The organism is bacterium, from assembly GCA_021372615.1.
GTDB lineage: Bacteria > Armatimonadota > Zipacnadia > Zipacnadales > UBA11051 > JAJFUB01.
Window position 1 is genome coordinate 1 of the sequence record JAJFUB010000143.1, and the last position, 57,671, is coordinate 57,671.

Consider the following 57,671-nt stretch of genomic DNA (forward strand, 5'->3'; position numbering starts at 1 on the left):
ACGCGGCACCCACGGCCCGTGTCCGCGCCTCTGCAAACCTCAGCAGTACCGCCCCTCCGCCGCCACCAGCTCCACAATCGCCTTCAGGTTCTCCACCCGCGCATCCCGCGGCAGTTCGTCCGACGTGCTCATGATGTAGCCCCCGCCGGCTTGTGCTGCGTTCAGGCAGCGCCGTGCCTCTGCCCGCGCCTCCGCGACCGACCCGTGCGCCAGCACCACCGGGCTCAGGTTGCCGATGATGCAGGTGTCCGCCCCGAAGCTCCGCTTGATCTCCGCCAGGTCGCAGTCGCCCAACACGTCGAAGTGCTGGATGCCGTGCGGTCGGCAGGCTACGAGGTCGGGCACGACCGCACGGATGCGGCCGGTCTGGAAGAAGACGATGTACTTGCCCGGCGCAGTCAGCTCCACAGCGCGCCGGGCGCGCGGGATCACGAACCGCCGCACCAGCGCCGGCGACAGCAAGCTCAGCGACGCCCAGCACACGTCGTACACCAGGCACTCGATGCGCGAGGCGTTGAAGGAGCGGATCAGCGCCTCGGAGGTGGGGTCCACTGCCCGCATGATCTCTTCCATGAAGTCAGGCGCCTCGACGAGGTCCATGATGTAGTCGGTGTCGCGGCGCAGGTGGGCCAGGTGGTACACCGTATCCCCCATCCAGCCGCCGACGAGGCCGTCGTCGCCGATGACGTCATAGGCCGCCAGGCTCTCGCCGATGCTCGGCTCCGCCGTCCGCCCCATCTCGGCGATGTAGTCGGCGTATATCTCCCAGTCGCTGCGCTGCTTGATGAGGTACTCCTGGTGCTTGGAGACGAGGGGATCATGGGGCATGTAGCCGACGAGGTCGGCGGCGTGGAGGCTGCCCTGCGGCGTGGTGATCCGGCGGTGGCTCAGGAACGCGCCGCCGGGCGCGGGCTCTTGCCAGGTCTCCTGCCCGTAACCGGCCCGGGGGCTGCTGCTCAGGCCCGGCCCGATGCCCTGGACGTTGAAGATCGAGGAACCGAGCATCCGGTGAGCGTCGCAGATGGCGCGCCAGCCGGTCTGGTCACTGACAGTCTGGGCGAAGCGCCCCTCCATCTCCCAGGTGACCGGAACCTGGTCCGGCACACGGCGCTCCAGGGCGGCGACGAGTCGTTCCTTGTGGGTCATACCGTTTGCCTTCCTCCCCTCTCCGCGCGCTCGCGGTGCGAGAGCAGGGGAGAGGGGCCGGGGGTGAGGAGCCGTTCAGCCTGCGACAAACTCATCCTCGGCGTCGAACGCCGGGCAGGTGACCACGATCGTCTCGAAGTCCCCCCAGCCCCGGTGCTTCACCCCCGGCGGGATGTGCACCGCCGTGCCCGGGGTCAGCTCGTGCTGCTCCCCGTCCAGCTCGATGACGCCATGGCCGCTGAGGATGTAGTAGATCTCCGCCGTGCGCCGGTGGAAGTGCAGGTCGCCGCTGACAATGTGGGTGACGTGCAGGCCCACGTGGGGCGACTGGTCGCGGGTGATGATGCGGTGGCTCTCGCCACAGGGGCACTGGACCGGCGCGACCTGGCTGATGTGACGCACGAGGGGCTTGGACATGCGGAAGGAGTTCCACTCGCGCCCGGCGCCTCCTTCCAGGCCGGCCGGCTTCGCCGCCCCTTGGGAGGGAACGGCCGGCCAGCCGGGGAACATGACTTCACTACTCTTTGACGAGGCTGAACCATGTCTGCACGACGCACTCGACCCGACGAACAGGAATTCGAACTCGTACCCCATACCCGCACGCGCCAGGCCATCGGCGACCGCACCCGGCAGAGCGCCAACGAGCAGCCGCAGTTCCGCGTGCACAAGCTCGTGGACGCCGCGGCGCTGATGGCAGCCCGCAGCGCCCTGAAGGCCCAGGGGGCCCAGCCGCTGCCCACCTTCAACGACTTCCTGATCAAGCTGGTGGCGGACATTCTGCCGAACCACCGGCGCTTCAACGCCTGGTGGTCGCCCGAGGGCCTCAAGCTGCTCAAGGATGTCAACGTCGCCTTCGCCACGGCGACCGATCAGGGGGTGTTGCTCCCGACGGTGCTGAAGGCCAGCGAGAAGAGCCTGGGAGAGATCGCGGCGGAGACGGCGGAGATGGTGGCGATGGCGCGGGCGGGGAAGCTGCGGGCCAGCTTGCAGATGGGTGCGGGCTTCACCATCTCCAACATCGGCCCGGTCGGCATAGATGCCTTCGACGCGATCATCAGCCCGCCACAGACGGCCATCCTCGCCATCGGCTCGATCATGCCGCGGCCGGTGGTCGAGGGCGACCAGGTGGTCGTACGGCCGACCATGTGGCTGAGTCTGACGATGGACCACCGCTCGCTGGACGGGGCCGACGGCGGCCCGTTCCTCAACGACCTGGCGGCCGCGATCGGCAACTGCAGCGCCTAGACGGGCCGTCGCCTACTGTTGTCGGCTCATGAAGAGCGGCGTGCCGTCCACGACGCCAGTGACCAGCAGTGTCAGCCGCCCGCCCTCCGGCGGGCGGCTCAGCGTTACCGGTAGGCGCACCGCCTCACCGGGGCCCAGGTTCACGGCGAACTTCCCGGGCGCGGCGCTCCAGCCCGGTGGCAGCTTCAGCTTCACGCTGCCCTCCTTCAGAGGCTGCGCCCCACGGTTGGCCACCACCAGTTGCGCCTTCGCCGGGCCGGAGCGGGGCGCCCCCGCAGGCACCTCAACGGCCGCTGCGACTCCGCTGGTGGCGCGGCAGAAGTCGGCGAGCGCCGTCAGCGCGCGTTCCTGCAGCGTGCGATCATGGCCGAGCATGCGGCGCACGCGCAGCACCATGGCGAGCTGACTGATGACCCCGAAGTCCCGACAACCGGACGCCGCGAGACTACGGAAGCGATCGGCCGCTCGCGTCAAGGCCGCATCCTGCCCCGCGACCTCGATCTCCGTCAGCCACAGACGTTGCCTCAGCTCCGGGTAGACAAGACGCAGCCGCTGGTACTCGCCCTCGTCCTTGATGGCAATGGGAGCGGGCAGCTCGCCCGCGCGGCCGACCGCCGGCAGCGTGGCCAGCTTATGCCATGTCCCCTCGCGGTCCACACCCTCCACGACGGCCTCGGGGGCGGCGCAGCCCTCGCCGGCGCCGGTGTGCATCCGCAGCCATTGCAGACGGTGGGGGGCGTTGAGGTCCAGACTGAGCGTGAGCGGTTCGCCGGGAGCGAAGAGCAGCCCCTGGTCGGTCGTCCAGCCGTCGCACAGGATGGTTGCGGCCCGGACGCCCGCCGGGCTGCCGCCAGCCAGCACTTCCCCCGGGCGGCTGGGCTGCACCGACACCTCCTCTGACGTGAGCGGCGTCGCCTGCTGCAGGGCCTCGGCAGCATCGAGCAGGGCCCGCTGGCAATAGCGCTCCGTCGGCAGGACCAGGAGCGCCGTCGCCTCGCCCGGCGCCAGCCGCACCGGGACCGCCAGGCACTTGCCGGAGACGGTCGCCGCCACCGGCGCGTCGGCGACCAGGTCCATGGCCTGGACGAAAGAGGGCGCTGCCGGCAGCCCGAGCGCCGGGTCCAGCGCGACCGTCGTCGCTAGCGGCTCCTGGCCGACATTGCGGACGGCCAGGCAGAGGTTGCTGTCCGCCAGGCGGCCGTAACGCTCCACGAGCAGTTCGGGGGCTGGCGCGCGCGCCAGCGTCAGCGGCTCCCAGCCTGCTGCGGACAGCCGCTCGATCACGGGGACGAACTGCAGGTACAGGTTGCGCTGCTGCGGGGCGTCCGGCTGCAGGTGGGGATAGATGGCGTAGGGGAGGCCGCGATAGAGCATCTCGCGCAGCGGGGCCTCGCCGCGGGTGTCCTGCCCCGGCGCGCTCCAGAAGCGCAGCAGGCGGCGCCCGGCCGCCGCCCGGAACAGGGCCTCGCCACCGGACGGCGTGGCCAGGCTCACCAGCCCGAGGTCAAAGCTCGGCCACTGGGCGCAGAAGCCCGGCCCGTCGGCCGCGAAGCGCCGGGCGACCAGCAAGTGGCGCTGCTCGGCCAGGGGAGCGATCAGCTTCGTCTGTCTCCGCCAGGGGCCGTCCACGCTGCACACCTGTCGCGTGGTGTGCAGGTATGACAACGGCGCCTCGCTGGCCGCGATGGCCTCGGGCGCTGCGGACAGCGCCTCCGAGCCGGGGTCATCGGCTACGGTCAGGCACCAGCGATACGGCTCGCGGCGCGGCTCCCTGGCCTCGAAGTCGTCCAGCGCCTGCGCCAGGCCCTGCGCGTCGGCGTCGCGCGAGACCTCCATGGCATGCCCGAAGGAGCCCCCGAAGTCGCCGAGCGCCGGCACGTCGTACAGAGCCACCGGGGTGCGGCGACCGTCGCAGGCTTCGCCTGGAAGGCAGCCGACGTAGCCCTCATGGGGAGCGCGGCGGGCGAAGTCCTCGGGGAACAGCCGGGCATACCTGTCCGCCGCGCTGCGCATCCCCCACAGCCCATCATGCGCGTAGAGCAGGAACGAGAACCAGGCCTGGCCGGGAAGCTTCTTCACGCGCGGCGACAGGCCCAGGTGGAAGCGGATCGCGAGGCGCCGCCGGGCGTGATCGTACTCGACCGCGAACACGCGCGGGCCCTGCGACAGCGGCACCCCCAGCGAAAGCCCGGCTGCGCCCTTGCTGAGCGCGCAGAAGGGCCAGGGCTGCACATACCCCGGCCCGGCGTCGCACGGGCGGACGCTGCGGTAGCAGATGGCCTCGGTGATGCGGCGGCCGCCCAGGAGATCGTCGCCCCACGTCCAGCCGCCGGCCTCGAGCGGAATCTCGAAGCCAGCCTCGACGGGTCGGTCGCGGCCGGTGTGGTCGGTGAGCTTGGCCGAGAACGAGAGGTACTCGCCGGCCCCGGCGTAGGAGGTCTCGAAGGTCAGCCCGAGGTCGTCGAAGCGCTGCTTCTGGATGAACATGCCGCTGTCGGGGAGTATCGGGCAGCGCAGCGGGTGTCGGCCCTCATCCGGCCCCGCAGCCCCCACCTCCGCCACATAGAAGCCCCCGCCGGAAGTGACCGGCACGGGGCGGCCCAGCAGGCTTAGCCCCGCGACCTGCCCGTCATCGGCCAGTTCGAGGGCGAGACCGTCCGAGGTGCGCAGCGTGGCGGCACACAGGGCGCCGGGCAGGCACAGAATGAGGGGGAGGACGATGAGATGGCGCATCAGGCAGGACCACACCACTTAGACAACCCGGCGGCGTGAACGGCTCCCCCGGACTGACCGGCCGGGCCGCGTGTCCGTCCGTCGGCGCAGCGCATGAACCCGGGAAAAGGAAAGGCCCGCCACCGATGGTGGCGGGCCTGGATGCTGCTCAGGGAGCTGGCGGAGCCCCTGCCGGACCGCCAGGAGGTCCGCCGGGGGGTGCGCCGCCGGGCGGCCCACCTTCGGGTCCGCCGGGCATCGGGCCCGGCCCGCCGGGTGCGCCACCAGGAGCGCCGCCGGCCGGCGCCGCCCCACCGCCACCACCGCGCTCCCGCTCGACTGTCTGGCGGATGAACTTCTTGAGGTCTATCCCGGCCTGGATACTGTCGAGGTCTTCCCACTTCTCAATGATCTGCCCCTGGGCAATGGCCAGGCCCAGCAGCAGCGGGGAGATGAAGCGGGCTTCGGCAGTGTGGATCCGGCGGATCTCACCCCGGTCCAGGTTGAACGAGAACTCGTACACCCAACCCTTGGTGCCGGAGACCTTCCAGGGCCGACCGTTGAGGCCGACGCCCTCAGGCCAGATGCGTAGCTTGTAGCGCGGGCTGAAGAAGATGGTGTCGGGGTAGATCATCTTGGCCAGGATGTCGCCGTTCAGGTTTGCTGGCCGCACGTCGCCGGTGATGATCTTGCCGGCCCTGTCCTTGAGCACGCAGGCCACCATGCTGGTGCTCCACAGCATGCTCCAGATCTCCGCGGCGCCCTCGGGGAGATTGACGGTCCGCGGGTGGTAGAAGCCGCCCTTGCGGGTGAAGATGCGGAATGGTGCGCTGGAGTTGGTGATGCTGTTGCCCGTGGCGCGCGCTTCGCCGAGGCAGTCGAACTTCTTGAGCCGCCGCCAGACCTTCTCGCCGTAGTACGACTGCGCAGACGGCTTCACGCGCATGACGACCGGCACGGTCACCGGGACCGCGTTGGCGTCGCCCGTCGCCGACAGGTTCATGTTCAGCTTGGGGTACCCGATCTCGAAGCGGAAGCTGTCCTGCCCATCGAGGTAGGCCTGCACGAAGGCCACCGCGGAGTGGTACATGTAGGCATCCACGCGACCCATGTACCGGTCCATGCCCGCGCCGATGCGGCCGGGCCCGAGCTTCTCGGCGGTGACATCTTCCGCCTTGACGTACAGGCGGTGCAGTTGGTACCACTCGTTCTTGGTCAGCTTCTCCGGCGTGCCGTCCTGCTTGACCAGGAACGGCTGGGGGATGTCGGCCCGCGGCTGCCCGGTCTGCGCCAGGAAGTCCGCGTAGGTCATCGTGAGCTCTTCAGGGGCGGGGTAGGTCTTCCACTCGAAGGTGCCGCCACCGCCACCACCGGCGCCCGGGGCCCCGGGCATGCCCGGACCGCCCTCCGGACCGCCAGGAGGGCCGCCAGGAGGCGCACCGGGCCCACCCGGCCCTCCGGGTGGCCCGCCGGGCCCGCCGGGGGGAGCCCCTTCCTGCGCGAACGGCACCGCCTGCAGCACCACCAGCGAGACGATCGCCATGGCTGCAACGAGGAGTACGATGAACTGCACGCGTCGGTTGCGCATCGGCAAACCACCTGCGCCCCTCACAGTATTTCCGCACCAAGCGCCCGCTTGAGTATAGTCGCCGGTCTTGGCGCAAGTCAAGAATGAGGTACGGCGCCGGAGGCCTGCAGGTAGGCCACCCGCGCCAGACGAACCTGCCTGCCACCATGTGGACCAGACACCGCATCGCGACTTTGATCCTTATCATGGCCGTCGCCCTGTGGGGGTGCAGCGCCATGGCAGCCGGACAGGCCGTCGGTCTGAAGCATCCTGTGCTCGACCACAAGCTGAGCGCCTCGCAGGTCGGGGCCCTGACGGGCGCCGTGGCTCCGCTCATGGCCATGACCGAGGAGCAAGCCGTGGCCTTCGTGCCGCCCCACGGCTACGCCCAGTACGTGGAATGCCCCAAGTGCTACGGGGGCGTTGAGGGCAACGGTGTGCTCACCTGGAGCTTCGACCGGCCCAACGAACTGCAGTGCCGGTTCTGCAAGACCGTCGTGTACCCCAACCCGGACTACCCCGAAACCCGCACCCTCACCGGCCAGAACATGCTGGGCGAGACCGTCAGCTACCCTTACTACTTTGATGAGGCACACCAGGCGCCGCACTTCTTCAGCACCCACCTGTGGCTGTACAAGCGCGCCTGGCTCATCGCGCGGACGACCGAGGCGGCCAAGCTCGTCGCGCTCACCGGCAAGCCCGAGTACGCGCGGCGGGTCGCGGTGGTCCTGGATGCCTTCGCCCAGGCCTATGCCCACTACCCGGTCCTCCAGAACGGCCCGCGGCGGCTGGCCTTCCGCGAGCAGAAGCTGCACTGGCCGTGGGACTCGGGGCGCTGGAACTTCTTTCACAATGAGATCCCAGTCGAGGTCCTGCCCGCCTACGACCTCGTCTATGACAGCCCGGTCCTGGATGAGCTGTCCCGGCAGCGGGGCTACGACGTGCGCGAGAAGATCGAGCGCGACTTCATCAAGGCCGCCGCCGAGTGCGCCATCGCCCGGAAGGACGCCGTGAGCAACGTGTCGGGCTACGACATCCGCTCCGCGGCGCTGGCCGGGCGCATCATCAACGACCCGCCGCTGGTGCACTGGGCATATGCCCAGATGATCCAGCACGTGACCGAGGGCTTCTTCCGCGACGGGGTGTGGAAGGAGGGCACCCCGTCGTACCACGCCATGACCATCGGCGGGCTGAAGTACTCCTTCGACGCCGTGCGCGGCTACTCGGACCCGCCGGGCTACAAGGACCCGGCCGACGGCACGCGGCTGGACAACGTGCAGCCGGAGGGCGATCTGGCCCTGTGGAGCCGCTGCCAGACCGCCCCTGAGCTGGTGTGCCTGCCCACCGGCTGCTCCAGCACGATCCATGACACTCACCCGCACGAGCGGCGCAGCGCTCCGCGCGACAGCAGCGTCTCGACCCTCCTGCCGGGGTTGGGGCAAGCCTCGCTCGGACGCGGGCGGCAGGGCAACCAGATGCTCGCCCAACTGCACTTCTCCGGCGGCTACGGCCACCAGCATGGCGACAACCTGAACCTGATGCTGTGGGCCAAGGAACGCGAGATGCTCCCCGACATCGGCTACACGTGGACCCAGATGCGCTACTGGGCCACCAGCAGCCTGGGGCACAACCTCGTGGTCGTGAACCGCCAGGACCAGAGCACGGGGCCGCAGGGCAACCTGCAGCTCTACCTGCCCGGCGACGTGCATGACCCGGTGTCGCCACAGATCGCCGCCGTCGAGGCCTCCGCCGAACCGGCCTATGCCGGCATCAAGGGCCTCGACCTGTACCGGCGGCTGCTGGTGATGGTGCCGGTCTCGGCGGATGACGCCTATGTCGTGGACATCTTCCGCGTGCGTGGCGGCGCCATGCACGACTGGACCCTCGAGGGCGACGCCGACCGCGACACAGTGGCCGACTGCACCGTGCCGCTGGCGGGCAACCGCAGGTGGCTGCTGGAGGAGGGGGAGGCGTGGCAGGAGCCGACACTGGAGGGCTCCCGGCACAATGCCTACGGCATGGTGCGCGACGTGCAGGAGGGCGCGAGCGAGGGGAGCTTCGAGGTCCGCTTCACCGAGGCCGAGGGCGGGCCACGGGGCCTGCGGAGCTGGATCAGGGCCGGCGGGGCCTGCCAGGTGCTGCTGGGCCGCAGCCCCTCGGTGCGCCGCATGGGCCAGGGTACGTCCGGGGACATGCGCAAGGCCTATGACTTCTGGATGCCCAAGCTGATCGTGCGCCGCAGCGGCCCGGACCCGCTGCTGAGCGCCTTCGCCGCGGTCCACGAGCCGTATGCCGGCGCCGGCTTCATCAAGCGCGTCAAGCGCCTGGCCGTGACACCCGATGACGGGCTGGCCGTGGCGCTGCAGATCGAGCACGCCTCCGGCACCGACACGATTATCAGCGCGCCGCCAGGGGCGACCCGCGAATACGCCACCGAGACAGGCGTACGCCTGACGGGGCGGCTGGGGGTCGTCCGGCAGGCGCAGGGCAGGATTGCCGGCGCGTGGCTCATTGACGGGGCCAACCTGGCCGGACCGAACTGGGAGATCACCGCCCGCGATGCCGCCTACGACGGCGAGATCAGCGCGACCGTGCCGGCCGGTGAGGGCGGCCAAGACATGGCCTTCGCCACCAGCGCCGTGCTGCCCGAGGGCAGCGTCCTGGCCGGGCGGTGGCTCATCGCCACCTATGCGGGTAATACTACTGAGGGCTATGAGGTCAAGTCGGTCAGGCGCGAGGCGGGCCGCACTCTCATTCTCCTGGCCGACGACCCGGCGGTGCGCATCGCCGACGGGAAGGCCGAGGAGACGTGCTTCCCACACCGCAAGTTCGCCGGGCCAGTGCGCTTCCACATCGCCGGTGTCGCTGCCCTGGCCGCGCAGAGCAACGGCCCGCTGCAGGCGCAGGTGACCTCACCCACGGAGTTCAAGCTCCCACAGTAGCAGCGCAATTCATTGCGCTCACTGGGCGCGATGAATCGCGCCGCTACAGTGCGTATTGTGTATATGGACACATCAGACTGCGACATGAATGGGTCAGTGACTGAAGAGGCTGGAACGGGCCGGAGCGAGCGGGCACCGCGTGTGCTGCTGGCGCTGGTGCTGGCGGCGTACCTGGCGCTGGCCGTGCGCCTGCTGGTGCTGCTGCCCCTGTGGGGCGCGGTGCAGGATGAGCCCATCCACTTCGGCTACGCCAAGGTCCTGGCGGTCAGCGGCAAGCTGCCGGTGATCTCGATGGAGCAGCCCCGCGATGTCTGGGAAGCCTACAGCCTCCCCAGCGCCGGCGACACGGCGCACCATCCGCCGGGCTACTACTTCGTCGTCTCCCTGGTGCTGCGGCTCTTCGCGCATGCCTCGCTGACGGCGCAGAACTACGCCGCGCGCGGCACCTCGACCCTCCTGGGCCTGGTGGCGCTGCTGTTCATCCACGGGGCGCTGCGACGGCTCCTGCCGGGCCGGCCGGGCCTGACGGTCGCCGCCCTCGCGGTCATCGCGCTGTTCCCGCATTGGCTGATGGTCTGTGCCATCATCCACCCGGAGGCGTTCGGGGCAGCAGTCGGCTCGGCGATGCTCTGGGCCCTGGCGCTGGTCCGCGAGCAGCCATCGCGGTGGCAGCGCGTGGCCCTCGTCGGCCTCCTCGCCGGGCTGCTGGCTCTGGGCAAGATGACGATGCTGCCGTTCTGCCTGGCGGCGGCAGTGACCGTGCTCGTGCTGCAGAGTCGTCACGGGCTGCCATGGCGCACGCGTGTGGCGCACCTGGCGCTACTGGGCGGGGTGGCGGCGCTCGTGTGCGGCTGGTGGTTCGTGCGCAACGTGCTCCTGTACGGGCAGCTCATGCCCAGCTCTGACCTGATCCTGGGCACGACGATGCACACGCGGCTCTTCCTGCGTGACGGCTCGCAGGACATGGTCGCCTTCCTGCTCATCCCGCAGGGGCAGGCCCGTTACCAGTTGGCGATTGCCGGCGCCTTCCGGTACTTCTGGTGCCCCGGCGACTGGCTGCCCCCGGCGGTGCGTCCGGTGATGTACAGCCTGGGCGGGCTGATCTGGCTGACCGTGCCGGTCGGCCTGTGGGTGGGGCTGCGCCGCCGACAGGCGGACCTGACCGCGCTGTGGCGGCCGTTCGTGCTGCCCTTCCTGGGGGCGCTGGCGTTGCTGTACTTCATGTACTTGCGCTGGACGGTGCTCGTGGCCATCCAGGCCCATGCGGAACTGGGCCGGTGGCTGATGCCGCAGATGGGCAGCCTGGCGCTGATGTGGACACTGGCGGCGCAGGGGCTCGCGGGGCGACGGGTGACCGCGGTGCTCGCAGTGCTCGCCGGCTTCCTGCTCGTGTGGGATGTGCTCGCCATGTTCCACATCGCCACGGTGCTGATCCCGCTGCACAGCGCCCCGGCGGCGCCCTGAGGCCGGGCAGGAATCGCCGTAACGAGGAGCGAATTCCTCGCACTATGGGCCGCGCGCCGGCCCGTCAACCGCCGCGACCAGGAGGGGCAGTCATGGACTTGCTGGCCAGGGACATCATGAACGAGACCGTGATCGCCTGTGTGCCGGAGACGAAGCTGGAGGACGCCGTCCGCACCCTCGCCGAGCATGACATCAGCGGGATGCCCGTGATCAATGCCGCCGGTCGGGTGGTCGGGATCGTGACCGAGGCGGACCTGCTGCTGGCCGACCACCTCAAGCCGCCACTGATGAAGACCGCCCTGTTCGGGGTCTATGTGCTGCGGGAGAGTGTGATGGAGCGCATGGCCGAGGCGCGAGGGCTGCGCGTGGACGACGTCATGACGCGGCATGTCATCACCTGCGGCCCGGACACGCCGGTAGATGATGTCGCGCGCATCCTGCACGACAGGAAGATCAACCGGGTGCCGATCGTGGACGAGGCGGGGAAGCTGATCGGGATCCTGTCGCGGGCCGACATCATCGAGGCGATGGCGCACCCGAGATAGGGCGTCGTGGGGCGGTGAGAGAGGAGGCTGGGAGAGATGTGGAGGGCCAGGAAGACAATCTGCCACTTTCGTCCCGGAAATCGCCGTGGGTGTCTTGACAGGCTACTTGGGTTGTGCGATACTCCACGCGGCCGGACCACCGGACAACCTGTCGGAAAGCTCTCAGCGCGGGCCATACTGTCCCGCGCTAAATATTGGGCCGAGCTTGTGACTTTTTTCACAATGTAGCGGCCCGACCTTCCCGCGAACCCGCGCCCACCCCGGCGCACTCAGTAGTCAGGTGAACGATATGGCTGACGTTACCCTCACCATAGACGGCATCGAGGTTACGGTGCCGCAGGGCACTACCATCATGCAGGCCGCCGACCAGGTCGGCATCCGCATCCCGCGCCTGTGCTATCACCCGCGTCTCTCCATGGAGGGCGCTTGCCGGGTGTGCCTCGTGGACGCGGGGCTGCGCAACCTGGTCGCCTCGTGCTGCTACCCGGCTGAGAACGGGATGAACGTCAAGACCCACACCCCCGAGGTCCTGCGCCTGCGCCGCGACATCGTGGAGTTGCTGATTGACAACCATCCCGAGGACTGCAACTCGTGCGAGCGCGACGGCAACTGCGAGCTGCAGCGGCTGGCCGCGTCCATGGGCATTCGCGAGCGCGTCTTCGCCGGCTCCCGCAAGCGCTATGACAAGGACCTCTCCGGCCCGGCGATCCTGCGCGACCCCGAGAAGTGCGTGCTGTGCGGACGCTGCGTGCGGATGTGTGGCGAGGTCCAGGAAGTCGCGGCGCTGGGTCAGGTGCGGCGCGGCTTCCACACCGTCGTCGCCCCGGCGCACGAGGGTCCCATCAGCGAGAGCGTCTGCGTCGGCTGCGGCCAGTGCGTCAATGTCTGCCCGACGGCGGCCTTCCTGGAAGTGGACGGCACGCAGGACTTCCTGAAGGCCATCGAGGATCCCGACACCATCGTCGTCTCGCAGATGGCCCCGTCGGTGCGCGCGGCCATCGGTGAAGTCTTCGGCTACACCCCGGGCGAGTGCTGGGAAGGCGAGTCCTTCGCCGCCATGCGCCGCATGGGCATTGACTACGTCTTCGACACCCAGTTCGCGGCCGACCTGACGATCATGGAAGAGGCCGCCGAGTTCGTCGAGAAGTTCAAGGCGGGGCGGCTGCCCAACATCACCTCCTGCTGTCCGACGTGGGTGAAGTTCTGCGAGCAGTTCCACCCCGATCTCCTCCCGCTGCTGTCCACCGCGAAGTCCCCGATGAGCATGCAGGGCGCCGTGGTCAAGTCGTACTTCGCCGAGAAGCTGGGCGTGGATCCCAGCCGCATCTTCTCGGTAGCGATCATGTGCTGCACCTGCAAGAAGGCCGAGGCGCAGCGCCCCGAGTTGTTCGTGGGCGACCTGCCCGCCGTGGACACGGTGCTGACCACGCGCGAGTTCGGCTGGCTCATCAAGCACATGGGCATTGACTTCCTGCACCTGAAGCCCGAGGCGCCGGACCATCCGCTCGGCGACTCCACCGGCGCGGCGGTCATCTTCGGCGCCACCGGCGGCGTGACTGAGGCCGCCCTGCGCACGGCGTACTGGATGATCACGGGCGAGGACCTCTCGCCGGTGGCCCTCGAGTTCCTGCCCGTCCGCGGGCTCAAGGGCGTGCGCGAGGCGACGATCAACGTGGCCGGCAGCGATCTGAAGATCGCGGTCGCCAGCGGTTTGGCCAACGCCAACGAGGTGCTCGCGAAGCTGAAGTCCGGCGAGATCCACTACGACTGGATCGAGGTCATGGGCTGCCCGGGCGGCTGCATCGGCGGCGGCGGCCAGCCGTATGCCGGGGCCAACGCCGTGCCGCTGGACGAGTGCCTGCTGCAAAAGCGCGGCGAAGCGCTCTACGCGCTGGATGGCGACCGGACCCTGCGCTGCTCGCACCACAACCCCGACATCCAACGGCTCTACCGCGAGTACCTGGGCGAGCCGCTGGGCCACAAGTCGCACGAACTGCTGCACACGTATTACTACCCGCGGCTGCCCATGGGTGTGCGGCCGCAGGAGGCGCAGATCTAAAGATGCGTTACCAGCGCGATACTCTGGAACGGCCCGAATGGTGGCGGCAGCTCGACGAGTACATCGCCGAGCAGAAGCAGCGCAATGCCCAGCATGTGCAGAGCGCCCTGATCCCGGTGCTGCATCACGTGCAGGACACCTTCGGCTACGTGCCGGCCAAGGCCATCAACCATGTGGCCCAGCAGCTCGGCGTGCCGACCGCGTATGTCACCGGCGTGGCGAGCTTCTACTCGTACTTCTCGCTCACGCCCAAGGGTGTCTTCACCATCAGCGTGTGCCTGGGCACGGCGTGCTATGTGCGCGGCAGCCAGGCAGTGCTGGACGAACTGTGCCGGCAGCTTGACTGCAAGCCGGGCGAGACGACCGCCGACGGCCTCTTCACAGTCAAGGAGGCGCGCTGTCTGGGCGCCTGCGGGCAAGCGCCCGTGATGATGGTCAACGACGTGGTGTACGCCAAGGTGACCCCCGAGCAGATCCCGGGGATCCTGGCGCACCTGACCGCCGAGGCCCAGCAAGAGCCGACTCTCGCACCGGCCTAGCGGCCACCGCCGAGCCGAGCCGCTGCGCTCGTGGGACTATGGACATTCCGCTGCGCACTCGACTACAGGTTGGCTTTCTGGGCGTAGCCCTCGTGGGCGCCGCCCTCACTGCCGCCGGGGTGTGGCTGCTCGGCGGACAGTGGCACGGTGTGGGGGAAGGCCACCTGCCGCTGGGAGTCGTGTTGCTCAGCACGGTCCCCACGCTCATCATGGGCCTGGTGCTGGCCGGGGTGTTGGCCAACCGCCTCACCCGACGCATCCGGCTGGTGACCGGGGCCGCCGAACAACTGGAGCAGGGCAACCTGGAGGCGCGCGTACCGCAGCCGGCACACGCCGACCAGGACGAGTTGCGGCGGCTGCAAGTCATCTTCAACGAGATGGCGGCGGCTCTCCAGGAGCGCGACGATGAACTCCGCCAGAGCCACCAGCAACTGGCCGAGACGACCGAGCAGTTGCAGCAGTGGAACGCAGACTATCTGAGCACCCTGGCATTCATCACACACGAGCTCAAGAACCAGATCGCCTCGGCGAAGCTCAACCTGCTGGCCGTCCGCGACGGCTACGTCGGGGAGCTGAACCCCGACCAGCATGAGACGCTGGACGATGTGGTGCACACCGTCCACCGCACCGAGGACATGCTGCGCAACTACCTGAACCTCTCGCGCATCGAGAAGGGCGAGTTGCAGGTGCGGACGCGGCCGGTGCGGATCGGGAACGAGGTCGTCGCGCCCGTACTCCGGGAGCTGAAGGGCCGGTTCCACGAGCGGAACATGCACGTGGAGACCGATCTGTCGCCCGACCTGGTCACGCTGGGGGACCCGACGCTGCTGCAGACGGTGTATGAGAACCTGCTCACCAACGCCGCCAAGTACGGCCGCGACGGGGGAACGGTCAAGCTGTGGGGCCGCCCGGTGAACGGGATGCTCGAGATGCACGTGTGGAATGAGGGCCCGGGGGTGGCCCCGGAGCAGTTGGGCGAGTTGTTCGGCAAGTTCTGCCGCCTGGCGCCCCCGGGCGAGGAAGCGCGGGGCACGGGACTGGGCCTGTTCATTGATCGGGAGATCGTACGCCGGCATGGGGGCGAGATTCACGCTGAGAGCCAGTATGGGGAATGGATTGACTTCGTGTTCACCCTCCCCCGACCGGACGAGATCTTGGCACCGCCGCCGGCCGCATTCTGAAGCCCTGTGAGGGGTATGACGACATGAGCGACAAGCGCAGAGTACTGCTGGTAGATGATGATGTGGACTTCCTGGAGGCCAACCGTGTGGCCCTGGAGGCCCGGGGGTTCGAGGTGCTGACCGCCTCCGACTCGCGCCATGGTGTCGAAGTCGCCACCAGGGAGCATCCCGACCTCATCATCATGGACCTGATGATGGAGCGGCTCTATGCGGGCTTCTCGGCCGTGCAGGCCCTGGCGGCCCACGAGGCGACCGCGGAGATCCCCGTCATCATGGTGTCGGCCGTGACCACCGAGACCGGGTTCCGCGTGGACGACAAGGAGCAGCGGCCGGAGTGGCTGCGGGTCGTCGAGTTCATCAACAAGCCGATCGATCCCCTGGCGCTGGCGGACAAGGCCAGCGCCATCGTGGGTGCCTAGTAGCCACAGCAGTACGGTCGCGCCCGCCCCGCCCGCGGCGCGCACAGAGAGGATTCCGGAGATGACCGCTCAGCAGAGCTTGCAGCAACTGGTGGAGGCCGTCGCACCCCAGGTCCAGGCGCGGGCCGGCAAGATCGAGGTCTTGTTGGGCATCGCCACCTGCTCGCTGGCCGGAGGCGCCGACAAGACCCTCACGGCCCTGCAGGAAGCCCTGGACGCCAGCAGCGTGAAGGACCGCCTCGACTTCCGGCAGGTCGGATGTGTGGGCCGGTGCAGCCTCGAGCCGCTGCTGGAGATCCGCCGCCCCGGCGAGCCGCCGCGCCTGTACGTCCAGGTGGACGCCGAGCGCGCCCGCGAGATCGTCAAGCGCGATCTGGGCGGCGGCGAGGCCATCCGCGAGTGGCTGATTGACGGCGGCGAGACGCCGTCCGTCGCCCCGGCCGGCGAAGACGAGATCATCAACCGCTTCACGCGCGATTACCCGCACCTGGACTTCTTCAGCCGGCAGTTCCGCGTGGCCCTGCGCAACGTCGGCCGCATTGACCCCGAGAGCCTCGATGACGCCCTGTCGGTCGGCGCATACGCCGGGCTGGCCAAGGCGCTCGACGAGATAGCCCCGGACGAGGTCATCGCCACGATCAAGGCCTCCGGCCTGCGCGGTCGGGGCGGCGCGGGCTTCCCCACGGGCATGAAGTGGGAATTCACCCGCAAGGCTGCTGGCGACCTGAAGTTCGTCGTCTGCAACGCTGACGAGGGCGACCCGGGCGCCTTCATGGACCGCAGCACACTGGAGGGCGACCCCCATGCGGTGCTGGAGGCCATGGCCATCGCCGGGCACGCCATCGGCGCCAACCAGGGCTACATCTACGTCCGCGCTGAGTACCCGCTGGCCGTCAAGCGCCTGAACATCGCGCTGGCCCAGGCCCGCGAGCGCGGCCTGCTGGGCCCGAAGGTGCTGGGCACCGACTTCGCCTTTGACATCGAGCTGCGGCTGGGCGCCGGGGCCTTCGTGTGTGGTGAGGAGACGGCACTGCTGGCCTCCATCGAGGGCAAGCGCGGCATGCCGCGCCCGCGCCCGCCGTTCCCGGCCAACAAGGGCCTGTGGGGCAAGCCGACGGTCATCAACAACGTCGAGACCCTCGCCAGCATCGCGCCGATCATCCTCAAGGGCGCCGAGTGGTATGCCTCCATCGGGACCGAGACCTCCAAGGGCACGAAGGTATTCGCCCTGGCCGGCAATGTGGTCAACACCGGCCTGGTGGAAGTCCCGATGGGCATGACGCTGCGCGAGATCATCTTCGACATCGGCGGCGGCATTCCCGGCGGCCGGCAGTTCAAGGCCGCGCAGACGGGCGGACCCTCCGGTGGCTGCCTGCCGGCGGAGTATCTGGACACCCCCATTGACTACGAGTCGCTGCGCGCAGCCGGAGCCATCATGGGCTCGGGCGGCCTCATCGTCATGGACGACGGCAACTGCATGGTGGACATCGCCCGCTTCTTCCTGACCTTCACCCAGGACGAGAGCTGCGGCAAGTGCACCCCGTGCCGCGAGGGCACGATGCGCATGCTCGAGATCATGAAGCGCATCACCTCCGGCCGCGGCGAGGAGCGCGACTACGAGCGGCTTGAGCGCCTGGGCAAAGCCTGCACGCGCGGCGCGCTGTGCGGCCTGGGGCAGACCGCCCCCAACCCGGTGCTGAGCACGCTCCGCCACTTCAAGGACGAGTACGAGGCGCATATCAACGAGGGGCGCTGCCCCGCCCACAAGTGCGCGGCGCTCGTGCACTATGTCATTGACCCCGAGAAGTGCGTGGGCTGCGGTCTGTGCCGGCGCAACTGCCCGGTGAGTTGCATCAACGGCGAGCCGCGCCAGCCGCACGTCATTGACGACCAGGCGTGCGTGCGCTGCGGCACGTGCTTCGACGTCTGCCGCTTCGGCGCGATCCGGCGCGACTAGGCGCACCACGCAGATGATGTTGACAGCGGGCTGGCCTTCGGAGCCAGCCCGTTGCGTTGTCGGCGGCCCTTGCCAGTGGGGAGGGGAAGCAACAGGTGGCGAGGAAGGGGCCAGGCCAGGGACCCTCTGATCTACACCGGGTCACAAGCCCACTGCGCCGGCGCCGCAGGGATGCACGATGCCAGAAGCTACCGCCAGCACAGCCCAAGTGACCCCCGTCCCGGCGCCGTCGGCGGCACGCCCCACGCACCAGATTCTGGTGCTGGATGACGAGTCCGGGATCCGGCGCGGCTGCCAGCGCGTGCTCGTCGCCGAGGGGCACGAGGTCTACAGCGTCGAGTCGGTGGAGCAGGCCCTGGAGACGCTGCGCCAGCATCCCGACATCGAGGTCGCGCTGGTGGACCTGCGGATGCCCGGCGGCCCGCCTGAGGCGCCGGACATGGGCGGGATGACCTTCCTGGCCGCCGCCCGCGACGAAGCCCCGCTGCTGGTGTGCAACGTCATCACGGCCTACGCGACCATCGAGACGGCCATGGAGGGGAGCCGGCGCGGGGCCTACGACTTCCTCGCCAAACCCTTCACCCCCGACGACCTGCTGCGACTGGTGAACAAGTCCCTGGAGCGGTCGCGCCTGCTGCGCGACCACCAGCGACTGGTATCCGAGCGCGAACGGCGCCTGCTGCAGCTCGCTACCGAGCAGAGCCGCCTGCGCGGCATCGTCAACTCCATGGCCGACGCCGTGCTGGTATGCAACGCCGACGACGAGCTGGTCCTCTACAACCCGGCGGCGCTGCGCGTCATGCCCGCCCTGGCGCCCGGGCGGGAAGCCTATCCCCTCGCTGAGGTGCTGCAGTCCCCCGAACTGCTCGAACTAGTCCACGAGGCGGAGGCGAGTCACGGCCGCCTGTCGCGCGAGATCCAGTTGCCGGAGGCCCTGGGCGCCCAGTGGGTCTTGGCCAACGTGGCCCCGGTGGCCGAGGAGCAGGGCGCAACCTTCCTGGGCACTGTGACCGTGCTGCGCGACATCACCGAGCTGCGGCGCGTCGAGCAGGTGAAGGCGCAATTCGTCAACATGGTGGCGCACGAGCTGCGGGCGCCCCTGTCGGCCATTGATGGCTACTTGTCGGTGCTGTACGAGGGCCTTGTGCCCTCGGTGGCCAAGCAGCGGGAGATGATCGGGCGGTCGCGCCAGCGGCTGCGCGCCCTACTCGACCTGGTGAGCGACCTGCTCGACGTGGCCCGCATGGAGGCCGGAACGGTGCGGCGGCAGATCCAGCCCCAGGAACCGGCGGCCATTGTGGGCGACGTGGTCGAACTGATGGCGCCCTCGGCCGCGCAGGCTCAGGTGCGGCTGGAGAACCAGGTGCCGGCGGGCCTCCCGCGCATCGAGGCCGACCGCGAGGAGTTGGTCCGGCTCTTCACCAACCTGCTGAGTAATGCCATCAAGTACAACCGGCCGGGCGGGATGGTCAAGGCGTATGCCGTGGCCGAGGGGCCGTATGTCCGCTTTGATGTGGCCGACACCGGCGTAGGCATCAGCCCCGAGGGTCTGCAGTCGCTGTTCTCCGAGTTCTTCCGGGAGAAGCGCCGCGAGACCGCGCAGGTCACGGGCACCGGCCTGGGCCTGAGCATCGTCAAGCGCATCGTGGACTTCTACCATGGGCGGATTGACGTGAAGTCCAGGGAGAACGAGGGGTCCACGTTCAGCGTCTGGCTGCCCCAGCAGCACGACTCGTCAACGCAGGCGGGCGAGGCCGCCACGGGTGACGCGACATGACGCCCATGACTGACCGGGAGCTGCGCGAACTGGTTGTGGCGGAGGGGCCGGCGGCGGCGGAGCTGCGCGCCGAGGCCGACCGGGTGCGCCGCGAGACCGTCGGCGACGACGTCTACCTGCGGGGGATTGTCGAGTTCTCCAGCCACTGTCGGTGCGACTGCGAATACTGCGGCCTGCGTATCAGCCACCGTGATCTCGCGCGGTTCCGCATGACCCCGGCGCAGGTGGTGACGGCGTGCCGCGACATCGCCCGGTTCGGGTTCGGCACGGTCGTGCTGCAGTCCGGCGAGGATCCCTGGTGGACAACGCGCCGCGTGGCGGATCTGGTGACAGCCATCAAGGAGGAGACACCGCTGGCGGTGACGCTGTCGCTGGGCGAGCGGGACACGTCGGACTACCGCCGGTGGCGCGAGGCCGGGGCGGACCGGTACCTGCTCAAGCACGAGACGGCGAACCGCGAGCTGTACGAGCGGCTGCACCCCGGCGCTTCGTACGACCGGCGTCTGGCCTGCCAGGACGCGCTGTTTGACCTGGGCTACCAGGTCGGCTCCGGCTGCATCGTGGGCCTGCCGGGGCAGACGCCTGACGTCCTGGTGGAGGACCTGCGGCTGATCGAATCGCGCGGCTACCACATGTGCGGCCTGGGGCCACTGATCCCCCACCCGGCCACGCCACTGGGGGCGGTACCCGTCGGGTCGGTCGAGACGAGCCTGAACATGATGGCGCTGGTCCGGCTGCTGGTGCCCGATATCATGTTGCCAGCCACCACGGCGCTGGAGACCGCCGAGCCCGGAGCGCGCGTGCGCGCCCTGCAGGGCGGGGCCAACATCCTCATGCCCAACCTCACCCCCCGCCGGTTCGCCAGCTTCTACGACATCTACCCCGGCAAGAAGGCACCCCAGCTCACCCTCGCTCAGGAAGTCGAGCGGACGCTGGCGATCGCGCGGGCCGCTGGCCGGCCGGTCGGGTCCGGGCCCGGTCACAGCCGGCGCACTTCCTCAGGGACCTGAAACCAATCGCGCGTTCGGCTGTCCAAGAAGGCAGCCAGGACGACCTCAGGGGCGCGAGAGCCGTATCCAGGGCAAGAAACTGCGTTGTAATTCGCTGTCGTTTGTGATAACGTGTGCGTTTTGAGGGTGGAGCGTCGCCATCTGCGCCGGCACTCAGGGAAACTAGGACACCTGTGAGCCCAACAGATGATGCCGTCCCTCCCTTGAATAGGCTGGCGGGTCGAGACAGCCGGCTCGTCGGCCTGGTGTGTGCGGTAGGCAGCTTGAGACAAAGCACAAGTGATGGGAGGCGTACGACATGAAGTCGCGATTGGTTGTAGCCGTACTCGTCTGTGTCGTGCTGGCCAGCGGTGTGTGGGCGCAGCAGATTGCTAGCGTCTCGACGCGGGCCATTGGGATGGGTGGCGCTGGCATTGCCGTAGCCGATGACGCCGCTGCCTGGTTCCAGAACCCGGCCGGTCTGGCCACGCTCGGCGTGCCGGTCAAGGAAGGCAACGAGTACGGGAATGACCTGTACTTCGCCTATGCCAGCGCTGGCGACTTCGATGGCTGGGGCCTGAGTTGGTCCGGCTGGAAGCCGTCCGAGCGGCTCGGCTTCGGCGCGGGCTACGCCTCGGCGGATGACCTGGCCGACGTCTTTGGCGCCGGCTTTGGCGCTGGCCTCAAGGACATCCCGCTGAGCGCGGGCATCAATGTCGCGTCCGTGGACCCCGATGGTGGCGACGAGCACACCATCCTGAACCTCGGCCTGCTCTACAAGTTGGACCTGGGCGAGGGCAAGGACCCGCTGCGCCTCGGCCTGACCGTTGTCGACCTCGCGGACGAGTTCGAAGTCGGCCCGTTCTGGAATGCCGGTCTCGCCTGGAAGCCCGTTGCTGACCTCCTGATCGCGGTTGACGTCTGCGATCTCACCGAAGAGATGGGCGACGCCACGATCAGCGGCGGCGCGGAGTACAGCTTCGGCGAGGCCAAGGAGTGGAAGCTGCGCGCTGGTCTGCTCGACACGAGCACCGTCGCCGGCCTGATGGGCGGCGACGACGAGCACAAGTTCACCGCCGGTGTTGGCTACCAGGCCAAGAACTGGCGCGCGGACTTCGGCTATCTCGACATCGAGCCGGACGCGCTGTGGACCCTCGGCGTGGGCGTGAACCTGTAGTTCAACCTGGACTCACCAAGTGAAAGCAGGGCCGCTCGCTGTCAGCGGCCCTGCTTTTTTGTGCGCTGCCGGGGACCGTCAGCCGGCCAGCAGCCGACTGCACTCCAGGCACAGAGCCAGGGTGCTGCGCCCGGTGGCCAGATCGCACTGCGGCCCGCCGGCGCCCAGGATCTCATCCAGGAAACTCTCGGCGTCCTCGTCCTGGGAGGTGTCTGGCGGGGGGGTCATCTCACCGGTCTCGCCCCCCTCATTGACCGTCACGATCAGCCCGCCCTCGCTGTTGAAGCCCACCCAGCCGTCGCTGGTCACGATCGTGCCCATGTACGAGGGCTTGTCGGCAAAGCCCATGGCGAACTCTACTGTGCCCACGAGCCCGCCCTGCCATTGCATCATCACCGTCGCCCAGACTTGGCCGTCCCGCTCGGCACCATGGGCGTCCAGGCCGTCCGGGTCGCCGAAGAAGTCCACGAACTGGTCAATGAAGTGGATGTGCAGCGCACAGAACATGTCGCCCCGCAACTCGGGCTGCACGTACCAGCCCGCGCCACCGTAGTAGCGGTAGTAGGCCGCCCGCGGCTCGCCCAGACCCTGCAGCGCCTCCTTCATCGTGCGGTGCAGGCTCTCGGCGCGCGGGGTCAGGGCGTGGTGGAGGATCAGGCCCCGGGAACGCGCCAGGTTGACCAACTCGTCGTACTGGGCGAGCGAGTTGGTCAGCGGGTACTCGCACAGGACGTGCTTGCCGGCGAGCAGCGCCTGCTTCACGTGGGCGTAGTGCAGCGTGTTGGGCACGCTGATGACGACGGCATCCACGTCCGGGTCGCTGGCGATGTCCTCAGCGTGGGCCACCAGACGGATGTCCTTCTCGGGCACCGCCTCGGCCAGCCGGCGGATGTCGCGAGCGCAGGCCACCGTGACCGTCGAGCGGGCGTTCACGAAGAACTGCTGCACCCGTCGCTTGCCCATGCCCCCGGACGCGCCGATGACACCCACTCGCACCTGCTCACTCATCTGCCGTACCTCCCTTCGCACCCAGAGGCGGAGCATTTCCACCGCCTGGCTAAGTCCACCTCTCACGGCGCCCAGGTCGTCCCCGAACACACCTCTACCGGCCCACTGCGGGCCGTGGTGACCGCCCTCCCGGCACAGACTTTTATGACATCGCGTTTCATATTTCGCCACACTGGGTAAAGTATGTTCGATTGACAGATTAGACGCACATTCGCATAATCACACCGTAGCACCCATAGGTCAGGCTAACATGGCCCTTCGGGGGGCCATTGAAGCCGGGTCAGCCGATGCGACCACCCCCCGGGACGCGTGCTGATCCGTTTTTTTTGCCCTCGTGCCGAAGAATATAACGTAACTATACAGCAGTGTACCTAGGCACTGCCCCACCCACTTCCCACCCCCCGTACGCCTAACGCAGGTCAGCCCCGCCCCCTTGCGGAATGGACACCCATCGTCCCTATACACACGTGCGCCAGGAGCCCCATTGTGTCCCAGCTCAAGTTCGGCGTCGTCGGCGCCGCCGGCCGTGGCGCCAGCTTCTTCAGCGCCATCAACGGCAACCCCCATGCCCGCGTCGAGGCCCTGTGCGACCTCAACGAGCCAGGCCTGGCCGACACTGCCGCCCGCGTCGGCGTTACCCAGACCTACACCGACTGCGCCCAGATGCTCGACGAAGCCGGCCTGGACGCCGTCATCGTCGGCACTCCGATGCCGCTGCACGCCTCACAGGCGGTGATGGCGCTGGAGCGCGGCGTCCATGTCATGTCCGAGGTGCCCGCGTGCGTGTCGGTGGAGGAGGCGCGCCAGCTCGTGGCGGCCGTGCGCGCGAGCAGGGCCACGTACATGATGGCCGAGAACTACTGCTACATGCGGCCCAATGTACTGGTGAAGGCCATCGCCCGCGCCGGGCTGTTCGGCGAGATGTACTTTGGCGAGGGCGAGTACCTCCACGAACTAAAGGGCCTCAACGAGATCACCACCTGGCGGCGCAAGTGGCAGACGGGGATCAATGGCTGCACCTACCCGACCCACAGCCTCGGGCCGGTGCTGCAGTGGATGGACGAGCGCGTCACCAGCGTGATGTGCACGGGCTCTGGCCACCACTACCGCGACCCGCGCGGAGACGAGTATGAGAACGAGGACAGCATCACGATGCTGTGCCGCACCTCGGGCGGCGGGCTGATCCAGATCCGCGTGGACATGCTGTCGAACCGCCCGCACAACATGACCTACTACTCACTACAGGGGACGACGGGATGCTACGAGGCGGCGCGCGGACTGGGCGACCAACCGAAGATCTGGCTGGCCGACCGGTCTGAGAAGGTGGAGTGGCTACCCCTGGAGAGCCTGGCCGAGGAGTTCCTGCCCCAGGAGTGGCTGCACCCGACCGAGGCGCAACTGCAGGCCGGGCATGGCGGCGGAGACTACCTGGAGGTGCAGGACTTCGTGCGCAGCATCCGCGAGAGCACGCCGCCCCCCATCGGCATCCATGAGGCCCTGGACATGACGCTGCCGGGGCTGGTCAGCCAGCAGTCCATCGCACAGGGCGGGGTGTGGGTGGCGGTGCCGGACTCGAGGCAGTGGTAGGGGGGGAAGCATGGACCTGCATCGACAGTCGCTCTGGGCGCTCGGGCTGGCCGCGCTGGTCTGCGGCGCCGGCTGCGGCCATCGCGCGCCGGCGGGAGAGCCGACCGAGCAACAGAGCGTCGTCTATGGCATCGCCGCCGGGGAGGAGCTGACGCTTGACGTCTACCCGGTGGCCACGCCGGGTCCCCATCCGGCCTGCCTGCTGATCCACGGTGGCGCCTGGAGTGCCGGCAGTCCGGCGAGCGAACGGGGCCTCGGACAGGCTCTCGCGCAGCGGGGCGTCGTCTGCTTCGCGGTGGAGTACCGCCTGGCTCCGGAGTACCGCTATCCGACGCAGGTGCAGGACTGTGCCCGCGCGGCGCGGTGGGTGCGGGCGCATGCGGCCGAGTACGGCGTGGACGCCGACCGCCTGGGGGCGTGGGGCGCGTCCGCCGGAGCGCACCTGGCGCTGATGCTCGGGACCATGGAGCCGGGCGACTACCAGAGCGCAGACGACCCGAACCGTCAGGTCAGCGGCAAGGCGCGGTGCGTCGTGGACTTCTTCGGACCCGCTGACCTGCGTGGGAGTGCATGCCCGCCGGCGGCGGCGATGTACCTGACCCGGTTCATCGGTGAGCCGCCCGGCGCCGCGCCCGACGAGTACGCCGACGCCTCGCCTGTCACGCACGTGACCAGCGACGACGCGCCGGTGCTACTCGTGCACGGTGAGGCGGACCGGCTCGTGCCTCTGAGCCAGTCGCGGGCCATGGCGGCGGCGCTGGACGCAGCGCGCGTGGAGAACGAGCTGATCGTCGTCAAGCACGCCAGCCACAACCTGCGCGGCGCCACCGGCCCCGACCGCACCGCCGCCTATGACACGGCCGAGCAGTGGCTCGTCCAGCATCTGATCCGTTAGCGTCGTGTCGCGCAGGTTCCTTGCGGCATTGCCGTAGCGCGGGCGGCCCGCCCGCGCGGGCAGGCGAGCCGCCTGCCCTACCGGGCCATTGAGCCTCTCAGTCGGACACAACATTAGCAGACACGACCATGGCGTCCACCCAACCCAACCCGCCAGCTCCAACCCGCCACACCCGACACGACCGGGCCGCGGTCTGGTTTCTGCTGCCCAATGCCATCGGCTTCCTGGTCTTCACCCTCCTGCCGGTGCTGGCGGCCTTCCTGCTGTCCTTCACCCAGTGGGACGCCGTCGAGTCCTGGCGGGGCATTCACTGGACGGGGCTGGGCAACTACCGCGAGATCCTCGGCGTCAGCCGTACGCCCGAGGGGCTGCAGGCTTCCGATGAGCAGTTCTGGAGCACCATGTACAACACGGTGTTCCTGATGCTGGGCATCCCCCTGGGCATGGCGCTGTCGTTCTTCACGGCGCTGCTGATGAACCAGCGCCTGCGGGGCATCACGCTCTACCGCGTGGTGTTCTTCCTGCCCACGGTGTGCTCGGCGGTAGCGGTGGCGATGGTCTGGCGCTGGGTGTACGACGCGGACTGGGGGCTCCTGAACCAGTCGCTGCGGATGGTCGGTGTCGCCAACCCGCCGGGGTGGCTGCTCGACCCATCGTGGGCGAAGCCGGCCCTGATCCTGATGGGCCTGTGGATGGGTGTGGGGGGCTACAACTGTGTGCTGTACCTGGCGGGGCTCCAGAACATTCCGCCGGAGCTATACGAGGCGGCGGACATGGACGGGGCGGGGTGGTGGCAGAAGGTGCGGCACATCACCTGGCCGATGCTGGCGCCGACCACGTTCTTCATCTTCGTCATGTCCATCATCGCCGGCTTCCAGGGCTACTTCGTGTCCATCCACATCCTCACCCGCGGCGGCCCCGCCGGCTCGACCACCAACCTGCTGTACTACATCTACCAGTCGGCCTTCGACCATCAGAAGATGGGCTATGCCTGCGCTCTGGCGATGATCCTCTTCGCCATCATCTTCCTGTGCACGCTGGTGAACTGGAAGTACGGCAAAGAGGCGACGGATGTGAGTTTCTGACGCCGGGGACTGGGGACTGGGAACGGCGGGGGGAAGCCATGCGCCGTTGGGGGCCGGCTATCAGCCGGCCCGCCGTAACTGGGACCGCGGGCGGCTCGCCCGCGCGCATCGAGACCACCATGCGACACTGCCTCGCTGTGCTCATGCTCGCCACTTCCGGGGTCCTGGCCGCGGGGCCGGGGGCCATTGCGCCGTTGGGGCAAGCCTCGCTGCAACTGCCGCGCGGCGATCTGTGCGGCCTGGACGTGTACGATGGCCGTGCCAGGGCCGGCGTGAAGCTCGTCCCCGACGGCCAGGCGTGGCGCTCCGCCGATGGCGCGCTCTCCCTTTCCCTCACCGCGCAGCCCCTCAAGGATCGCACCAACTGGTTCGTGAAGCTGACCAACAACGGGTCAGAGAACGCCTGGCTGCTCCTGCGCGCCTACCGCGCATTCCGGCCGTCGGGAGCGAACTGGAAGTACTTCAACGGCAACTTCTCGGCCACACCCCGGCAGCCGGCCGTGCGCGGTCTGCTGCCCTACACCATGCCCGTGGTGGCGGCATACGACGAGGCGGCAGGAAGCGGGTTGGGCATCGAGCCGCTGCAGATCTTCTCGTACCTGGAGAATGGGATCATCCCCCCGGGCCGGCTGGAAGCCGGCGCTCCTACGGCATTCTACTACGGCGTGAAGCTGGTCGTTGATCCCGGCCGGACCGAGACCGTGCAGTTCGTCACCTTCGGCTTCGATGCCCGCGGCGGCGAGCGCGCGGCCGTGGCGGCTTTCCAGGCACTCTACCCCGCCGCCTTCGCGCCAATCCCCGGCGGCGACCCGCGCCTGCAGACAGCCGGCGAGGCCGGGTCGGCGGCCACATGGTACAAGCCCTCCCCCGAGGCCATCCGGCGGTCCATGACGCGCTGCGACTGGTGCTACGCGCCAGTGAAGATCCCCGGTGACTGGTTCGGCCGGCCGCAGTTCTGGGACAGGTACAACGAGGATGTCACCGACGAGAAGCGGCTCAAAGAGTACTACGGGACCCTCGACCATTACCATGCCTTCCTGAAGGAAACGTTCGACCGTGTCTCAGTGGACCATGGTGTCGCGCCGTACTTCTACATCATCAACTGGGCCTACTATCGCCTGGCCGAAGATGAGTACCGCGACGCGATGGTCAACGACCCGCAGGCCCAGAACCGCATCGGCCCGTGGGTCACGAACAAGGGGCCGGACCATCGCCTGTTCCTGTGGGGGAACAAGGCCGCGGCGCAGTTCCAGCAGGACCTGCGCGACCTCTGGGCCGCCTACCCGCTCTCCGGCTTCGGACATGACGTGACCATGGGCGGTGTGAAGTACCGCGGACCGGCAGTGGCGGCATCGCCGGGCCGCGCCTGGGACGACGAGGGTGAGTACTGCGATGTGAGCGTCTGCATCGCCAAGACCGCCGACTTCATCCACAGCCTGCCCCCCAAGCAGTTCCGCGCCGGCTTCTGGGGCAACGGCGCCGAGCACATCTACAGCATCGCCGTGCGCAGCGACGCCGGCTCGTTCGAGGGCGCCCGCTATGAACTGCCCGGCCTGGACTCGATCAGTCGGTACCGGCGCTACATGCTCGGCAGCAAGGCCATCCAGCTCTTCTCCGGCGACTCGCGCGACCACACCGCCGACTACTACGACGAGGAGAACACCCCTCCCGAAGACATCAAGCTCATGTACCGCCGCATCCAGATCGGGGCGATGCAGGCGTGCCTGAAGTGGGGCGCGTTGCCGTGCTCGGACCTGTCGGCAGGCTGGCAGGAGAGCTGGGAGCTGCACGAGCTGGCCGACCGGGAGCTATATCCCTATCCCTGGCAACTCAAGTGCGCCGCGACGGCCGAGGGACCGGTGGACGTGGCGCAGTACGGCACGGGGACGAACGCACGGTTCGCGGTGATGAACCCGCGCGGCGTGGAGGCGGCGGCGACGTTGCGTGTCGCGACTCCGGCCCTCTATGCCACTGCCGACGGCGCACCGACAGCCAACACGCTGCAAGGGGGGAGGCTGGCGATCTCTCTGAAGCTGCCGCCGGCGGGGACGGTCGTGCTGGTGCCAGTGGCGACGCGGGCAGCCGGCGTGACGGCAGGGACGTGGCGGGCGTCCCGGGTGCAGGACGAGACAGATGGAGTGCGGGTCACGCTGAGTGCCACGCAGGGCCTGCGGCCGGTCCTGCCGCCGGGCTATGGGGTGTGTGCGGATTCGCCCTGGCACTTCGGCCCGAAGGTGTTCGCGGCGACGGAGAAGGCGCTGGTGGGGTTCTTTGACGGCGTCCTACCCCCTGGCCCCTCCCTGAAGGGAGGGGGGAAAGGCAACGGCAGCGGCCACGACCTTCCCGCGATCGTCGTCCGCGCGGACGCTGCGCTGATGGAGCGCAAGTCCGGCGAGGCGGTGCAGGAGTACTTCCGCTTCTACTCCGAGGAAGTGCTCCAGCAGCCGCGCGTGGTGCTGCCTATCGTGGCCGAGCCGACAGCCGGGAAGTTGGTACGCTTCGCCACTGCGTCCGCGCCGGCCATCGGCCTCAACGGCGAGACACTCGTCATCGCCGCGCCCGAGGGGCAGTTGCTCGACACGACGCGGGAGCTGCTGCGCCTCCTGGACCGCAAGTACCCCTTCTACGGGCAGATCGGGCGGTGGGTCCACAAGCGCCCCATCGAGACCGAGCTGCGCAAGAAGCTGGGCCTCGCGGGTGGCACGGTGCTGCGCGACGGGACGGTCCTGACCACGCCGCTGACCGCCGCGCTGTTCCACCCGACGGCCAAGGGGCCGGCGTATGGGATGAGTTGGTAGTTGGGAGTTGGGATGCGACACCTCGTAGCCATCGCAACGGTACTGGTTGGGAGTTCGATCTGGGCCCTCGAGGCCGATGAGCACACGCTCTTCCTGTGCCACTTCGACGGCACGGCCGAGGCGAGCTTCTCGGTCGGTTCGCCACACGCCGAGGGTGTGGCTGGCTTCACCGAGGGGCGACACGGACAGGCGCTGTCAGCGCCGCTGGGGCTGTTGCCCTTCGCGCAGTCGGTCGCGCCGCTGACGACCGGCGTGCAGTACCCCACTGCCGGCAACATCAACCTGCAGCAGGGCACCATCGAGTTGTGGGTCCGCGTCTATGGCGACATCCTGACGACCACCGACAAGTCCCCGAAGCTGCGCTACCTGGTGAGCAGCGGCAAGTACACCGGCGGGAACCACGGCTGCGCCCTCGTGTTGAGTCACTTTGACGGCCAGCCGGGCCAACCCTATATGTTGCTGTGGACGCGCCAGAACGGCAGCGACAAGACGAAGACCTGGTCGGTCAGTTGCCGGCCGAACTGGAAGCCGGGGGAGTGGCACCACGTGGCCGCGACGTACTCGCCCGCTGAGGACCGCCTGTTCGTGGATGGCAAGCAGGTGGGGCGGACAGCGACCGGCGCGGGGATGGACCTGATCGGCGACAACTTCGCGCTCGGCGCGAGCATCTACCACAGCGGCGTGGCTGACTGCGCGATTGACGAGGTGCGCATCTCGGACAACGTGCGCTATGCGAGTGACTTTGCACCCGACTAGCAGCCGCGTGGGCGGGCGTGTCCTCGCACCCGTGATCGGTCTGGAGCGCGCGTGAGGACATGCGCGCCCACGCGACTGGAGCGACATGACAGGTGACAGCCGATGAGTGAACTAGCTGAGCGGTACCGCGACGAGTTCCCGATCCGGGACGACCGCATCTTCCTGGACCACGCGTGCGTATGCCCGCTGCCCCGGCGGACCGTCGAGGTCGCCCGGCAGGTGCTGGACCAGCAGCTTGCGCACGGGGGGAGCCCTGAGAGCTTCAGCACCTGGGGGGAGGGGGTGAGCCGCGCCCGGCACGACGTGGCGAAGCTGATGCGGGCCGCGCCCGAGGAGGTCGCCTTCGTCAAGAACACCACCAGCGGGTTGATGATCGCCGCCGGCAGCATCCCCTGGAAGGACGGCGACAACGTCGTGACCGTGGCGGTGGAGTTCCCGGCCAATGTCTACCCCTGGCTGGCGCTCGAGCGGCAGGGAGTCGAGACACGCTTCGTGGGGCTGCGCGGCGGGCGGCTGGTGATGGACGACCTCATCGCCACCATGGACCGCCGCACCCGCGCCGTGGCCCTGAGCTGGGTGCAGTTCAGCAACGGCTTCCGGGCGGACCTGGGCAAGCTCTCGCAACTGTGCCGCGACCGTGGCTGCTATCTCGTCATTGACGCCATCCAGGGCCTGGGCGCCCTACAGCTTGACCTGTCGCGCTACGCGGTGGACTTTCTGGCCGCCGACGGGCACAAGTGGCTGCTGTCAGTCGAGGGCTGCGGGGTGCTGTATGTGCGGCGGCAGATCCTCGATGACCTGGTGCCCTTCCACATCGGCTGGCTGGGGGTGCAGAATGCCCTGGACTTCCTGGACTACCAGCTCTTGCCGCTGCCCAACGCCCAGCGGTTCGAGGAGGGGAGCCACAACACCGTCGGCATCCATGCTCTGGGGGCCTCGGCCGGCCTGCTCCTGGAGGCGGGGCCGGCGCAGGTGGAGGCGGCAGTCCTGGGTCTGACGGACCTGCTGTGCGCCCGACTGGCCGAGACCGGCTGCGTCGTCTCCTCCCCGCGCACCGGCAACGAGCGCTCGGGGATCGTGACCTTCCAGCACCTGGAGGCGCCCACGGCCGACCTGCTGCGCGCCCTGTGGGACAGCGGCGTGCGATGTGCCGAGCGCGCCGGCTCGGTGCGCTTCTCCCCGCACTTCTACAACGACGAGAGTGAGATCAAGCGCGCGGTGGCGGTCGTCGCCGAGGCCGCAGGGCGGTCGGCAGGTAACCGTTAGACAAACAGCGAACACGATACTGCGGAACACGACAGGAGGGACATGATGCGAACAGCACACGTGATACTGGCCGTGGCATGTGTTCTGGGGTTACTGGCGCTGGCGGGCTGCGGGTGTGGGAAGGTGCGGCAGGCCGCCGAGGTGGCGCGGATGGCGCAGGATGCCCAGGACGGCAAGATGACCGTTACCAACGAGAAGGGCGAGAAGGCGACCATCGAGACGGACAAGACCGGGGAGAAGGGCGGGAAGGTCACCGTCACGACCGACCAGGGCACAACCACCACCGAGGTCGGCACGACCAACGTCTCCGAGAAGGACGTAGGGATTGACTTCTACCCCGGCGCCACCGTGGAGACCAGCGCAGCCGCCACCTCGACCGGCAAGGACAACGCCCAGTACAGCGCCGTCAGTCTCACCACGACGGCCTCCTTCGACGAGGTCGCCAAGTTCTACAAGGACAAGTACGCCAAGGGCAATGCCCTGGTCGAGATGCCCAACAACCTCATGATTACCATCAGCACCGGCGAGAACAGCGGCAAGGTAATCATGGTCACCTCCGAAGAGGGCAAGACGAAGATCGTGATCCACGCCTCCTCCCAGTAGGTCCCGACACCGCGCAGGACGAAAGGCCTCCCCCGACGGGAGGCCTTTCCACTTCTGCACGCCCGTGGCACGCCGCACAGGAGGACAGGATGAGAGCAGGCTTCGCGCAACTCGATGTCACGCCCCCGGTGGGCGTCTACCTCGCCGGCTACCCCGGTCGCGACACGCCCAGCACCGGCGCCGACGACCCGCTGTTCCTGCGTGTCATGGCGCTGGAAGATGAGGCCGGCGAGCGCGTCGTCCTGGTGACCGGCGACTTGCTGAAGCTACCGCGCGATCTGACCTGGCGCACCAAGCTGTGGGCCGAACGCGCGCTGGGCCTTCCCAGCGCCGCGCTCATCATCAACCTCTCCCACACCCACGCCGCCCCGGGGCTCTTCCCGCAGACCTGCTACCCGCAGTGGGGCCTGAACGTGGACTACGTGTGCCGCTTCGAGCAGGCGGTGCGGGACGGCATCGCCGCCGCGCTGGCTGACCTGCAGCCGGCAGAACTGCGCTTCGGCATTCACCAGGCGGACTTCGGCTGCAGCCGCCGCCTGCCATGCGACGACGGCAGCGGCCGGGTGCGCATGGGTGTGAACCCGGATGGCTACTACGACCCCGATCTGCCCGTGTTCGCCTGCCATGTCGACGGCAAGCTGCGCGCCGTGCTGTACTCGTACGGCTGCCACGCGACCTCGAAGTCATCGCTGAACATCAGCGCCGACTGGCCGGGGCAGGTGGCGCAGGGGCTGCAGGCCGCACTGGGGGAGAATGTGATCCCGCTGTTCGCGCAGGGCGCGGCCGGCAGTGTGGCCAACCGCGTGCGCGACTACGGGGGCGAAGGCAAGTACGAGGCCTACTGGCGCGAGGTGGCGGACGGCATCGCGGCCTTCGCGACCTCGGACCGGGTGCAGCCGCTGGCCCTGCAACTGCGCGCGACGGAGAAGGAGTTCGACCTGCCGTACGACATGGCGCGCGTGCCCACGACCGAGGCACTGCTGGAGCTGGCCGACCCGGCCGATGGGCCCGTGCCCGATGAGTACCGCCCGGCCAACCGCATGATCCTGCGGCTGTGGGCGCGGTGGGTGCTGGAGCACCAGCGCGCCGGGACGCTGCCGGAGGCCTTCCGCATGCACCTGACGCGCTGGCAACTGGCCGAGGGGCTGCAACTGCTGGGGATGTCCGGCGAGGTCACGGCCGAGGTGGGCCGGGCCCTCAAGGACCTGTTCCCGCCCGGTCAGACGGTGTTCCTGGGCTACTGCTCATACACCGATGCGTACATCCCGCGTGCGGCGATGCTGCCGGAGGGCGGGCATGAGGCGCTGTGCTCGGTGTTCTTCCACGACCGCCCCGCGCCGTTCACGGCCGAGATTGACGACATCCTCGCACGCGAGGTGCGGTCGCTCGTCGAGGAAAGTTGAGGCGCCCCGTGGGACGGAGGCCGTCAGCGCCGGAGGCGCGGCTCATGCTAGGCGGGCGCGGTAGCGCCCGTCAACCGGGGCCCCTCCTCCCCCTCCGCCAAGAGCCCCGGAGGGGCGACACACGCGACGCGGCCGGAGAAGGGCGGGCGCCAATCGGTCGCGGGGCCCCGCCCCTGCGGGGCACCCCGCGACTCCACCTTGCGCCCGCCATCCCACCCTCCTCTCACCCGCGGTCGGGGACGCGCCAGTTGGCGTGCCAGACGCTGTCTTCGGGCACCGGTTCCTGGCCATCCCACAGGTCCTGCATGGAGCGGAAGTCCTTCAGCGCCGGGCGCACGACCTCGTCCCAGAGCTGCTCGACCCGGTCGAAGGTGCGCAGGCGGTGCTCAGGCTGCACGCGGTCGTACGCGGCCAGCAGCTCCTCCGCTTTCGCGTGCAGATAGCGGATCTCGTCCTCCACCATGCGCTCGCCGGTGCGACGGCTGGACTCGCGGGCGTTGGCCCCGGTCGCGAAGTTGGGGAAGGGCACGGGCTCGGCGGGCAGGCGCGACAGGTCCACGCACTGCGGCTCGAGTGCCCATAGCAGGCTCGTTTCGACCTTCCCCGCGTGGTCGCCGCCGCTCTGGTTGTTGTTGTCGAAGCCCGGGACATTGGCCTCGAAGTCCGGCAGGCCGTACAGGCGCGTGCCGACATGGGGCTGCAGCAGCTCCAGCATGGTCTTGAGGTCCTGCCAGTTGGGGCCATAGTGGCCGGTGACGAAGAGCGCGGCCTTGAAGCCATGCGAGTCGGCGGTGCGAACGTGGTAGCAGACGTTCTTGAAGTGCTGCCAGGGCGGGAGGCTGGTGAGCCACGTCCGCTGCACCTCACCCACGCAGTTGCGTGACCAGACCGCGTAGCCGCTCAGCTCGTGGACGTGCCACATGTCCAGGGGGGCGACGATGCCACCATGCCGCCGGGCCGCGGCGCACGCGATGCCGTGGGCCTTGAGGCCGTCGAGCCCCAGCGTGTCATGCGGGCCGTGCGGCTCGCACAGGCCGTACGTGAAGTAGACGAGCGGGCGCTCGGCGAACGCGGCTTCCAGTTGGTCAGGGAACATGCGCTCCCAGCGGACTTCCCGGTCCATGGTGGGTCACTCCTCAGTAGACTTCCAGCTCGTCGAGAAACAGCCAGTCGTCGGTGGCGGCGGTGCGCCGCTTGGTGAAGCCGAACCGCACCCAGCGTGCCGTCGTGCCGGCGAACGCCACGATCATCGAGTCGTTCACCGCGTCGGCCGTGCGCCCGACCTCGCGCCACGTCTCGCCGTCGGTGCTGACCGACACGGCCATCACATCGGGCCGATAGCCCGGCGCGCCGCAGTTGTGGTGCAGGGCCCAGGCGATCTCCTGGGGCCGCCCGAGGTCCACTGTCACGACGACGGCGATCTCCGCGTCGACCTGCGCCAGACGGTAGCCGTACGACTTGCGGTCGCGGTAGGGTCCGGCGTACACGCCATCGGTCGAGACGCTGTCCCCCGGGTCCGTGAAGGACGGGTGAGGCTGGGGCGACTTCGTGTACTTGCAGCCGCGAGCCTTCGAGGCACCGCCGGTGCGGACCTGCACGGGGTCACTGGCCGGGCCGGTCTGGCCCAGGCCGTTGGCCGCAACCACGCGGTAGTACAGGTCATTGTCCATCGGCAGTTGCAGGTCGAGCCACTGTCCGGTGTGGGTCGTGCCGATGAGGTTGCCCGGGCCCGGCGTGAAGCCGGGTTCGGTGGCGCGATGGACGCGGTGGATGAGGACGCCCGCCTCGGGCACGTCCCAACGCAGCAGCGCGTACGGCGCCCGGCTCGGCTCAGCCCGCAGGCCCGCGACAGCCGACGGCGGCGCCGACAGAGCGGCTTCCACCGCGTCGGCCTCGGCCCGCGCGGCCTCAGCCAGCGGCTTGAGCGTGGGGTCGGGCTGCGCCGGCAGGCTGAGCAGTTTCGGCTGCAGCTCCATGAGCAGCCCCAGCCCCAGCGGACCGCACGACCAGCCCGTCTCGGCGCAGTAGGGCCCCCAGCCGATGTCGGCGCTGCTGCCGAAGTACTCCCAGCGCCCGTAGTCGAAGGCCCGCAGCCACGTGCCGTCATAGAGCGGGTCAGTGTCCGCAAGTTGGATGCGGGCGAGGTAGTCACCCAGGCGGCGATAGGTCTGCCTGATCCGCGGATCGCCGGTGATCTGCGCCGCCAGGCCCAGGTGCAGCAGCGCGAAGCCGGTGCCGTATAGCTGGTCGCTGATCGGGTCGCCGTTCTGCTGGAACACACTGTTCTCGGCGGTGCCGAAGGCGGCGTTGGTGGAGGGGTTGTAGCCGTCCCATTCCTGCATGGCGCCGCAGGGGGCCTGCCGGCCCACAAGGTAGTCCACGACGGTGTCGAGCCACGCGCGATGCTCGGGCGAACGTGTCGTGCCATACAGCAGCGCCAGCGGGAGCAACATGCGCCCGTGCTCGCAGGTGCGGCTGGTGACGATGTGCCAGTCGGGGTAGTCGGTCATCAGCGTGCGACAGCCGCGCTCGGCGATCTGCAGATAGCGCGCCTCGCCGGTGAGGCGGTAGGCGACGAGCAGGCTGGCCAGCGGCAGGTTCATCACGTGCGGGGCGGCGTGCTTGATCTCCTGGGCGCGCAGCTTCGGCCAGGGCGTCCCCGTGTGCCCGGACCCCTCGTAGTCGCGGTGCGACATGTAGCCAGGCAGCCCCGACTTGTCGGAAGCCACGTGGCAGAAGAACTCGACCCCGCGCAGGCCCGCCTGCAGTTGCCGGCGGTCGCCCGTCGCCACATAGCCCAGCAGCGAGAAGAGGGTGCCCGCGCCCGAGTCGTCGTTGAAGACATAGACGGTGCTGCCATCGTCGCGGAACTCGCCGCGCGACTGCCAGTGACCGAAATACCAGCAGTCCTTCGAGGTGACCGAGAAGGCGCGCGCGGTGTACTCGAGCATGCGCCGGCCACACTCGCGCCAGTCGGCATCCTGCGCGACCTGGCCGTACAGGAAGAACAGCAGCCCGCACTCGCTCACACAATCCACGCGCAGGCCCGAGCCGACGGTCGGCTTGCCGCCGGGGCCGAGGGTCGAGGTCAGCCCCTCGCGCACACCCTGGGAGCCGTCCGGCGCCACGAGCATCGGCGCCTGGCGGAACCAGCGCAAGTTGCGCTGCAGCGTCTCGCGGTAGCGGTCGGGTCGGGGTGAAAGCGTGACTCGGACGGTCCGTTCGGCCGGGCCGGCGCTCACGCGGAAGTCGTGCCGGCCGGGGCTCAGCTTCAGGGGCGCGGAGACGAGGAGGCCGGCCTCGTCGTGTAGCGTGAGGGCGCCGCCGGGGCCGGAGGCCGTGACCGCGTGGCCGGCCGGGGCGCGCACGCACAGCCGCACGGGCTCACCGACCGCCGCCCAGTCGCGGGGCTCCGTCCAGACCCCCAGGTCCACGAAGCGCCGGCGCGCCGCCGCGGCCTGGTCTGCCGGCAACAAGGCCAGCAGCACCTCGCGCGTCAGTGCCGCCCATAGCCTCGTGGGCCTATAGCGGCCCGTCTGCCAGTGGCTCAGCGCCGTGGCCGACAGGAGCAGGCGGCCCGGCCCGCGCGGCAGCTCCACGAGGGCAGCGGCAGTCTCGTCCGGCAGGCCGAAGACGGCGCGGTCCATCCCAGCGACCTTGGCGTAGGTGAGCAGGACGCGCGCCTGCGGCGCTTCGCCGACCAGGGGCAGGAAGCGGGAGGCGTGCTCTTCGAGGACGGCCAGCTCCGGCACTCCGCGCAGGGCGTCGCCGGGCGCCACGAGGCGCTCGAAGATCGCCGTCTGCGGCTTGTCCCCCACCAGCCCGGGCAGCGGAGTGTACTCGACGTACACCGCTCTGCCGGCGGCGAGAAAGGCCTCCAGGGTCTGTTGCGTCGCAGGCGGCAGGGGCTGAACCTGGGGGTACGCGGCCGCACACACGAGGAGGGCGCCATAGTCAGCCGGGGCCGGGGCGTCGGCGGCCTGCAGGCTGAGGCCAAGCTCGCCGGCGGCGGACGCGAAGGCGTGGCCCGGCGGCGCACCGATGAGCGCCAGGCGGGGGGCGGCGGAGACAACGCCGGACATGGCTATCAGTCCTGTGAGGAGGAAGAGGGTTCGCAAAGTCACTTCCCTGAGGCCTGTCGCGCGCGACCCTAGAAGTAGATCAGCGGGTCGGCCCGGACCTTCCATTCGTCGGGTGAGAACAGGGCCCAGAGCGGCCAGACGAGGCTGAGCGCGAAGATCTGGCCCATCACCAGCCCCACGAATACCGGGGCGAGGCGGTGGTAGAGGCGCACCCCGCCCAGGCGCAGCACGATCGCCTTGAACAGCCAGATCGTCAGGTACGAGCCCCAGTAGGCATAGCCGTACGACATCGTCATGACAAAACCCAGCGGGTGGAACGGTGAGCGCGGGAAGCGCGTGCGGATCAGCACCAGCAGGAGCGTCATCCCGAAAGCCGCCAGGGTGAAGCCGTTGCGGTTCCAGTCGGGCTTCAGCGCGTTGCCATCGGCGATGCGGCTGACCTCCATCCACTCCTGGCGGGCGATGCTGACGCCGTAGCCCCCGGCGGTCGTGCCGCCTGAGAGCGTGTTGCTGCCCCATTCGTACGCCATGGTCAGGAACATGTAGAAGTGGACGATCAGCCCCACGAGCATGGCGCCCATCACCAGGGCCGTCATGTGGGAGGTCTTGATGCGCGACTCCTCGCCCAGCCTGAGGCTCTCGATCTGGTACGTCATGCCCTCGGGGTAGTCGCCGAAGTGCACGTAGATGAGGCTGCCGAGCATCGCCAGGTTGCTGTAGCTGCCCCCCGCCATCAACGGGGCGGAGCCCAGGAAGGACTTGAGCTGCCGGCTGGCCTGCCAGAAGGGATACGAGGCCGTCGAGGCGACGCCGGTCTCGGCGCGCCCGCGGGTGAAGATCACCGCGAAGAGCAGGATCAGGAAGAAGAAGATGCCGATGACCCACGCGCTCATGCCCGCGAGCACATACCACAGGCACAGGGCGCAGAAGCCGCAGATGACCCCCAGGGCCGCCAGGCGGTAGCTGAGCGGATCGGCCCACACGCGCTCGCGGGGCTCGCCCGGCAGCCACGTCCCCTGCCACGCCGCGCTCACGACCCGGTGCAGGTAGCCCCGCCCGGCCCACACATAGAAGATGGCGATGGCCGCGAACGCCCCTGCACTTTGCTCCCAGTAGAACGGGAAACCCGAGGGCTGCGTGTAGCCGGCGACGCGGTAGAACAAGGCGATGGGCTTGAACCAGAAGACGAAGAAGAACCACATCGAGAAGCACAGGTCCTGCGGTGCGAAGTACGCCAGCCCGGCCAGTTGCGGGTTGTAGATGAACAGGAAGAGCGACCGCAGCGCGTCCAGGGGCTTCTCGGTGAAGAGCTTGCCGACATCGTAGTGGGTGCCCAGCGTCGGGATCGAGGGGTTGCTGGCATGCATCATGATGGACAGGAAGTGCACGAAGGCCAGCCCAAAGCCCACCCACATCAGGGGCTCGGTCCAGATGGACTGCTTCGGCCGCAGACGGCCCGTTCCCGCCGCGGCGATGTACAGCGGCACCGTGACCATCGGGAAGGCCAGGTGCTCGTGCTCGACCCAGTGCCGTCGTAACAGCGCCGTGAGGCAGTACAGCGTCCCCCACATCGTCATGAAGAAGAGCGTCCAGAGCCCCAGAGGCAGCAGCCACGGCTTCAGCGAGACCGGCCCGTCGGCGCCCTCGAAGTACTGGCGGATCACCTCCCGGTCCCTGGGCACGAACCACGAGGGGATCGTGCGGTCCGCCAGCATCTCCAGGTTGTCCTCAGGCGTGGCAAAGTACTGGGGCGCCGTGTAGCACGGCAGGAACCGATCCACGAGCTGGTAGCTGTGCGAGGCCACCAGCACGAAGCAGTAGATGACGATGATGTCGGCGTGGGAGAGGCGGAGGGTGCGCTTGAGCAGCGGCTCCAGCGCCACCAACACACCCAGCACCGCCAGCGCCAGGGGGATGCCGGCGCCCAGGCCGTTGAGCATGCTGCGGGTGTAGAACACCAACCCGACGACGGTGATGAGCAGAGCCAGGGCTAGCGTCTTGCGCGAGATGGGCTGCAGTTCGGGCTCGGCAGCCGGTACGGGCGGCTCGGGTGTGTGCATGGACTCAGACTGTTCTCACGGTAGGTTGTCACGCGGTGCGCGGGCGAAGCCGCCCGCGCACCTGGGCTCACGACGGGAGAGGGCTACTGTTAGGCTGGCGTCGGCTGCGGTATCTCCGGGCGCTGCGGCTCGGGCGCGTAGGGCACGAACTGGAACGAGTACAGGTCAGCATCGCGCAGCACGAAGCGCAGACGCACAGGCCGGCCGGCCAGGGGCCGCACGTCGCCTCCCGCGCCGGTCCAGCGCACGACGTGCTGGACTGTATCGCCGCGGATCGCCGGGCAGTCATCCAGCGTATAGCCGGGCAGGGCGTTGCCCGCCGCATCCTGGATCTCCACTTGCACCCCGCCGGCGCCCGAGGTCTCCAGGTTCAGGGACAGGTTGCCGCCCTCAAACACGAGCGGCGGCGTGACGACTTCACCGCCCGCCTGCGGAGCAGCCACCGACACGAAGCCATCCAGACGCAGCGTGAAGCGGCGGAAGGCCACGGCCGTGCCCTCCCAGTAATGGTCCACGCCATAGAACGATAGCTCAGGCGGGGCGTACTCCACGGCCGAGGGCGTCTGCACCATGCCCCAGGCGATCATGTTGTCGCCGTAGACCCAACTGCCGACCTGCTGGGGGCCGGGGCGGATGAAGGCCTCGGGCCAGCGCTTGAAGGTGAGACCGTCGCGGCTGGCCATGAAGACGCAGTCGGTCACAGCGGTACCATAGCGCGGGTGCGCCTTGGCCCGGGCCATGCGCTCCTCCACGCCGGGCAGGTCGAACACCGTGTCCCGCCAGTCGCCCTCGGTGTAGCGCATCGGGAAGCCGACGAACAGGTGCGGGGCGCGGTAGTAGGGAGTGACCTGGTTGACGTACAGGTGCTCGGGCGTAGCACCGGGATATGAGAGCCACTGCGGTTCGGGGAAGCTGCGCAGGTCGGGCGAGACGGCCGTCAGGATATCGCGCACGCCGTTGAACTGCCCATAGATGCTGGCGTCGGCCTCGCGGAAGCCCCGGTGGTACTCGCGGTACTCGCCGCGCACCGGGTCCCAGAAGGCGAGGTTCTGGCTATCGAACGCGCCGTGGGTGACCATCGGCTCGGGGTGCAGCACCGACCAGTGGATGCCGTCGGGGGAGACCAGGCAGTACAGCCCGCCCCGCCCGACGATGATCGTCTTGTAGCGCTCAGCGGCCGGGCAGGCGGGGTTGGTGTCCAGGACGGTGGACGTGTGTGCCGGGTCGCCGCCGATCTCGGCGACCTGCGCCCGCGTCAGCACGATGTTGTTCGCCGTCGAGCCGTCCCACTCGCACGCGCCCAGCTCAGGCCGGGTGAAGTGCAGGCCGTCAGTGCTCTCGGCGTAGCACATCACCGCCTCATGGTCGGCGCGGGCCTGGGCCGGCGGGCCGCTGTGACGGTAGTGCAGGCCATGGTAGTACAGGCGGATTGTCAGGCCGTCCTGGACGACGGAGGGGTAGCCGCAGGCATTGCCCTCCCACGGGGCGTCGGTCTGGAAGACGATCTCGCGGCGGACGGGCTGGTGCAGTTGCAGCCGCGCCTCGCCGCCCAGTCGCTCGATCAGCGTATCCTCAACGAAGAGCTCCAGTCGCGAGCCGATGCGAATCGAGGCCTCCGAAGCCATGAGCGCAATCACCACCGTGCCGTTCTGAGTTGCCGAGTGAGGCTGCGGCAGACAGCAGGAGACTGTTCGCGCCAGGCGTCGCCAAACCTCCCTGAGGGGGGCCGGGAGCTTGTTCAATCAAATGGAGATTGACTTGCGTTTTATTATGCATATAATACAAGCGAAGCTAAACATATATGAGTGGGTCCATGGACCAGATGCGCCGCACCAGTACTTGGCTGGATCACCTGAGTGACGAGAACATCGCATTCATCAAGCGCTTCATTCTCGCCTCCGGTTCGCTGAAGGCGCTGGCCCAGGCCTACGGCATCTCATACCCGACGGTGCGGCTGCGGCTGGACCGGCTGATCGAGAAGATCAAGGTCGTGGACAGCCAGCAGGAGATGACCGAGTTCGAGTTGACGGCGCGGGCGCTGTACGCCGATGGTAAGCTAGATCTGCAGACGCTCAAGACGCTGCTGGCGGCGCACCAGGAGGCCGATGAGAGATGAGCAAGTGGCTTCTTGCGACGGCCATGGTCCTACTCTGTGGCGGGGCCCTGGCGCGGGCGGCGGAGGTAGTCCGAGAGATCGACTGGGCGACGGAGCGGCACCCGGACTTCGAGGTTCTCCCCCCTATGCCCGAGACCAATGGCACCCGCGCTCGCGTCACCAACATGGCAACGGAGCCGCTAGACATCAAGCTGCTCACGCTGAACAAGCCAGGCGTTGGCCAGGCCACGTACGCCATCACCGGGCAGGCGCGTGCTCTGAATGTCCAGGGGGGCGCCTATCTGGAGATGTGGAGCCACCTTCCGGACGGCGGGCGGTACTTCACGCGCACCCTGGCCGCGAAGGGGCCGATGGCACAGTTGCACGGCACGTCCGAATGGCGCTCGTTCGTCCTACCGTTCCATCTGATCAACGCGACCACGTTTCCGACGATGATCACCCTCCACGTCGTGCTGCCCAGTCGCGGGACCGTTGAGCTGGGTCCGCTACAGCTGGTGCAGTACGGACCCGGTGAAGACCCGCTGGCACAGTCAGGTCGGCGGGGGCCGGGACGGGTCGGCGGCCTTGTCGGCGGCCTGCTGGGCTCGCTCCTAGGTCTGCTCGGGGCGGCCGTCGGGGTGCTGTCCGCCACGGGACGTCACCGGCGGCTGGTGATGGGCCTGCTGTGGGCGGGCATCATCTGCGGACTGACCACTCTTGCCGGCGGACTGGTTGCGACTGTCGTGTGGCCGGGCGTGAGCGCGGTGCTGATCCTCGCGGGTAGCCTGGCCGCCCTGATCTTCATGCCGTTGCGCACTGTCGTGCGGCGGCGCTATGACGAAGCGGAACTGCGCCGCATGCAGGCCCTGGACGCAACCTGAGAGCCCCACGACGCAGGCCGTCGCTTCTCCGGAAGGGAATGGACCTCCCATCCCTGACGGAGGTCTCTGTCGATGCGCCACCTCACCGCTTGTTCACTCCTCGGACTGCTGGCGCTGGCCGCTTTCGCCCAACCCTACACGCCCGACAGTCGCACGCTTCTCCTGGACCACTTCGACGAGACCTTCACCCCCGACGGCAAGCTGATGACCAGGCCCGAGGTGGGCAAGGCCGTGGCTGGCCTGACGGGCGGGCGGCCCATGGCAGGCCTCAAGTTCATCCCCAGCACCGTCGCCCCCGACGCCAGGTTCGGGCGGGCCCTCGAATTCCACGGCCTGGCCAAGATGGACTACCCCGCCGGGCCGAACCTCAACCTCAGCGCCGGGGTGCTGGAGTTCTGGGTGGCGCTGAACTTCGATGCCGCCGAGGTGAAGAAGAACCCGGGGGTGCTGAGCAACCAGCTCTTCGCCACCATCGCGGGGCCGGGCGGGTCGCAGGTGCTGGTCTACTCGACCCTGGGCCAGACCTGCCTGGGCGTGTGGGACCGGCAGCGGCAACTGATCCAGTACGGCGGCGCCCCGGGCGACTGGAAGCAGGACGAGTGGCACCACGTGCAGGTGCGCTGGGGCCGGCAACTGGAGATGTGGCTGGACGAGAAACGGGTGTTCCAGGCTGAGTGGTTTGGCCTGTTCGGCCCGGTGGATGTCAGCCCCGACGAGGTGCGCCTGGCCTTCGGCAGCCAGATCGGCATGAGCGGCGTGCACAGCGAGTTCAAGCTCGACGAGCTGCGCGTGCTGGGGCCGGGTGGGGAGCAGATCACCGACTACCCGACCATGACCGTGTGCCGCATCAAGGCCCCGACGGTAGACGGCCAGATCGAGGAGGCTGAGTGGGCCGGCGCGGCGCGCACCACCGGCTTCATCCGCCTCAATGAGGCGACCCTCGCCGACGACCAGACCATCGTCTACGCCGGCTGGGACGACCAGGCCCTCTACCTGGCCTACGACTGCCTCAACCCACAGCGCCGCGACCTGGTCGCGCGGCTGAAGGACCACGACTCGGGCGTGTATATGGAAGATGCCGTGGACTTCATCTGCCGGCCGAACCCCGAGGCCTTCCCCTACTACCAGTTCGTCTGCAACGCCATCGGCACAGTGTACGACTCGACGATAGACCCGACGCGGCAGACGAAGGCCGACCTGGCCTACAACCCGGACTGCACCTTCCGCACCAGTCGGCAGGATGATCGCTGGCAGGTGGAGTGCAGGATCCCGTTCCCGCAACTGGGCGGGCGAGCCGCACCGCGCGAGGGTGAGCGCTGGCGCGTCAACTTCTGCCGCGACAGCGAGAGCGTGAGCAACTACTCCTCCTGGGCCTATGCCGCGGGCAACTTCCATACCGTCGAGAACTACGGGGAGCTGATCTTCAGCGCCTCCGACCGCGCCCTCCGCGTCGGGCCGCTGGGCGACCTGGCGATGGGCAAGGTCGAGGCCGGGGTAGCCCTTACGGGCTTCCTGTTCGACCCGCTGGTCATCGTGAAGGGCACGCTGCTGGGGCCGAACGGCAAGGTGCTGGCCGAGCAGGAGAACCGCCTGGCCGACTACCGGGCCGTGACCCTGAAGGCCCCGCCGCTGGTGACCGGCGGCTACAACCTCATCATCCGGGCGACCACCGCCGCCGGGCCGATGGTCTTTCAGCGCCTGCCCTTCCGCGTCAAGAAGGCCTATGACGTGTCCGTCGAGGGCTACCCGTATGAGGGGAAGCTGTGGATCACCGCCAACGTGAGCGGCCTGGCCAATGCCCCCCGGGGGCTGGTCGCCAGGTCGCGGCTGATGCAGGGCGACAGGGTCGTCGCGGAGTGCAGCACCGACCGGTTCGCCGCCGGGCTGGGTGCCGCGAGCCTCCCGATCGCGGACCTCGCCCCCGGCAAGTATGTCGTCAAGTCCGAGGCCGTCGCGCCCGATGGCAAGGTCCTCGGCAGCGCCGAGGCCGAGTTCGAGCAGTTCGCCAGGCCCGCCTGGTGGCACAACACCATCGCGCTGGACCACACCGTGCCGTTGCCATGGACACCCGTGCGCGTGGACCGCGAGGGCATCAAGGTGCTGGGCCGCGTCTACCGCGTCGGGGAGGGCTCGCTACCGCTGCAGATCATCAACCAGGGGCAGGAGATGCTGACCGGCCCGGTGACGTTGCAGGCCACCAGCGACGGCCGGAGCGCGGATCTGGCGCGCCTGCGGGCCGTGGACGCGGCACACCCGGACGACGCCTCCGAGCGTCATGCCTCCGGTGCGCTGGGGCGCGTGCGGGCTGAACTCACCACCACCACGGAGTTCGACGGCCTGCAGCGCTGCGACCTGACGCTCACCCCCGACGGCGTCGCCGAGGTTTCCGCGCTCACGCTGGAGATCCCGGTCAAGAGCCAGTACGCCGCCTTCCTGTGCCCGTCCACGGGCCACACGTCGCCGGCACTGACGACGCCGCCGGAGGGCTGGAAGAGCGCCTTCATGCCGCAGGTGTGGGTAGGGAATGATGACCTGGGGTTGGCGTGGATCGCCGAGAGCGACGAGTGGTGGCGGCCGCACGACGACCAGATGGTGGAGGTGCTGCCCCGAGGCGGCACGACGCTCCTGCGCTGCAACATCCTCCGCCAGCCGCTGAAGCTGACCCAGCCGGTGACGATCACCTTCGCGCTGATGGCTACACCGGTCAAGGACGCACATGCCGGCGACCCCTTCTGGGTGCGGTTCGGTGAGGGCGAGGGGAAGACCCAGTGCCAGGAATGGTGCCGCTACCCGGCGACCGGCAACATGGACCTCAAGCAGGGGACGATGGAGTGCTGGTTCGCGCCGTCCGCCGACATGAACGGTTCGTGGCGGCAGGTCATGGCCGTCGTCGGAGCCAAGGGCGACATGCAGGTCTACTACCTGCCCGGCCCCGAGCAGCAGTTGGCGATGCTGGTCAACAGCGGCGGCAAGCAGCTCTCCGCTGCCGTCAACGGCCTGCAACTGGCCCCCGGCAAGTTCGCCCATGTGGCCGTCACCTGGAGCGACAAGATACGGCTCTTTGTCGACGGCAAGCTGGCGGCGACGCTGGACACGACGCTGCCGCCGGACCTGGACGAGAGCCCGGCCAAGTTCCGGCTCATGCTCGGCTGCCCCCGCGACTGGCGCGGCTACACGAAGGTGATCGTGGATGAGTTCCGCGTCTCGCGGACGGTGCGCTACACGGGCGACTACGCGGTGCCGACCGCGGCGTTCGCCAAAGACGCTGACACGCTGCTGCTGGATCACTTCGAGTGCAACTTCCACCCCGACGGCGAGGACGCCGAGACGCAGGCGACGGTGATCTCCGGCCGGTCGGACGAACTTGGCGGCGTGCCGAGCCTGAACTGCAGGTTCGTCCCCGGCAAGTTCGGGCAGGGACTGAACCTGACGATGCTGGACCCGATGCCCCGCGCCGAGGCCGTCAAACGCTGGGGCTTCAATGCCAGCCTGCACTGGTGGTGGCTGGAGGAGGGCGGGGAGAAGTACGGCTGGCCTGCCCCGCTGATGACCGAGCCTGAGATCCCGAACCTGCGCGAGACCGTGCGGGAAGACACAGCGCTCGGCCTGCGCCCCTCGACGTACGCGATCTACCCCGCCGTCGGCTCGCCCTCCAGGGAGAGCGCGCAGTTCGGCTATGAGTGGAGCCGCCGGCCGATGTCCACGCAGCCGTCGGAGCCGCCGAAGGGGCACTACTTCTGGGATGTCTGCGCCCACAGCGGCTGGGCCGACTACATCGTGGCCGGCAGCCAGTGGCTGCTGAATGACGTCGGCTTCACCAGCCTCTACACCGACGGCGCCGCCCAGGCCTACGCCTGCCGCAACACCCACCATGGCTGCGGCTGGACCGATGAGCAAGGGCAAGTGCACGCGACCTTCCCGGTGTTCGCTACCCGCGAGATGCTCAAACGCGTCTACAAGCTCATTCACGCGCGGCATGCTGACGGCTACCTCGTCAATCACATGTCCTTCAACACGCTCATCCCCACCATGTCCTTCACCGATGTCATGTACAGCGGCGAGCACGAGCAATACGAGAACCTCACTCGCTTCCGCGTGCGCTGGACGGGCAAGCAGTGGGGCTTCTGGAGCGTCCTGCTGGGCGGCGATGCGCACATCTACGAGCCACTGCACATGACCTGGTGCCTGCTGCACGGAGTGTCGGTATGGCCGCAGGGGTGGCAGGATCGCAACGACGCCTCCCGCAAGACCGCGAACCTGTGGCTGACCTACGACCGCTTCGGGTACCGCGAGGCGAAGTGGATCCCGTACTATGAGGCCGGCAAGCTCGTGCGGCCGGTCTCCGAGCAGGTCAAGGCCAGCCTGTATCTGCTCCGAGGGAAGCGGGCGCTGATCGTGGTGGGGAACCTGGAGCCCAAGGTCGTCCAGGCGCAGGTGGCACTGGACCTGAAGGCGATGGGCCTGCAGGGCCGGGCGCACAATGCGCTGACCGACCAGCCGGTGAAGCTGGAGCAGGGGAAGCTGTCCCTACGCCTCCGGCCCAGCACCTTCGCGCTGGTGTGGGTGGAGTGACGGGAGCAGTAGCGGCGCGGTCCATCGCGCCCTCCCCCCCACGATCCGGCACGGGCGCGATGGATCGCGCCGCTACTGGCGTTGCAGGTGCGCCGCGCCGATGAGCTTCACCATGTGGTCGCCCCGGAAGCTCTGCAGCGGGGCGGTGAACCAGGTGCTGGTCTTCGTCGCGGGCGTCCAGTCGCAGCCGGGGTCCTCGGCGACAAGCAGCTTCGTGTCCACGCCGTCGAACACGGCCTGCTTGACCGTGTAGGCGCTCGTGTACTGCCCCGCGTGATCCAGGGTGACAACCGCCCCTGCGGCGGCCGGGAACTTCCCGGCGACGGTGAGGGACGGCTCCGCACCGTGGGTCATGGCCATCAGCGCCGCGGACATCGTCGCGGGCTCCATCTTCAGGTCGAGATCACCCCACATCAGCCACCCGCCGATGACCGTGGCCGCCTGCGGCTTGCCCTCCTGCACGCCCAGGACGGCGAGGTCGCAATGGGCGCTGAGGGGCTTCCCCTGCCAGCTTCCCGGTTGCTGCTCAGCCCCGACGAGGATGAGGTCGGTGCGCGTGTCGGTTTGCACTTCGAGCGCGAGGCGCGCGCCCGGCACATCCACGACGCGCACCTGCTGGATCGCCTTGGCCTGGCCGTATGGGGCGACCACGGCGGCGAAGAGGGACTTGCCGCCCGTGCGCCTCAGCAGCGCGAACTGTCGCCACGTGCTCTCCAGCTTGCTGTCATCGCTGCCCGCCTTGCGGATGGCCGGATCGCGGCCGAGGACGAGCTGGTCGCCCGGCTGGGTGACCAGGAACGCCTGCAGCCCGGCGCCGGAGCCAACCGGGGAGTAGTCCAGGGGCGTCACCCCGGCGGTCGGGACGAAGGACTGCAGGTCGCGCAGGTAGCCGTAGGCATGGTAGGCCGACGAGTCCGTGGACTGCTCGTTGGTGCCCGGGCTGAACTTGAGGCCCGCGGGCAGCAGCGTGGGCAACGGCGTGCCGGTGAGGCCGGGGGCGGTCAGCGTCTGGGCGTCATCGGCGCTCCCGTGCAGGAAGTAGTCATGCTGCTTCCCGCCCTCCACCTCGAAGCAATCCACCAGGTAGCTGTCGGTGGGGGAGAGCCGCACCAGCGCCACCGTCCGGCGGTAGACCTGTGTGACGCCGGGGTAGACCTGCGGGTTGTCTACCGACACGGCCTGCACCTCGGGCCCGGCGGTGAAGTACCGCAGATGCCCGAGGGTCATATGGTCGGCCTTCTGGTTGGCGCCGTCCACGACGACGAGGTTGTGGGACGGGGAGAGCACGGTGTACTCGCGCCACTTGGTGTGCGTGTAGCCGAGGTCGGACAGCAGCTCCTGGCCGCGCGCGAACAGCAGCAGGCTGAGGCCGTCGAGATGGATGTGGCCGTAGCCGGGCGACCAGGTCAGGTGGGCCTGCACCTGGTTGCCGCCCTCGCCGCTGCCGAGGATCCCGTGGCCGAGGCCGGGCAGCAGGTCCGGCCGGGACGCCGTCAGCGCCTGGCCGCCGTTAGTCCACCAGGTGTCGTGGACCGGCGCGTACCGGCCGGTGGGCAGCCGCAGGCGCAGCAGGGCATCGCGCACGCGCGCCGTCTCCGGCAGGGCCTGCTCGAGGTCCAACTGATCGAGGCGCTCCCCGGTCCTGGGGTGCTTGTATCCAGGCGGGTCGCTGTAGCCTGAGGCGGCGGCGTAGACGGCCCTGAGGGCGCCGACGACCTGCGAGTGATACGACGGCGTGCCCTCCATCCAGGCCCCGTCGTAGAAGAACTGGCTGCGGGTCATGGCACGCAGGCGGCCGATCGCCTCATGCACCCACTCAGGCCGCTCCAGCACCCGGCCCGCCTGGATGACATCTGCCCACATGCCGGGGCTCATGTTCGTCAGATCGTCCTTGTTGCCCAGCGCCTGCTCAGTCATGGACGTGAGCATGGCGCGGACCTCAGCCGGCACGTCGCGCCCCGCCTCGGCCGACAGCTTCTCCAGCTCCCCGCTGGCGGCGATCAGGTCATACGCCTCGAGCAGCGAGGTCGAGATGTCCATGTAGGCCCACCAGGTCCACCGCGCCACGCGGAAGGCCGGGCTGAAGCCCTCGGGGGTGATGCTCCCCTCCTTGATGACCTTCTGCCGAAACGGGTAGTCGAAGTGGTAGCAGTACGCGGGGAAGACCTGGGCGAAGCGGGCGAGCAGCAGCGCGGCGCGCCGGCCGGCCGCGGCGTCTTTGGTCAGCCAGTACAGGCGCGCGAAGTCAACGGCGGCGCGCTCGGTGCAGCGGATCTTGTGGTAGTCCACACGCGCCTGGAAGTAGTACCGGTACGGCTCCTGCTCCTTCCACCAGGCGGGCCGCCCCTCGTAGTACGGGTAGCGCGCTACGGACCCGCCAGGGGTCTTCACCTCCTGCACCTTGTCCATCGGGTACTTGGCCGACGGGACCTCCTCGCCGCAGTATGCGCACTTGACCACGTCAGGATGCTGGAGGTCCCAGCGGGTGAGCTGGGTCTCCTGCATCCCCCGCGCGCAGTTCGGGCAGCTCACGAAGAACAGACCGGACTGCTCGGGCACGAGCTTGAGCATGTCGGCCTCGGGCAGCGCCAGCAGCGGGGCCACCGCCGCACGGAGGCCCGAGGCCTGGCCGGGCTTGAGCTGCACCGGCAGCAGCGGATGCTGGGCCGCGCACGTCAGCGAGGGGAGCACGAGGAGGGCAAGCAGCAGCAGACGCATGGTTCACCGAAGGTCCTTCCGCGAATGGCCGGGGGGCCGGCGGGACTAGTGTACCCGAAGCGTCGCGGGGGTGCAATTGGGGGCGGGAGGCGGCAACGGCAACGGCGTCCTCACCCCTACCCCTCTCCCTCGCTGCGCTCCGGAGAGGGGACGTCGGGTGGCGCTTTGTGGCTGCGAAGGCACGGAGTGGTCGGACGGTTCCCCTCTCCGGCGCGCAGCCGTACCGCGCGCGGGTGAGGGGTTGGGGTGAGGACGCCGTTAGCCTTCCAGCCGCTCCCCCCAACACCCTCCGGATCTCATCCACCACCAACACAACATCCCACTCCACCGCCTCGCTCTGGAACCTCATCACACGTATGCCCAGCTCCCGCAACTGCCCATCGCGCCAGCGGTCGTACCGCACCTGTTCATCGTGTAGCGGGCCGTCCACCTCGACGGCAAGTTGCGCCGAGACGCAGTAGAAGTCCAGCACGAACCGGTCGCACGGATGCTGGCGACGGAAGCGCACACCGAGCTGTCCGTTCCGCAGGGCCTGCCACAGGATGCGCTCAGCCTTCGAGGCGCTATGGCGCTGTTCGCGGGCGAACTTGATCTGCTCGAGGGGGCGACCGGTAGTGGGTGCCGACATGGTGTGTGAACTCCCCCCTGGGGAACGACATGTGCGCTGCGCGCACGGTTGAACGGCACTGACTTTCTCCTCACCCCTACCCCTCTCCCTCGCTCCACTTCGTTCCGCTCCGGAGAGGGGAGCTGTGCGACCATTTCGTGCCTTCGCAGCCACAGAGCGCCATCCGACTTCCCCTCTCCGGAGTGAAGCGAGGGAGAGGGGTAGGGGTGAGGACGCCGTTCGCTGTTACCCCCGCACCTCACCGCCCGACCTCCCGCACGCGGCCGCCGCGCTCCAGCACCACCAGGCTCGTGCGCTGGCCGTGCGGGCGCTGGCCGACCGGGGTCGCGGGGGCCGTGCAGGCGACCACGATCTGCCGCATGTCGGCGCCCGTCGGGGGCGCGTAAAAGTACGTGGCGCCGGTGTGGGTGCAGCGCACCATGTCCGGGTCCGTCACGTATCCGCCCGGCAGCAGGCACTCCAGGCGTGGCGGGTACTGGCCGGTGTCGGCATGGTATGCCTGCAGCGCCAGCGCCAGGTGGCTGAGATTGGCACGGCACTCGGTCACCCGCGAGCGGTCCGTCACCGAGCTGAGCGACGGCATCAGCATCGCCGACATGATGGCGATGATGGCGATCACGACCAGCAGCTCAATCAGGGTAAAGCCCTGGCGGGTCGGGCGGCGGGCCATCGTTGCTCACTCCTCCCAGCTTGTCATCCCAGTCCCGGGCGGGCCACACGAAGCACGCGCCGTCGAGCCGCGCGCCGATCCAGTAGCGCCCCATGTGGCGGGCCGCCTGGTCATCCCCCACGAGTATCGTCCCCGGCGGGTCATCCAGCCGCGCCCACGGGTTGAGCAGGTAGTCAGCCCGCGTGTCGGCCGGCAGGTTCGGGAAGGCCACGCTGACTCTCCCGGCCGGCTCGCGCTGGGCCGGGCAGACGAGAATCTGCGTGTTCCGGGCGTAGGGCATCAGCGCCCCGAAGTCGCGCGCGTCCGGCGGCGGGCGATCCCAGTCGGTGCAGTACATCCGCAGGCACAGCGCCAGTTGCTGCACATTGCTGGTGCACGAGGCGGCGCGGGCGGCGCGGTAGCCCCGCTGGCAGTTGGCCAGGACGAGGCCCCCGCCGATGAGAATGATGCTCATCGCCAGGAACAACTCACCGACGGTGAAACCACCGCGCAGTTGCCGCGTCATTCGCCGCCACCCCCCGGCCCCGGCGGGCCGCAAGCCCCTGCGGCAGCGGCGCGCTGCTGCCGGATCTCGTCCAGCGGCACGAAGCCCTCCGCCCGCCACGGCCCCTCGATCAGCGACTTGAGGCTGCCGTCGCTATAGAGCACATTCGCGCGGTCGTTGTGCAGGCAGGACTGATCGGAGCACAGCGCCGCGCGCGGCGTCTCGTTGTGCGCGCGCCCGGCGCGGTAGTAGTAGGAGGTCCGCAGGGCCTCATCGAGCGCGGCGGGGCCTGCGCTTCCCGGCGGCGGGCCGCCCTGCGTGAACACGATGGTCGGGGGGCCGGGCGCGAGGCTCTGCGGCGGCGCCGGTGGCGGCGGCGGCGGCGGCCCGCCTGGTCCCGAGGGGCCCGCCGGTCCGCCTGGTCCGCCTGGTCCGCCCGGCCACCCATCGCCGGGCCCCGCCAGCCCCAGCTTCGGGTTTGCCGGGGCGCCCATCGGGACGGCGGTGTACGAACTGCTCGGGCACATGAAGACCTTCTCGGTGCCCAAGTAGCGCGGGTATAGCGGCGACAGGTCGTCCGCGGTCGGCGGGTAGCGGCCGTCGCGGTCGAGGGCGTACAGGCGCAGGGCCTGCCCCATCTGCCACAGGTTGTTCAGGCACGAGCCGCGCCGGGCCTTCTCGCGGGCCTTCGCAAACACGGGGAAGAGTATCGCCGCCAGGACCGCGATCATCCCGATGACCACAAGCAGCTCAACCTTCGTGAAGCCGCGGCGGGTCATATCCGTCCCCCATCGCCTTCGTCCGGCGCGTTCTGCGGCGTGAGGTACCCGCGCCCCGACAGCTTCTCCTGCAGCTTGCCCAGCTCCAGCAGGCCGGGGACAGGCCTGCCGCTGTATCCGTACGACACGCCGGGTGGCCCCGGCTCGGTCGCCTGCTCGAACATGCTGTCCTTCATCCACTTGCCGTGGCCGTCGAGGAACAGGACGTTGCCGCCCTCGTTGTGCACATCCCGCAAGCGATCGGCCGCGATCCCCTGGTTCGGCGCGTCGTCATCGGACAGGCCGCTCCGGTAGACGTAGTCATAGCCGGGGCGGGCACTGACGAGCTGCTCGGGCAGTTGCGGCGGGTAGCGCAGGATCTCGTCATCGCGGAGGGTCGGGCAGGTGAGGCAGGCGGGCTCGCCCAGGTAGCGCGGGTCCAGCAGGGGCGTAAGGTCGTTGTCGGTCGGCGGCAGGTGCCCCCAGTTGTCGGCGGCATACAGCCGCAGCGCCACGCCGATGTTGATGAGGTTGGTCAGGCAGGAGGCCTGCCGTCCCTTCTCCCGGGCCTTGGCGAAGACGGGGAAGAGGATGGCGGCCAGGATGCAGATGATCGCCCAGACCGTGACCAGCTCGATGAAAGTGAAGCCCCGGCGGTTCATCGCTTGCCAGCCTCCCTGTCCAGCAGCGCGGCCAGTTGCGGCCAGCGCGCCGGCGGTTCCTCGCGCCAATCCCCGCCCCGCAGGTTGACCGTCACCACCCGCCGCAGCGGCGTCCCCAGCGCCCGTTCCGCTTGCCCCATCGCCACCAGGCGACCGCCGACCCGCTGCGCGGCATAGACGCCACGGGGCAGCGCCCCCCGCACCGGCCCCGCCTGCCCCGTCTGCAGCAGCACGGCCACCCCGGCCTCGGCCGCGTACAGGGCCTGCGTGCCGACCACGGCGCGCTCCGTCTGCGCCCCGGCGAGGCTCAGGGTCATCATGTATGTCATGACCATCAGGAACACTACCAGCAGCACCGAGAGGGCGAAGGTGAGCGCCACGGCGCCGCGCCGCGAGCGGAGGCGAGGGATCATGAGCCCCACCTCCGCCGGCACACGACCGTCGTCAGCGTCTGCGACTTGCCCCGCACGGTGATGGTGCAGAGGCGGTCGCCGCCGGTGAGGCTGAGCGTGACGCCGGGGAACTCCTCGATGTCGTCGCCGGCCCGGCGGCAGGTGCCGTCGGCTGTCCGGCTGTAGGTCACGCGCCCCTCGGGGCGCTGCACGATCAGCGGAACCCCGGCGCTGAGCGAGGCCGCCGCGCGCACGTCATCGGCGGCCACATGCAGCAGGCGCAAGGCCGCGCCGGTCGCCGTCGCCCGCTCCGCCTGCGTCTGCAGCGCGCGGTCCCCGGCGAACATCAGGCGCAAGGTGACGGTTCCCAGCGTCGCCAGCACCGCCAGCGACACCAGCAACTCGATGAGCGAGGTGCCACGCCTCATCGCGCCGGCCCCCTTGCGGTCATGACGCGGCTCAGCTCCGTCTGCCCCGCCGGGCCGTCCCCGGCAGCGGGCCAGAACACACGAACCGTCACGGTCTTCGCGCCCGGCACGGGGCCGGCGGCGACGAGCATCTCGCCCGACGCCCCGGCAGGCGCGGTGAGGGCGACGGGGTATGTCCCCGGGGCCGGTAGTGCCGCATAGCCGCCCGCCTGCAGGGCCTCCAGCCGCCCCTGGCACATCGCGAAGGCCTCGGCCCGGCAGGCTTGAGCCGCGGCGAAGCGCTGCCCCTGCACGGCGGCATGGACCACCAGCGTCAGGCAGACGACCGTGAGCCCCAGCGCGACCACGGCGGAGATCAGGCTGGCGCCACGGCGTTCAGTTGCTGCCCACGGGTGTGTCACGGCTACGCTCCCGATCTACCGCGTAGGGCTGCCCAGCACCGCGCGCACCTCGGCGAGGGTCGTCTCGCCCTGCCGCACCTTGTCCAGCCCCGCGCGCCAGAGCGTCTCGACCGCCCCCTCCGCCGCCAGCGCCTCCAGCTCGTGCGCCGGCCGCTTGTCGAGGATCGCCCGGCGCAGGGCCTCGTTCACCGGCAGCAGCTCGAACAGGCCGGTGCGTCCCCGGTAGCCGGTGCCCTCGCACGCCTCGCACCCGCCCGGCTCGCGCAGCGTCACCCCCGACAGCGCCACGGCCAGCGGGCCCAGGTCGGCCAGGTCCGCCGCCGCCGGCGACGCGGGCCGCGCGCACGAGGGGCACAGGCGCCGCACGAGGCGCTGCGCCAGCACCGCCGTCACCGACGACACCACCAGGTACGGCTCCAGGCCCATGTCGGTGAGCCGGGCGAAGACGCCACCGGAATGCGGCGCGTGGATGGTGCTGAAGACCAGGTGTCCGGTCAGGCCCGCCTGCACGGCGATCTCGGCCGTCTCGCGGTCGCGGATCTCGCCCACCATGATGACCTGCGGGTCCTGCCGCAGCACGGTGCGCAGGCCCTCGGCGAAGTCCAGGCCCGCGCCGCGGTTGACCTCGGTCTGAGCCACGCCCTCGAGCCGGAACTCGACCGGCTCCTCGACGGTGCAGAGACTGCGGGGCGGGGTCTGCGCGGCGATGTGCTCCAGGCAGGCGTACATGGTGGTGGACTTGCCCGAACCTGCCGGGCCGGTCACGAGCAGACAGCCCCGGGGCTCGGCGCAGAGGGCCGTGACGGCCGCCAGCACGCCCGGCGACATGCCCAGGGCGAGCAGGTCCACGACGCGGGTCGCGGGGTCGAAGAGGCGAGCGGTCAGCTTCTCGCCCTCGACGGTCGGCAGGCTGGTGAGGCGAACCTGCACGCTGCGCCCGCCCACGTCATAGATGAGGCTGCCGGTTTGCGAGATGCGGCCCGGGTAGGCGGGCATCTGCGCCAGGATCTTCAGCCGCGCCAGCGCCCGCTGGCCCGCCTCCCGCGGCAGCGTGGCGAGGGTGAGCAGTTGCCCGTCCTTGCGCACGCGCGCCTCGTAGCCCTCGGGGGTGGGGAGCAGATGCAGGTCGGTCACTTCGTGCAGGATCGCCTGGGCCAGCAGCACCTCGGCCAGCAGCGCCGGCTCGCGGCCAGAGGGCTTCGCGAGGGGCTTGAGGGCGGCGGCGAGGTCCTCGGGCGAGAGGACGCCCTGGAAGGCGGGCGCGGCGGTCTGCTCGCGCCGCCAGAGGACTTCACCGATCACCTCTTCGGCCCACCGCGCCTGCATCGGGCGCAGCGCCACCACCCACGGGCTGCGCCCGTCCCCGAAGGTCAGCACCAGGGAGCGGCCGCCATGCGACAGGCCGACCGAGGCGATGTCCTCGTAGCGAGCGGCCTGTGGCGGGGGGCGCCGCCGCCAGCCGCCGCCGTGGAGGGCCAGGCCCTCGGGCGAGAAGTGCAGGCTGGCTCCGCGTCCCTTCAGTACATCGCTGACGGGCTGGATGACTGCCATCTCGGTCTCCCTCCAGCTTGTCCGACGAACTACGAACTGAGTTCACCCACGATCGCCACCAGCGGCAGGTAGAGCGAGGTGCCGATCCACCCGACGATGACGCCCAGGCCAACGATGATCGTCGGCCCTGCCACGAGCAACCACAGGCGCGCCGAGCCGGCCGCGTAGTCAATGTAGTGGCGGGCCAGGCGGTCCAGCATCATCGGCAGGTCGCCGCCGGCCTCGGCCGAGGCCACCTGGAACAGCCACGACTCCGGCCAGCGCTGCCACACCCGCAAGGCCTCGCCGAGCGGCGCGCCCAGGCTCACGCGGTGCGCCGCCTGCTTGGCCGCCAGGGACATGACATTGTTGTCGCTGGCCTCGGCCGCCAGGAGCAGGGCCTGCGGCGTCGGCACCCCCTGCCGCAGCAGCAGCGCCAGGGACGACGACAGGCGCGCGATCCCCGTGAGCACATCCAGGTTGCCGAAGATCGGCAGCCGCATGCGGAAGAGCTGCACATCGAAGTTCCCGCGCAGGGCGCTGCGGCGGGCGCAGTAGACGATGGCCAGCGCCAGCAGCGGCACCACGACCAGGCAGAAGATCCACGGCGCCACATGGGTGAGCTTCAGCAGGAGCAGCGTGGGGAGCGGGAACTTGTCGTCCGTCATGCCCAGCTCTCTGTAGAGCTGCAGGTACTTCGGCACGATGAACGCGACGAGGAACAGGACGATGAGTGAGAACCACGTCAGGATCGTGAGGGGGTAGGCGAGGGGCAGGGCCACCTTGGCGACGAGGTGCTCCAGGTCATGCTGCTGCGCGCCCAGCGCCCGCAGCGCCGCGGCCGGATCGCCGCCCTCCTCACCGGCGCGCACCGCCGCCACGATCATCGGGCGGAACAACCGCGGCTGCCGCGCCATGGCCTCGTGGAGGCTCAGGCCCTGCTCGACATCGTGCGCCAGCGCCAGCAGCGGCCGGCGCGCCGCGGCGGACATGTCGCCCGCCAGCAGCAGCAGCGCCCGCGGCAGCGGGACGCCCTCCTCAAGGAGGTTGGCGAGTTGCTCGTAGAGCGAGGGGAGCAGCGCCCGCAGCCTGACCGTGGGCTTCAGCTCCCGCGTCGGCTCGGCGGAGCCGCAATCCACCACCGTCACGCGCTCGGCCCGAAGCTCCAGCAGGAGCGCCGGCAAGTCGCTCGCCTCGGCGATCTCCCGAACGCGAGGCGCCTGAAACGTCGTGTACCAGAACCGGCCCATGGCGCGACCCTCCCCGGGGTGGTGCGGGCTCACTCGTGATCTGACACGGTCAGGATAACAATGCGCCGGACGGGAGGTTCCACCGGATGCGGGGCGCGCTCCGGCAAGAGTCCTGTAGACTGGCAGGCCGAACCGAACAGGCAGCGGGGCCGGGGACGTGCCGCCGACTTCTTTCTTTTCACACACCACAGGGGGGGCCTGCAGCCGTGCAGCCCAGGGCCCGCGTGGGCCGGGACATCCTGGACCGGCCCCCGACCGCAGCTCCTGCAGTGCAGGGGGGTAGGCAAGTAAAAGAAAAGTACAGATATATATCTATATTATATTTTATTCCTGCATAGGAGGGGCTGGGGACATGCAGGCAGTGCTGGCCCGCGAGGGGAGAACGGGGGAGTGACTCTTTTCTCACACACCCACCCCCCGTTGCGCGGCGATGCAGGCGAGCGATCAGCGGCCGACGCTGAAGGCTATCCCCAGGCAGGGGGGTGTGGGAACGGGGTAGCCCGAGGTGCTGCGGGAGCCGCGTGGGACCGGCCGCGTGGGCCATGTATATATACACCCCCCCCAGGCAGCCCTGAGAGCGGCGGTTGCGGGCCAGGCCGGGAGAGCCGTGTGGGCCGGGACATCCTGGACCGGCCAGCAGCCGCTGCCCCGGCAGGGGGGGTAGGTGTGTGAGAAGAAAGCTGCCGGGGGTCAGGCGTACTCGATGGTGACCAGCTTGCCCATCTGCCGGAGCTTCTCGGCCAGTAGGGGGACGATGTGGCTGCGGGTGAGTAGGCCGCGCTGGCGGAAGGTGATGTCGCCATGCGCCGGGTTGCGGGCCTGGCCGAACAGGAAGTGGATGCGGTCGGCGTCGCGCAGCAACTGCTGCAGCTCGGCCACGCCCGTCTCCTCCTCCAGCATGGCGGGGTCTTCGTCCAGCACGTTGTAGACCTGGTTGAGG

General features: G+C 69.2%; 42 protein-coding genes and 3 pseudogenes (1 of these 45 running past the window's edge). 24 read left to right on the forward strand and 21 right to left on the reverse strand.

Features of this window, described 5'->3' with window-relative positions; all coding sequences use genetic code 11:
• Window positions 1–39 precede the first annotated feature (39 nt).
• The gene (locus LLH23_20695) at window positions 40–1,146 is read right to left on the reverse strand and encodes a hypothetical protein (protein MCE5240889.1); all 1,107 of its coding nucleotides are present in this window, start codon (window positions 1,144–1,146) and stop codon (window positions 40–42) included.
• Between the two features lie 75 nt (window positions 1,147–1,221).
• Entirely contained in the window at window positions 1,222–1,563 is a 342-nt protein-coding gene (locus tag LLH23_20700; protein MCE5240890.1) for a cupin domain-containing protein, read from the reverse strand.
• A 123-nt stretch (window positions 1,564–1,686) separates the two neighbouring features.
• Here LLH23_20700 and LLH23_20705 point away from each other — a divergent pair, with 123 nt between their 5' ends.
• Window positions 1,687–2,391 (forward strand): 2-oxo acid dehydrogenase subunit E2, encoded by a 705-nt coding sequence (locus LLH23_20705; protein ID MCE5240891.1) that lies wholly within the window; start codon window positions 1,687–1,689, stop codon window positions 2,389–2,391.
• A 12-nt stretch (window positions 2,392–2,403) separates the two neighbouring features.
• On the opposite strand, the gene LLH23_20710 is transcribed toward LLH23_20705, so the two are convergent.
• Both LLH23_20710 and LLH23_20715 read right to left on the reverse strand, forming a co-directional pair.
• Window positions 2,404–5,124, reverse strand: coding sequence for an NEW3 domain-containing protein (locus tag LLH23_20710; protein ID MCE5240892.1), 2,721 nt, complete (start codon window positions 5,122–5,124; stop codon window positions 2,404–2,406).
• A 148-nt stretch (window positions 5,125–5,272) separates the two neighbouring features.
• The gene (locus LLH23_20715; protein ID MCE5240893.1) at window positions 5,273–6,691 is read right to left on the reverse strand and encodes a hypothetical protein; all 1,419 of its coding nucleotides are present in this window, start codon (window positions 6,689–6,691) and stop codon (window positions 5,273–5,275) included.
• 215 nt (window positions 6,692–6,906) lie between these two features.
• On the opposite strand from LLH23_20715, the gene LLH23_20720 reads away from it, so the two are divergent.
• From LLH23_20720 to LLH23_20770, 11 genes are all read left to right on the forward strand, one after another.
• On the forward strand, window positions 6,907–9,612 hold the full coding sequence (locus LLH23_20720) for a heparinase II/III-family protein (GenBank protein MCE5240894.1): 2,706 nt from the start codon (window positions 6,907–6,909) through the stop codon (window positions 9,610–9,612).
• Between the two features lie 84 nt (window positions 9,613–9,696).
• Window positions 9,697–11,076 carry a glycosyltransferase family 39 protein gene (locus tag LLH23_20725; GenBank protein ID MCE5240895.1) on the forward strand — a complete coding sequence of 460 codons (1,380 nt, stop codon included), beginning with the start codon at window positions 9,697–9,699 and terminating at the stop codon, window positions 11,074–11,076.
• A gap of 92 nt (window positions 11,077–11,168) precedes the next feature.
• On the forward strand, window positions 11,169–11,621 hold the full coding sequence (locus LLH23_20730; protein MCE5240896.1) for a CBS domain-containing protein: 453 nt from the start codon (window positions 11,169–11,171) through the stop codon (window positions 11,619–11,621).
• A 289-nt stretch (window positions 11,622–11,910) separates the two neighbouring features.
• Window positions 11,911–13,680, forward strand: a complete 1,770-nt coding sequence (locus tag LLH23_20735; protein ID MCE5240897.1) for a [FeFe] hydrogenase, group A — start codon at window positions 11,911–11,913, stop codon at window positions 13,678–13,680.
• A gap of 2 nt (window positions 13,681–13,682) precedes the next feature.
• Window positions 13,683–14,219, forward strand: coding sequence for an NADH-quinone oxidoreductase subunit NuoE (nuoE, locus tag LLH23_20740; protein ID MCE5240898.1), 537 nt, complete (start codon window positions 13,683–13,685; stop codon window positions 14,217–14,219).
• 38 nt (window positions 14,220–14,257) lie between these two features.
• A complete protein-coding gene (locus LLH23_20745) occupies window positions 14,258–15,400 on the forward strand; it encodes a HAMP domain-containing histidine kinase (GenBank protein MCE5240899.1) in 1,143 nt (380 codons plus the stop codon).
• Window positions 15,401–15,423: 23 nt separating this feature from the next.
• Window positions 15,424–15,819: a response regulator gene (locus LLH23_20750; GenBank protein ID MCE5240900.1), complete on the forward strand. Its 396-nt coding sequence runs from the start codon at window positions 15,424–15,426 to the stop codon at window positions 15,817–15,819.
• Between the two features lie 61 nt (window positions 15,820–15,880).
• Complete coding sequence (nuoF, locus tag LLH23_20755) at window positions 15,881–17,776, forward strand: NADH-quinone oxidoreductase subunit NuoF (protein MCE5240901.1); 1,896 nt, start codon at window positions 15,881–15,883, stop codon at window positions 17,774–17,776.
• Window positions 17,777–17,954: 178 nt separating this feature from the next.
• Window positions 17,955–19,553 carry a response regulator gene (locus tag LLH23_20760; GenBank protein MCE5240902.1) on the forward strand — a complete coding sequence of 533 codons (1,599 nt, stop codon included), beginning with the start codon at window positions 17,955–17,957 and terminating at the stop codon, window positions 19,551–19,553.
• On the forward strand, window positions 19,550–20,563 hold the full coding sequence (hydE, locus tag LLH23_20765; GenBank protein ID MCE5240903.1) for a [FeFe] hydrogenase H-cluster radical SAM maturase HydE: 1,014 nt from the start codon (window positions 19,550–19,552) through the stop codon (window positions 20,561–20,563). Before LLH23_20760 ends, hydE begins: the two co-directional genes overlap by 4 nt.
• Window positions 20,564–20,861: 298 nt before the next feature.
• Window positions 20,862–21,719 (forward strand): hypothetical protein, encoded by an 858-nt coding sequence (locus tag LLH23_20770; protein MCE5240904.1) that lies wholly within the window; start codon window positions 20,862–20,864, stop codon window positions 21,717–21,719.
• A gap of 78 nt (window positions 21,720–21,797) precedes the next feature.
• On the opposite strand, the gene LLH23_20775 is transcribed toward LLH23_20770, so the two are convergent.
• Window positions 21,798–22,727 carry a Gfo/Idh/MocA family oxidoreductase gene (locus LLH23_20775; GenBank protein ID MCE5240905.1) on the reverse strand — a complete coding sequence of 310 codons (930 nt, stop codon included), beginning with the start codon at window positions 22,725–22,727 and terminating at the stop codon, window positions 21,798–21,800.
• Between the two features lie 486 nt (window positions 22,728–23,213).
• Here LLH23_20775 and LLH23_20780 point away from each other — a divergent pair, with 486 nt between their 5' ends.
• The 8 genes from LLH23_20780 (at window position 23,214) to LLH23_20815 (ending at window position 33,120) form a co-directional block, all read left to right on the forward strand.
• Window positions 23,214–24,314 (forward strand): Gfo/Idh/MocA family oxidoreductase, encoded by a 1,101-nt coding sequence (locus LLH23_20780; protein ID MCE5240906.1) that lies wholly within the window; start codon window positions 23,214–23,216, stop codon window positions 24,312–24,314.
• Between the two features lie 10 nt (window positions 24,315–24,324).
• Window positions 24,325–25,209, forward strand: a complete 885-nt coding sequence (locus LLH23_20785; protein MCE5240907.1) for an alpha/beta hydrolase — start codon at window positions 24,325–24,327, stop codon at window positions 25,207–25,209.
• 128 nt (window positions 25,210–25,337) lie between these two features.
• Entirely contained in the window at window positions 25,338–26,294 is a 957-nt protein-coding gene (locus LLH23_20790) for a sugar ABC transporter permease (GenBank protein ID MCE5240908.1), read from the forward strand.
• A gap of 119 nt (window positions 26,295–26,413) precedes the next feature.
• Complete coding sequence (locus LLH23_20795; GenBank protein ID MCE5240909.1) at window positions 26,414–29,092, forward strand: hypothetical protein; 2,679 nt, start codon at window positions 26,414–26,416, stop codon at window positions 29,090–29,092.
• A gap of 12 nt (window positions 29,093–29,104) precedes the next feature.
• Window positions 29,105–29,848, forward strand: coding sequence for a LamG domain-containing protein (locus tag LLH23_20800; protein ID MCE5240910.1), 744 nt, complete (start codon window positions 29,105–29,107; stop codon window positions 29,846–29,848).
• A gap of 102 nt (window positions 29,849–29,950) precedes the next feature.
• Window positions 29,951–31,114: an aminotransferase class V-fold PLP-dependent enzyme gene (locus LLH23_20805; protein MCE5240911.1), complete on the forward strand. Its 1,164-nt coding sequence runs from the start codon at window positions 29,951–29,953 to the stop codon at window positions 31,112–31,114.
• Between the two features lie 45 nt (window positions 31,115–31,159).
• Window positions 31,160–31,717 carry a hypothetical protein gene (locus tag LLH23_20810; GenBank protein MCE5240912.1) on the forward strand — a complete coding sequence of 186 codons (558 nt, stop codon included), beginning with the start codon at window positions 31,160–31,162 and terminating at the stop codon, window positions 31,715–31,717.
• An 89-nt stretch (window positions 31,718–31,806) separates the two neighbouring features.
• Entirely contained in the window at window positions 31,807–33,120 is a 1,314-nt protein-coding gene (locus LLH23_20815; GenBank protein MCE5240913.1) for a hypothetical protein, read from the forward strand.
• A gap of 223 nt (window positions 33,121–33,343) precedes the next feature.
• Here LLH23_20815 and LLH23_20820 read toward each other — a convergent pair whose 3' ends face one another.
• The 4 genes from LLH23_20820 to LLH23_20835 form a co-directional block, all read right to left on the reverse strand.
• Window positions 33,344–34,243 (reverse strand): creatininase family protein, encoded by a 900-nt coding sequence (locus tag LLH23_20820; GenBank protein ID MCE5240914.1) that lies wholly within the window; start codon window positions 34,241–34,243, stop codon window positions 33,344–33,346.
• 13 nt (window positions 34,244–34,256) lie between these two features.
• Window positions 34,257–37,202 carry a discoidin domain-containing protein gene (locus LLH23_20825; protein ID MCE5240915.1) on the reverse strand — a complete coding sequence of 982 codons (2,946 nt, stop codon included), beginning with the start codon at window positions 37,200–37,202 and terminating at the stop codon, window positions 34,257–34,259.
• Between the two features lie 68 nt (window positions 37,203–37,270).
• Window positions 37,271–39,262 carry a hypothetical protein gene (locus tag LLH23_20830; protein ID MCE5240916.1) on the reverse strand — a complete coding sequence of 664 codons (1,992 nt, stop codon included), beginning with the start codon at window positions 39,260–39,262 and terminating at the stop codon, window positions 37,271–37,273.
• An 89-nt stretch (window positions 39,263–39,351) separates the two neighbouring features.
• Complete coding sequence (locus tag LLH23_20835; protein ID MCE5240917.1) at window positions 39,352–40,887, reverse strand: hypothetical protein; 1,536 nt, start codon at window positions 40,885–40,887, stop codon at window positions 39,352–39,354.
• Between the two features lie 188 nt (window positions 40,888–41,075).
• On the opposite strand from LLH23_20835, the gene LLH23_20840 reads away from it, so the two are divergent.
• From LLH23_20840 to LLH23_20850, 3 genes are all read left to right on the forward strand, one after another.
• The gene (locus LLH23_20840; GenBank protein ID MCE5240918.1) at window positions 41,076–41,378 is read left to right on the forward strand and encodes a DUF2089 domain-containing protein; all 303 of its coding nucleotides are present in this window, start codon (window positions 41,076–41,078) and stop codon (window positions 41,376–41,378) included.
• 125 nt (window positions 41,379–41,503) lie between these two features.
• A complete protein-coding gene (locus tag LLH23_20845; GenBank protein ID MCE5240919.1) occupies window positions 41,504–42,238 on the forward strand; it encodes a hypothetical protein in 735 nt (244 codons plus the stop codon).
• Window positions 42,239–42,310: 72 nt separating this feature from the next.
• A complete protein-coding gene (locus tag LLH23_20850) occupies window positions 42,311–46,810 on the forward strand; it encodes a DUF6067 family protein (protein MCE5240920.1) in 4,500 nt (1,499 codons plus the stop codon).
• A 72-nt stretch (window positions 46,811–46,882) separates the two neighbouring features.
• On the opposite strand, the gene LLH23_20855 is transcribed toward LLH23_20850, so the two are convergent.
• From LLH23_20855 to LLH23_20895, 9 genes and pseudogenes are all read right to left on the reverse strand, one after another.
• Window positions 46,883–49,528: a heparinase II/III family protein gene (locus tag LLH23_20855; protein ID MCE5240921.1), complete on the reverse strand. Its 2,646-nt coding sequence runs from the start codon at window positions 49,526–49,528 to the stop codon at window positions 46,883–46,885.
• A gap of 280 nt (window positions 49,529–49,808) precedes the next feature.
• Window positions 49,809–50,156, reverse strand: a pseudogene (locus tag LLH23_20860) (DUF559 domain-containing protein).
• Between the two features lie 238 nt (window positions 50,157–50,394).
• Window positions 50,395–50,826, reverse strand: a complete 432-nt coding sequence (locus LLH23_20865; GenBank protein ID MCE5240922.1) for a prepilin-type N-terminal cleavage/methylation domain-containing protein — start codon at window positions 50,824–50,826, stop codon at window positions 50,395–50,397.
• On the reverse strand, window positions 50,786–51,331 hold the full coding sequence (locus tag LLH23_20870) for a hypothetical protein (GenBank protein ID MCE5240923.1): 546 nt from the start codon (window positions 51,329–51,331) through the stop codon (window positions 50,786–50,788). Before LLH23_20870 ends, LLH23_20865 begins: the two co-directional genes overlap by 41 nt.
• On the reverse strand, window positions 51,328–52,089 hold the full coding sequence (locus LLH23_20875; GenBank protein ID MCE5240924.1) for a type II secretion system GspH family protein: 762 nt from the start codon (window positions 52,087–52,089) through the stop codon (window positions 51,328–51,330). The genes LLH23_20870 and LLH23_20875 overlap by 4 nt, the downstream gene beginning before the upstream one ends.
• A complete protein-coding gene (locus LLH23_20880; protein MCE5240925.1) occupies window positions 52,086–52,730 on the reverse strand; it encodes a prepilin-type N-terminal cleavage/methylation domain-containing protein in 645 nt (214 codons plus the stop codon). Before LLH23_20880 ends, LLH23_20875 begins: the two co-directional genes overlap by 4 nt.
• A complete protein-coding gene (locus tag LLH23_20885) occupies window positions 52,727–53,143 on the reverse strand; it encodes a hypothetical protein (GenBank protein ID MCE5240926.1) in 417 nt (138 codons plus the stop codon). The genes LLH23_20880 and LLH23_20885 overlap by 4 nt, the downstream gene beginning before the upstream one ends.
• A complete protein-coding gene (locus tag LLH23_20890) occupies window positions 53,140–53,550 on the reverse strand; it encodes a prepilin-type N-terminal cleavage/methylation domain-containing protein (GenBank protein MCE5240927.1) in 411 nt (136 codons plus the stop codon). Before LLH23_20890 ends, LLH23_20885 begins: the two co-directional genes overlap by 4 nt.
• Complete coding sequence (locus tag LLH23_20895) at window positions 53,547–53,951, reverse strand: hypothetical protein (GenBank protein MCE5240928.1); 405 nt, start codon at window positions 53,949–53,951, stop codon at window positions 53,547–53,549. Before LLH23_20895 ends, LLH23_20890 begins: the two co-directional genes overlap by 4 nt.
• Window positions 53,952–54,061: 110 nt before the next feature.
• Between LLH23_20895 and LLH23_20900 the strand changes: the two are divergent.
• Window positions 54,062–54,286, forward strand: a pseudogene (locus LLH23_20900) (hypothetical protein).
• A gap of 22 nt (window positions 54,287–54,308) precedes the next feature.
• On the opposite strand, the pseudogene tadA reads toward LLH23_20900, so the two are convergent.
• The 3 genes and pseudogenes from tadA to LLH23_20915 all read right to left on the reverse strand — a co-directional run.
• Window positions 54,309–55,277, reverse strand: a pseudogene (gene tadA / locus LLH23_20905) (Flp pilus assembly complex ATPase component TadA).
• 254 nt (window positions 55,278–55,531) lie between these two features.
• On the reverse strand, window positions 55,532–56,731 hold the full coding sequence (locus LLH23_20910) for a type II secretion system F family protein (GenBank protein MCE5240929.1): 1,200 nt from the start codon (window positions 56,729–56,731) through the stop codon (window positions 55,532–55,534).
• Window positions 56,732–57,421: 690 nt separating this feature from the next.
• On the reverse strand, window positions 57,422–57,671 hold the 3' portion of the coding sequence (locus LLH23_20915; GenBank protein ID MCE5240930.1) for a serine/threonine-protein phosphatase. The gene runs 899 nt beyond the window's last position; 250 of the gene's 1,149 nt are visible here — the last part of the coding sequence; its start codon lies beyond the right edge, outside the window — the gene reads right to left on this strand; its stop codon occupies window positions 57,422–57,424.

Excerpts from the sequence above, each read along its gene's own strand:
- LLH23_20695 (MCE5240889.1), bottom strand. The coding sequence starts at position 1,146 with ATGACCCACAAGGAACGACTCGTCGCCGCCCTGGAGCGCCGTGTGCCG.
- LLH23_20700 (MCE5240890.1), bottom strand. The coding sequence starts at position 1,563 with ATGTCCAAGCCCCTCGTGCGTCACATCAGCCAGGTCGCGCCGGTCCAG.
- LLH23_20705 (MCE5240891.1), top strand. The coding sequence starts at position 1,687 with ATGTCTGCACGACGCACTCGACCCGACGAACAGGAATTCGAACTCGTA.
- LLH23_20710 (MCE5240892.1), bottom strand. The coding sequence starts at position 5,124 with ATGCGCCATCTCATCGTCCTCCCCCTCATTCTGTGCCTGCCCGGCGCC.
- LLH23_20715 (MCE5240893.1), bottom strand. The coding sequence starts at position 6,691 with ATGCGCAACCGACGCGTGCAGTTCATCGTACTCCTCGTTGCAGCCATG.
- LLH23_20720 (MCE5240894.1), top strand. The coding sequence starts at position 6,907 with ATGGCAGCCGGACAGGCCGTCGGTCTGAAGCATCCTGTGCTCGACCAC.
- LLH23_20725 (MCE5240895.1), top strand. The coding sequence starts at position 9,697 with ATGAATGGGTCAGTGACTGAAGAGGCTGGAACGGGCCGGAGCGAGCGG.
- LLH23_20730 (MCE5240896.1), top strand. The coding sequence starts at position 11,169 with ATGGACTTGCTGGCCAGGGACATCATGAACGAGACCGTGATCGCCTGT.
- LLH23_20735 (MCE5240897.1), top strand. The coding sequence starts at position 11,911 with ATGGCTGACGTTACCCTCACCATAGACGGCATCGAGGTTACGGTGCCG.
- nuoE (MCE5240898.1), top strand. The coding sequence starts at position 13,683 with ATGCGTTACCAGCGCGATACTCTGGAACGGCCCGAATGGTGGCGGCAG.
- LLH23_20745 (MCE5240899.1), top strand. The coding sequence starts at position 14,258 with ATGGACATTCCGCTGCGCACTCGACTACAGGTTGGCTTTCTGGGCGTA.
- LLH23_20750 (MCE5240900.1), top strand. The coding sequence starts at position 15,424 with ATGAGCGACAAGCGCAGAGTACTGCTGGTAGATGATGATGTGGACTTC.
- nuoF (MCE5240901.1), top strand. The coding sequence starts at position 15,881 with ATGACCGCTCAGCAGAGCTTGCAGCAACTGGTGGAGGCCGTCGCACCC.
- LLH23_20760 (MCE5240902.1), top strand. The coding sequence starts at position 17,955 with ATGCCAGAAGCTACCGCCAGCACAGCCCAAGTGACCCCCGTCCCGGCG.
- hydE (MCE5240903.1), top strand. The coding sequence starts at position 19,550 with ATGACGCCCATGACTGACCGGGAGCTGCGCGAACTGGTTGTGGCGGAG.
- LLH23_20770 (MCE5240904.1), top strand. The coding sequence starts at position 20,862 with ATGAAGTCGCGATTGGTTGTAGCCGTACTCGTCTGTGTCGTGCTGGCC.
- LLH23_20775 (MCE5240905.1), bottom strand. The coding sequence starts at position 22,727 with ATGAGTGAGCAGGTGCGAGTGGGTGTCATCGGCGCGTCCGGGGGCATG.
- LLH23_20785 (MCE5240907.1), top strand. The coding sequence starts at position 24,325 with ATGGACCTGCATCGACAGTCGCTCTGGGCGCTCGGGCTGGCCGCGCTG.
- LLH23_20790 (MCE5240908.1), top strand. The coding sequence starts at position 25,338 with ATGGCGTCCACCCAACCCAACCCGCCAGCTCCAACCCGCCACACCCGA.
- LLH23_20795 (MCE5240909.1), top strand. The coding sequence starts at position 26,414 with ATGCGACACTGCCTCGCTGTGCTCATGCTCGCCACTTCCGGGGTCCTG.
- LLH23_20800 (MCE5240910.1), top strand. The coding sequence starts at position 29,105 with ATGCGACACCTCGTAGCCATCGCAACGGTACTGGTTGGGAGTTCGATC.
- LLH23_20805 (MCE5240911.1), top strand. The coding sequence starts at position 29,951 with ATGAGTGAACTAGCTGAGCGGTACCGCGACGAGTTCCCGATCCGGGAC.
- LLH23_20810 (MCE5240912.1), top strand. The coding sequence starts at position 31,160 with ATGCGAACAGCACACGTGATACTGGCCGTGGCATGTGTTCTGGGGTTA.
- LLH23_20815 (MCE5240913.1), top strand. The coding sequence starts at position 31,807 with ATGAGAGCAGGCTTCGCGCAACTCGATGTCACGCCCCCGGTGGGCGTC.
- LLH23_20820 (MCE5240914.1), bottom strand. The coding sequence starts at position 34,243 with ATGGACCGGGAAGTCCGCTGGGAGCGCATGTTCCCTGACCAACTGGAA.
- LLH23_20825 (MCE5240915.1), bottom strand. The coding sequence starts at position 37,202 with ATGTCCGGCGTTGTCTCCGCCGCCCCCCGCCTGGCGCTCATCGGTGCG.
- LLH23_20830 (MCE5240916.1), bottom strand. The coding sequence starts at position 39,262 with ATGCACACACCCGAGCCGCCCGTACCGGCTGCCGAGCCCGAACTGCAG.
- LLH23_20835 (MCE5240917.1), bottom strand. The coding sequence starts at position 40,887 with ATGGCTTCGGAGGCCTCGATTCGCATCGGCTCGCGACTGGAGCTCTTC.
- LLH23_20840 (MCE5240918.1), top strand. The coding sequence starts at position 41,076 with ATGGACCAGATGCGCCGCACCAGTACTTGGCTGGATCACCTGAGTGAC.
- LLH23_20845 (MCE5240919.1), top strand. The coding sequence starts at position 41,504 with ATGCCCGAGACCAATGGCACCCGCGCTCGCGTCACCAACATGGCAACG.
- LLH23_20850 (MCE5240920.1), top strand. The coding sequence starts at position 42,311 with ATGCGCCACCTCACCGCTTGTTCACTCCTCGGACTGCTGGCGCTGGCC.
- LLH23_20855 (MCE5240921.1), bottom strand. The coding sequence starts at position 49,528 with ATGCGTCTGCTGCTGCTTGCCCTCCTCGTGCTCCCCTCGCTGACGTGC.
- LLH23_20865 (MCE5240922.1), bottom strand. The coding sequence starts at position 50,826 with ATGGCCCGCCGCCCGACCCGCCAGGGCTTTACCCTGATTGAGCTGCTG.
- LLH23_20870 (MCE5240923.1), bottom strand. The coding sequence starts at position 51,331 with ATGACGCGGCAACTGCGCGGTGGTTTCACCGTCGGTGAGTTGTTCCTG.
- LLH23_20875 (MCE5240924.1), bottom strand. The coding sequence starts at position 52,089 with ATGACCCGCCGCGGCTTCACGAAGGTTGAGCTGCTTGTGGTCATCGGG.
- LLH23_20880 (MCE5240925.1), bottom strand. The coding sequence starts at position 52,730 with ATGAACCGCCGGGGCTTCACTTTCATCGAGCTGGTCACGGTCTGGGCG.
- LLH23_20885 (MCE5240926.1), bottom strand. The coding sequence starts at position 53,143 with ATGATCCCTCGCCTCCGCTCGCGGCGCGGCGCCGTGGCGCTCACCTTC.
- LLH23_20890 (MCE5240927.1), bottom strand. The coding sequence starts at position 53,550 with ATGAGGCGTGGCACCTCGCTCATCGAGTTGCTGGTGTCGCTGGCGGTG.
- LLH23_20910 (MCE5240929.1), bottom strand. The coding sequence starts at position 56,731 with ATGGGCCGGTTCTGGTACACGACGTTTCAGGCGCCTCGCGTTCGGGAG.